This window comes from Planotetraspora mira, from assembly GCF_016863275.1.
Lineage (GTDB): Bacteria > Actinomycetota > Actinomycetes > Streptosporangiales > Streptosporangiaceae > Planotetraspora > Planotetraspora mira.
Window position 1 is genome coordinate 1 of record NZ_BOOO01000015.1, and the last position, 57,671, is coordinate 57,671.

Here is a 57,671-nt window from a genome sequence, read left to right on the forward strand (position 1 = left end):
AACCCCACGGGCGGCACGAATCACGCGGCCTACACGAACCGCACGGGACGGAAGAGCCGCAGCAACCGCACGGGCCTGAAGGCGGGTCGACACATCGTCCCGCTGCGCTGGTGGAGCTTCCGGTCGGCGCCTCAGAGGATCGGCTCGTCGGCTCGCTCGACCTGGAAAGGGCGCTGACCGAGGGAGTGAAGGCCTTCGAGCCCGGCCTGCTCGCCGCCGCCCACCGGGGAGTCCTCTACGTGGACGAGGTCAACCTCCTGCACGATCATCTGGTCGACCTGCTGCTCGACGCGGCCGCCCTGGGGACCTGCTACGTCGAGCGTGAGTCCGTTTCGGTACGGCATGCGGCGAGGTTCCTGCTCGTCGGCACCATGAATCCGGAGGAGGGGGAGTTGCGTCCCCAGCTTCTCGACCGGTTCGGGCTGACCGTCGAAGTGAAGGCCTCGCGCGACCCGGGGAATCGGGCCGAGGTGGTACGGCGCCGCCTCGCCTATGACGCCGACCCCGAAGCATTCGCCGCTCGCTGGACCGCCGAGGAGGCGGCACTGGCGGACAGGATCGCCGAGGCGAGGGCACAGTTGGGAAGGGTGCGACTGCCCGACGCCCGGCTGCGGCAGATCGCCACCGTGTGCGCGGGGTTCGAGGTCGACGGACTCCGGGCCGACCTGGTCACGGCGAACGCCGCCATCGCGCACGCCGCCTGGCAGGGCCGCGACGCGGTGACGACTGAGGACGTCCGCGCCGCCGCCCGCCTGTCGTTGCCGCACCGCCGTCGCCGCGATCCCTTCGACGCGCCGGGGCTGGATGAGTCGCTTCTGGAGGAACTGCTGGCCCGGGCGGCAGACGACGATCCCGACGACCCCGATGACGGGGGTTCTCACGGCGATCAAGACGGCCCTGATGGTGCCCCGGACAGTGGGGATGCTGGACCTGACGATCGATCGGCCACATCCGACCCGGCGGACGGGAGGGAGAAGGCCGAGGACCCCAGTGCGTCCGGCGACACGGCACGCGACGAAGCGGGCGGCAAGAAGCCTGACGGCGACGCGCGCGACGGGGCTGCCGAGGACGAGGCTGCTAAGGACGGGACTGCCGAGGACAGAGCGCGAGAGGAAGCGCGCGACAGGACGCGCGACGACGGGACGTCCCGCGACCCCGCATCCCCTGATCAGGACGGATCGGACAGCGGTGCGGAGCAGATCGCCGTGGCGGGCCGGCCGTACAGGGTGCCGATCATGAAGGTGCCCGGCCTTGGAGAGGGAGCGTCGGGGAGGCGGTCGCGGGCGCGCACACCGCACGGCCGCACCACGGGATCCCGTGTGCCCGAAGGCCGGCTGACCTCCGTCCACCTGACGGGCACGCTGCTCGCCGCCGCGCCGTACCAGCGGGAACGCGGCAGGACCGGGCCGGGGCTCGTGATCCGCGAGGGCGACCTGCGCGAGGCCGTACGCGAGGGCAGGGAGGGCAACCTCGTGCTGTTCGTGGTCGACGCCAGCGGTTCCATGGCGGCGCGCAAGCGGATGACGGCGGTCAAGACGGCTGTGCTGAGCCTGCTGCTCGACGCCTACCAGCGGCGCGACAAGGTCGGGCTGGTCACCTTCCGCGGCTCCGCCGCTCACCTGGCCCTGCCGCCCACCTCGTCGGTCGAGGCGGGCGCGGCGCGGCTCCGCTCGCTGCCGACCGGTGGCCGTACGCCACTGGCGGAGGGGCTGACGCGCGCCGCCGAGGTCCTGCGGGTCGAGCGGTTGCGTGATCCCTCGCGGCGGCCGCTGCTGATCGTGGTGACCGACGGGCGTGCCACCTCCGGCGGCGACGTCGACAGGGCCGCCGGGCTGCTCAAGGGGGTGGCGAGTGTGGTCGTCGACTGCGAGACCGGTCCGGTACGGCTCGGCCTGGCGCGGCGGCTCGCGTTCCGGATGCGGGCCCAGGCTGTCCCCCTCGACTCGATGGCGGACCTCGGCGCCCTGGTGCGCGACTACAGAGGCGACAGCAGGGGCGCGAACCGGGGCGCAAGCAGTGGCGTAAACCGGGGCGACGGCAGCGGCGTAAGCAGAGGCGCGAACAGAGTCGGCAAGAGACTCGACGACAGAGGCGAAACCGGGCGCGACTACAGGAAGGCGGTCTGACATGCCGCAGGGCAAGCCGGCCAGTGTCCCCGACGACGGTCTCACGACGCGCCAGCGGCGCACCCGGCCGCTGCTGATGGTCCACACCGGTCCCGGCAAGGGCAAGTCGACGGCCGCGTTCGGCATGGCCCTCCGCGCCTGGAACCAGGGATGGCCGATCGGCGTGTTCCAGTTCGTGAAGTCGGCCAAATGGCGCATCGGCGAGGAGCGTGCGCTCACCGTGCTGGGCGAGACCGGCGAGGGCGGCACGGTGACCTGGCACAAGATGGGCGAGGGCTGGTCCTGGATCCAGCGTGCCGGGACCGAGGAGGACCACGCCGCCGACGCCCGCGAGGGCTGGGAGCAGATCAAGCGCGACCTCGCCGCGGAGACCTACCGGTTCTATGTGCTCGACGAGTTCACCTATCCCCTCAAGTGGGGCTGGCTGGACCTGGACGACGTTCTGGAGACGCTCGCCGCCAGGCCGGGCAGCCAGCACGTCGTCATCACCGGCAGGGACGCTCCGGAGGGCCTCATCGAGGCGGCGGACCTGGTGACCGAGATGGGCAAGGTCCGCCACCCGATGGACGCCGGTCAGAAGGGCCAGAAGGGCATCGAGTGGTAGCTCGGCCGACCGGCGGTAGCTCGGCCGACCGGCGGCGCGTCCGCCGGCCGGGCTGAGTCGTCCGCAGGGCTGAGTCCGTCGGGCTGAATCGGTCGGGCTGAGCCAGTCAGGCTGAGTCGTCCTCCAGGTCGCCTTCCGTCTTGAGGTAGACCTCCTGGAGGCCACGCAGGATCTCCGGGTCCGGGTGCTCCCACATTCCGCGTTCGGCCGCCTCCAGCAGACGCTCGGCGATCCCGTGCAGCGCCCAGGGGTTCGACTTCGTCATGAACGCCTGGTTCTCCGGGTCGAGCACGTACGCCTCGGTGAGCTTGTCGTACATCCAGTCGGCGACCACGCCCGTCGTGGCGTCGTAGCCGAACAGGTAGTCGACTGTCGCGGCAAGCTCGAACGCGCCCTTGTAGCCGTGCCGCCGCATCGCGGCCAGCCAGTTGGGGTTGACGACCCTGGCGCGGAAGACACGTGAGGTCTCCTCCGACAGGGTGCGCGTGCGCACCGCGTCGGGGCGGGTGCTGTCCCCGACGTAGGCGGCGGGAGCCGTACCGGTGAGCGCGCGGACCGTCGCGACCATGCCGCCGTGGTACTGGAAGTAGTCGTCGGAGTCGGCGATGTCGTGCTCGCGGGTGTCGACGTTCTTGGCGGCCACGGCGATGCGCCGGTAGGCGCTCTCCATGTCGGGCCGTGCGGGGACGCCGTCGAGGTCGCGGCCGTAGGCGAAGCCGCCCCAGACGGCGTAGACCTCGGCGAGGTCGGCGTCGTCGCGCCAGTTCCCGCTGTCGATGAGAGGCAGCAGTCCGGCGCCGTACGCACCAGGACGTGAACCGAAGATCCGCATCGTGGCCCTGCGGGAGTCGCCGTGAGTCTCCTGGTCGGCGGTGACGTGGGCGCGGACGTAGTTGTCCTCGTCGGCCTCCTCAAGCGCGGCGACCAGCCGTACGGCGTCGTCGAGCATCGCGACCACGTGCGGGAACGCGTCGCGGAAGAAGCCGCTGATCCGGACGGTGACGTCGATGCGGGGACGGCCGAGCTCCTCGAGCGGGATCGGCTCGAGACGGGTCACCCTGCGCGAGGCCTCGTCCCATACGGGGCGGACCCCGAGCAGCGCGAGCACTTCGGCGACGTCGTCGCCCGCCGTACGCATCGCGCTGGTCCCCCAGACGGACAGGCCGACCGAGCGCGGCCAGTCGCCCGTGTCCGTGCGGTAACGCTCGAGCAGCGATTCGGCCATCGCCTGGCCGGTCTCCCAGGCCAGTCTGCTGGGCACCGCCCGGGGGTCGACCGAGTAGAAGTTGCGGCCGGTCGGCAGCACGTTGATCAGGCCGCGGAGCGGGGAGCCGCTCGGTCCCGCCGGGACGTAGCCACCGTTGAGGGCGTGGAGGAGGTGGTCGAGTTCGTCGGTCGTGCGAGCCAGGCGGGGCACCACCTCGGTGGCTGCGAACGTCAGCACCTGCTCGACGAGCTCCTGACGGGACCTCCCCGCCGCGTCACCAGGCGTGGTGCCGTCCAGAGCGGTGCCGTCGGGGGTGCCGGCAGCGGTCGTGCCGTCAGGAGTGGTGCCGGCAGGGGGCGTGCCGTCAGGAGTGGTGTTGTCAGGAGTGGTGCCGTCAAGGGACGTGTCGTCGAGGGTTGTGCCGTCAAGGGTGCCGGCAGCGGTCGTCTCGCCGAGGACCGTCTGGGTGACGTCGCGGACCGCGGCCGGCTCCCAGCCGCGTTCCTCCATAGCCTCGATCAGGGCGCGGGCCAGCGACTCGGCTCTGTCGACGCTCGCCAGCGCTGCGGTGCCGTCCTCGGTCAGGCCGAGCGCCTCACGCAGGCCGGGCAGGGTCTGCCTGCCCGCCCACATCTGCCTGGCACGCAACATCGCCAGAACCAGGTCGACGCGGACCTTCCCGACCGGCGCCTCACCCAGCACATGCAGGCCGTCGCGGATCTGCGCGTCCTTGACCTCGCAGAGCCAGCCGTCCACGTGCAGCAGGAAGTCGTCGAACTCGGTGTCGTGCGGCCGGTCGTCCAGCCCGAGATCGTGGTCGAGCCGCGCCGCCTGGATCAGCGTCCAGATCTGCGCCCTGATCGCCGGCAGCTTGGCCGGGTCCATCGCGGCGATCGAGGCGTGCTCGTCCAGGAGTTGTTCGAGCCGTGCGATGTCGCCATAGGTCTCCGCGCGGGCCATCGGCGGCACCATGTGGTCCACCAGCACCGCGTGCGTCCGCCGCTTGGCCTGCGTGCCCTCTCCCGGGTCGTTGACCAGGAACGGATAGACCAGCGGCAGGTCGCCCAGCGCCGCGTCGGGACCGCACGCCGCCGACATGCCGGCCGACTTGCCGGGAAGCCACTCCAGGTTGCCGTGCTTGCCGACGTGCACCATCGCGTGGGCGCCGAAGTCCGCGGCGAGCCAGCGGTAGGCCGCCAGGTAGTGGTGGCTCGGCGGCAGGTCGGGGTCGTGGTAGATGGCGATCGGGTTCTCCCCGAAGCCGCGCGGCGGCTGCACCATCACCACCAGGTTGCCCGCCCGCAGAGCGGCCAGCACGATCTCTCCGTCGGGGTCGCGCGACCTGTCGACGAACAGCTCACCCGGGGGCGGCCCCCAGTGGCGCTCCATCCCCGAGCGGAGATCCTCAGGCAGCGTGCCGTACCACTCGCGATAGGACGCCGCCGAGATGCGCACGGGGTTGCCCGCGAGTTGCTCCTCGGTCAGCCAGTCCTGGTCCTGACCGCCCGCGGCGATCAGGGCGTGGATCAGGGCGTCGCCGTCCTGGTCGGCCACGCCGGGCAGGCCCTCGCCCAGGTCGTAGCCCGCCTCACTGAGCCTGGCCAGCAGCTTGACGGTGCTGGCCGGGGTGTCCAGGCCCACCGCGTTGCCGACGCGCGAGTGCTTGGTCGGATAGGCCGAGAGCATGACGACCAGGCGGCGCTCCGCGGGCGGGACGTGCCTGAGCATGCCGTGCCGTACGGCGATGCCCCCGACGCGTGCGGCGCGCTCGGGGTCGGCGACGTAGACGGTGAGACCGTCGGCGTCGATCTCCTTGAAGGAGAACGGCACGGTGATGATCCGGCCGTCGAACTCGGGGATGGCCACCTGGGAGGCCGCGTCGAGAGGGGAGAGGCCGTCGTCGTTCTCCTCCCATGTCTGCCTGCTGGTGGTCAGGCAGAGTCCCTGGAGGATCGGCACGTCCAGGTCGGCGAGGGCGCCGACGTCCCAGGCCTCGTCGTCGCCGCCGGCCGAGGCGGTGGCCGGCCGCGACCCGCCGGCCGCGAGCACCGTGACCACCAGAGCGTCGGCGGTGCGCAGGGTGTCGAACAGGTCGGGCTCGGCCGTACGGAGCGAAGAGCAGAAGACGGGCAGCGCCTGGCCGCCCGCGTCCTCGATCGCCTGGCAGAGCGTCTCGACGAAGCCGGTGTTGCCGGCCATGTGATGCGCGCGGTAGTAGAGCACGCCGATGACGGGCCCCTCCGTACGGCCCGGCGTGCGCTCCAGCGGACCCCAGGTCGGAGTGGCGGCGGGCGGTGCGAAGCCGCGGCCGGTGAGCAGAACCGTGTCCGAGAGGAACGCGTGCAGTTCGGTCAGGTTGGCGGAGCCGCCGTGGGCCAGGTAGGCGTGGGCCTCGGCGCAGGTGCCGGCGCTGACCGTGGACAGCTCCATCAACTCGGCGTCGGGCGCCTGCTCGCCGCCGAGGACCACAACCGGACGCGGGCCTGCCAGTAGGGCGTCGAGGCCCTCCTCCCAGGCCCTCCTGCCGCCGAGCAGCCGGACCACGACGAGATCGGTGCCTTGGACCAGTTCGGGCAGGTCCTCCGCGGTCAGTCTGGCGGGGTTGCCGAGACGGTAGGACGCGCCACTGGCCCGGGCGCTCAGCAGGTCGGTGTCGGACGTCGACAACAGCAGGACGGTGGGCGACACCGGGCCGGTCGCATCGCCGGTCGCGGGGCTGGACGCATCGCCGGTCGCGGGGCTGGACGCATCGCCGGTCGCGGGGCTGGGCGCATCGCCGGTCGCGGGGCCGGATGTGGGGGCTGGTGCTGTGAGGCCTGGCGTTGCGGGGTCGGGTCCAGTGCCGGTTGCGGGGCCGGACGGCGTGGGATTGGGCGGCTCAGGGCGCACGGAGATTCCTCCCTCGGGGTCCTCGCCCCGGTCGTGGGTGTCGCGACGGCAGGAGTCTCCTGGCTCCCAGATCGACGCTCACCCCGGCCTTCCCGTCCGTAGCCGGACCGTGGCCCGTGATGGGGGTCGCTCCCTGGTCACAGTGGCGGGACCGCGCCGGCTTCACACCGGCTTCCTCCCTGTGCCGTCGTCTCCGATGAGACTACGGCAGCCGGATGGAATGCAATAACTGGCGTTAACATCCTGTTCGTGGCGATTGGCGACTTTTCCGGACGCGCGCACCTCGACGCATGTCCGGGGGCGCTGCAGGTGCACACTGCCGCCGACGGCGGCCTCGCCCGCATCCGCGTGCCCGGAGGCGCCGTCTCGGTGGCCCAACTGCGCGAGTTGGCCGCCTGCGCGGACGAACTGGGCTCGGGTGTCATCGAGCTGACCTCACGGGCGAACGTCCAGGTGCGCGGGCTCGAGTCCGCCCCGGCCTTCGCCGAACGCATGGCCGCCGCCGGGCTTCTGCCGTCCGACACGCACGAACGGGTGCGCAACATCATCGCGTCCCCACTCTCCGGCCGCTCCGGCTCGACTCTGCTGGACGTGCGCCCCCTGGTCGCGGCGCTGGATCTGGCCCTGTGCGCCCGGCCGCGGCTGGCGCAGCTGTCCGGGCGCTTCCTGTTCGCCCTGGACGACGGCACCGGCGACGTGACCGGCCTCGGCGCCGACGTCACGCTCGTCGCGAGATCGAGTACGGCATGGGCCGTCCTGCTCGCCGGTGTGGAAGCCGGGACCATCCAGGTGACGGACGGTTCCGCCGGGGTGACGGACGACCCTGCCGGACCGGGTGACGGGTCAGGCATGGCGGATGATCCTTCCGCCCAGGCAGTCGATCCGGTCGGCGTCATGGTGGCGGTCGCGGAGGCGTTCCTCGACGAGCGGGCCGCCCAGGGCGATGCCGCGTGGCGTCTGTCCGAACTCGAAGACGGTCCCGCACGCGTCGCCGCCCGCCTGCGACTCGACTCGGCGGCGGTGAGCAGCCTCACACCCGGTCCCGTACGGACGACCACGGCGGTGCGGGAACCGAGGCTCGTGGAGCAGCGGGACGGGAGAGTCGCCCTGGAGGTCGTGGTCCCGCTCGGCAGGCTGTCCGCCCCCCAGGCACTGCTCCTCGCCGATGCGGCGGCGGCCACCGGTCAGGTCGGACAAGTTGCTGGTCACGTTTCCGGGCAGGCCGACCAGGTTCCCGGGCAGGTTGGTCGGGCCCCCGGAGAGCCCGGTCAGGCTCCCGAGCAGGTTGGTCAGGCCGGTCAGGTTGCCGGGCGGCGCGTTGCGCCGGTCGACGGCGCCGGCGGTGGAGACGAACCGCCTTCGGTACGGCTGACGCCGTGGCGGACGGTCGTCGTGCCGGACCTGACACGGGCCCAGGCCGCCATCTGGACGCCGATCCTCACCCAGGCCGGCCTGGTCGCCGACCCGTCGTCGCCATGGGTCGGCGTGAGCGCCTGCACCGGCACGCCCGGCTGCGCCAAGTCGCTCGCCGACGTCCAGGCCGACGCGGCGCTCGGAGCGGTCGAGGCGGTCCGCGAACGAGGGCTGCCCGTGCACTGGGTCGGGTGCGAGCGTCGTTGTGGACGGCCACGCGGACGGGTCGTCGAGGTGGTGGCGACGGGCCGGGGATACCGGGTCGAACTGGACGGCGACAGCCGTACCTGCTCCGGCATCGACGAGGTGGCCGCCGCCGTGGCGGTATTCAGCGCAGCCGAGACCAGCGCAGCCGAGACCAGCGCAGCCGAGACCAGCCCGGCAGAGACCAGCGCGGGCGGAACCAGCGTGGCTGCGTCGAGTGCGGGTCCGTTGACTGCGACTCGGTCGAGCGCGGCCGCGTCGGGCGTGCCTGTACCGAGTTCGCCTGCATCCAGTGCGGCCGCGTCGAGCGTGCCCACGTCCCGAGGGGAAAAGTGACCGACTACGTACGCGACGGCGCCGAGATCTACCGCCGGTCGTTCGCCACGATCCGCGCCGAGACGGACCTCACCCGGATGCCGCCGGATGTTGCCCAGGTGGCGGTGCGCATGGTGCACGCCTGCGGCATGACGGACCTGGTCGACGACCTCGGCTGGTCGCCGGCCGTCGTGGCGTCCGCGCGTGCGGCCCTACGCGGTGGCGCCCCGGTCCTGTGCGACGCGGCTATGGTCGCCTCAGGCGTGACGAGACGGCGGCTTCCGGCGGACAACGAGGTGCTGTGCACTCTCGGCGACCCCCGCGTCCCCGATCTGGCCGAGCGGCTGGGCACCACCCGCAGCGCCGCGGCACTGGAGCTGTGGGGTGACCGGCTCGGCGGCGCGGTCGTCGCGATCGGCAACGCGCCGACGGCCCTTTTCCGCCTGCTGGAGTTGATCGCCGAGGGGGCGCCGCGTCCCGCCGCCGTGCTCGGCATCCCGGTGGGCTTCATCGGCGCCGCGGAGTCCAAGCAGGCGCTGGCGGACAGCGATCTGGAGTTTCTGGTGGTCCACGGCCGCAGGGGCGGCAGCGCGATGGTGGCGGCGGCGGTCAACGCCATCGCGAGTGAGCAGGAGTGAACGCGATGACAGGTCGGCTCTACGGTGTCGGGCTCGGCCCGGGCGATCCCGAGTTGGTGACGGTGAAGGCCGCCCGCCTGATCGGTGAGGCGGACGTGATCGCCTACCACAGTGCCAGGCACGGCCGGAGCATCGCCCGATCGATCGCTCTGCCGTACATGCGGGAGGGCCAGGTCGAGGAGCTTCTGCAGTATCCGCTGACCACCGAGACCACCGATCATCCCGGTGGCTACCAGGGCGCGCTCGACGATTTCTACGCCGTCTGCGCGGAGCGGCTCGCTGCCCACCTCGACGCCGGCAGGGTCGTCGTCGTGCTGTGCGAGGGAGACCCGCTCTTCTACGGGTCGTACATGCACATGCACAAGCGGCTCGCTCACCGCTATCCGACCGAGGTGGTTCCGGGCGTCACCTCGGTCAGCGGGGCGTCGGCCGTGCTCGGCCGCCCGTTGGTGGAGCGGGACGAGACGCTGACCGTCCTGCCGGGCACGCTTCCCGCCGACGTGCTGGCCGAGAAGCTGCGGAACACGGACTCGGCCGCCGTGCTCAAGCTGGGCCGGACGTTCGAGAAGGTCCGTGACGCGCTGGCGGAGGCCGGACGTCTCGACGAGGCGTGGTACGTCGAGCGCGCCACGACGAAGGGCCAGCGGATCGCCCCCCTGAAGGACGTGGACCCGTCCGAGGTTCCGTACTTCTCGCTCGCGCTCATCCCGAGCCCCGCCGAGCGGACCTTCGTCCCGGAGCACCCCGGGCAGATCGAACAGGACCGGCAGACGGGCCAGCCCGAGCAGGCGGGCCAGACAGGCCAGTCAGAGCGGCCCGGGCAGACGGACCGGACACAGCAGTCTGAGCAGACCACGTCGATCAGGTGGACCGGCGGGGAACGCGGAGGCCAGGTCACCGTCATCGGGCTCGGTCCGGCAGGGCGTCCGTGGCTCACCCCGGAGGCCCAGGAGGCTCTCGCCGACGCGACCGATCTGGTCGGATACGGACCCTACGTCGACCGGGTGCCGCCGAACCCCCGCCAGCGCCGCCATCGCACCGACAACCGGGTGGAGGCCGAGAGGGCCAGGCACGCCCTGGAGATGGCGCTCGAGGGCGCGCGGGTGGCGGTGGTGTCCTCGGGAGATCCGGGGGTCTTCGCCATGGCCAGCGCGGTGCTGGAGGCGGCCGGCGAGGAGCGCTACGCCGGGGTGCCCGTCCGGATCGTGCCGGGACTCACCGCGGCGCAGGCGGTGGCCAGCAGGGCCGGTGCGCCGCTCGGCCACGACTACTGCGTGATCTCGCTCTCGGACCTGCTCAAGCCGTGGGAGGTCGTCGCGGACCGCATCTCGGCCGCGGCGAAGGCCGACATGGTGCTGGCCGTCTACAACCCGGCCTCGCGCAGCCGTGCCTGGCAGGTGGGCGCGGCCCGCGACCTGCTGCTGGAGCACCGCGAGCCGGGGACGCCTGTGGTCGTCGGGCGTGACGTCGGCGGGCCGGAGGAGAGCATCACGATCACGACGCTGGGCGCGCTCGACCCGTCGACGATCGACATGCGATGCCTGCTGCTCGTCGGCTCCTCGACCACGCGCGTGGTCGAGCGCGAGGGCGGTCCCGTGGTCTACACACCGCGCCGCTACCCGTCGTGACGCCGGCCCACGGCCGGGTCACCGCGCTCGGGATCCCGCCGGCAGCCGCCTCAGAGTCGGCCTGCGGGAGGCTCATCGCGTCCGGGCCGCGCCTGTCACCTGCCGCCGAGCCAGCCGACGGCGGCGTCGACCGTGCTCACGAGTCGTACGCCATCGGGCAGCGGCGGCCGGTCCACCATGACCACGGGCAGGCCGAGTTCGCGGGCGGCGACCAGCTTCGCGGTGGTCATCGCGCCCCCGCTGTCCTTGGTCACCAGCACGTCGAGGCGGTGTTCCCCGATGAGCTCGCGTTCGCCCTCCACGGTGTACGGGCCCCGGGCGAGCAGGATCCGTACATTGGCCGGAATCGGAGGTTCGGGCGGGTCCACCGAACGGGCGAGGAACCACAGGCCGTCGATCGCCGTGAAGACCGGGAGGCTCCTGCGTCCGGTCGTGAGGAACACCCTCCGGCCGAGAGAGGGCAGCAGGGCCGCCGCCGCGTCGAGCGACGCGACGCGATGCCAGGAGTCGCCGGGACCCTCCGTCCAGCCGGGACGTCGCAACACCAACAGGGGGACGCCGGTGCGCTCGGCCACCTCGGCGGCCGACGCGCTCATCCGCGCGGCGAACGGGTGGGTCGCGTCGATGACGGAGTCGATCGCGTTGTCGTGGATCCAGGCCGCGAGGCCCTCCGGCCCGCCGAAGCCGCCCTCGTGCACCTCGCCGGCGGGCAGGCGCGGATTGCTCACCCGCCCGGCGAGCGACGACACCACGTGGATGCCCGGCTCAGGGTCGAGCGCGGCGGCCAGTGCCCGCGCCTCCGCGGTCCCGCCCAGGATCAGCACCCGCATGCCGTGTCCCCTTCCGTCCCGTGTCATGTCCTGCCGGACCGTCCCACGCTGCCGGTCGTCCGCGGCCGGGTCGTTCGCGGCGCGTTCGTCCGTGGTGTGGTCGTTCGTGGCGCATCCGTTCGCGGCCCGTTCGTGTGCGGCCGGGTCGTCCCATGAGCGCCCCGCTGCGGCACGGCTGGACCACCGGCGCGTGCGCGACCGCCGCCACCACCGCGGCCTATACGGCTCTGCTCACCGGCGAATTCCCCGATCCCGTGACGATCACGCTGCCCAAGGGCCGCACGCCCGCCTTCGCGCTCGCGCGTGAGTCGCTCGGCGACGGCTTCGCCGCGGCGTCGATCGTGAAGGACGCGGGTGACGACCCCGACGTGACGCACGGGGCGCTGATCTCCTCGTCGGTACGGCCAGGCCCTCCGGGAAGCGGTGTGACCTTCATCGCCGGACCGGGCGTCGGCACGGTCACCAAGCCGGGACTGCCGCTCGACGTGGGCGAACCGGCCATCAACCCGGTGCCGCGCCGGATGATGCGGGAGCACGTCGCCGAGGTGGCCGCGGCGCACGGCGGCACCGGCGACGTCGTGGTGGAGATCTCGGTGGAGAACGGCGAGGAACTGGCCCGCCACACGTGGAACCCGAGGCTGGGCATTCTCGGCGGGTTGTCGATCCTCGGGACGACGGGAGTGGTCGTGCCCTACTCGTGCTCGGCCTGGATCGACTCCATCAGGCGCGGAGTCGACGTCGCCAGAGCCGCCGGGCACGTGCACGTGGCCGGATGCACGGGAAGCACGTCGGAACGTGTCGCCGCCGAGTTGTACGGCCTGCCCGACGACGCGCTGCTCGACATGGGCGACTTCGCGGGAGCGCTGCTGAAGTACCTGCGCCGCCACCCCGTGCCTCGGCTCACGGTCGCGGGGGGCGTCGGCAAGCTCTCCAAGCTGGCCGACGGGCACCTCGACCTGCACTCTGGCCGCTCGCAGGTCAATCCCGACCTGCTCGCGAGGCTCGTGCTCGACGGGGGAGGCGCCGCCGACCTCGCCGAGAGGGTCCGCGAGGCCAACACCGCGCTGCACGCGCTGCGCCTGTGCCAGGAGGCGGGCCTGCCCCTCGGCGACCTGGTGGCGGAGCGGGCCCGCGCCACGGCGGTCGAGGTGCTGCGGGAGGCCCCCGTCGAGGTCGACATCGTGGTGATCGACCGGGCCGGCGTGATCGTGGGACGGGCGGGCGGCCGCGTCTGAGGGCACGGCGACGGTCACGACCGGCGGCGGCCGGCCGAGTAGAGGTGGCTGTCGGGGAACTGCGACGCCGCGAGCACCCGCCCCACCACGATGACCGCCGTGCGCTTGACCCCGGCCTGCCGTACCTGGTCGGCGATGTCCGCGAGCGTGCCGCGGAGGATCACCTCGTCGTCACGGCTCGCCCGCGCCACGACCGCGACGGGGCAGCCCGCGCCGTACGAGGGCAGGAGTTCCGCGACGACCTCCTCGATCCGCTGGACGGCCAGGTGCAGCACCATGGTCGCCGTGCTCGCCGACAGCGTCCCGAGGTCCTCGCCCTCAGGCATCGGCGTCGCCCGCGCGGACGTGCGCGTGAGGATGACCGTCTGGCCGACGCCGGGGACGGTGAGTTCCCGGCCCAGCGAGGCGGCCGCCGCGGCGAAGGCGGGGACTCCCGGCACCACGTCGTAGGGGATGTCGAGCGTGTCCAGCCGGCGCATCTGCTCGGCCACCGCGCTGAACACCGAGGGGTCGCCCGAGTGCAGCCGTGCCACGTCCAGCCCCGCGTCGTGCGCGGTGGACATCTCGGCGATGATCTCGTCGAGCGTCAGATCGGCGGTGTCGACCAGCCGGGCTCCGTCAGGACAGGAGCCGAGCAGCTCACGGGGGACCAGCGACCCGGCATAAAGGCAGACGGGCGAGGACTCCAGCACCCGCAGCCCACGTAACGTGATGAGGTCGGCCGCCCCCGGGCCCGCGCCGACGAAGTGCACCGTCATGAGAGATCTCCATCGTCAGCCGACGCCATGTACACAGGTCCCCCGGCAGTCGAGAACCCTTCGCCCGCCGGCGCTCCGACGACAGGTCCTCCGGCCGCCGGCCAGGCAGCCTCGGATCCTTCGCCCACCGGCTCTTCGACCGCCGTGCCGGCGATCCCGGATCCTTCGACCGCCGCGCCGGCGGTCCCGGATTCTTTGACCACGGACCAGACGGTCACCGGCATCATGGCCCGCCACCCGGTGAAGCCGCCGACAGGGGAGGCCCGTTGCACCGAGAGGCGCACCAGGTCGCCGCCGAGCCTGCCGTACCACCGTCCGATGGCCGCCTCGGACTCCAGGGTGACCGCGTTCGCGACGAGCCTTCCACCGGGACGCAGCGCCGTCCAGCATGCCTCGACCACCCCGGGCACGGTGACGCCGCCGCCGACGAACACCGCGTCGGGCGCAGGCAGCCCGGCCAGTGCCGCCGGGGCGGTCCCGTCCACCACGCGCAGCCCCGGCACGCCCAGCGTTTCCGCGTTGCGGCGGATCCGCTCGCCGCGGTCGGCCCTGCCCTCCACCGCGACAGCCGTACAGGACGGGTGCGTCCGCATCCACTCGATCGCGATGCTCCCCGCGCCCGCGCCGACGTCCCACAGCAGTTCGCCGGGGAGGGGGGCGAGCCGGGAGAGGCTGACCGCCCGCACCTCGCGCTTGGTGAGCTGCCCGTCGTGCTCGAACGCCTCGTCGGGCAGACCCGGGACGAGGGCGAGCGGCCGGGTGCCGGGGTCCGCCGCGCATTCGACGCCGATCACGTTGAGCGCCGGGGAAGCGGAGTGCGGCCAGCGCGCCGCGAGGCCGTCCTGCCGCGACTCGGCGTCCGAGCCCAGATCGGACAGAACCGTCATGCCGCTCGCGCCGTAGCCGCGCGCGGTCAGCAGGGAGGCGACCTGGGCGGGGCCCCCGCCGTCCGCGCTGAGCACGATGAGGCGCCGCCCCGGTGAGACGGCGGCGTTGACGGCCGCGAGCGGGCGGCCGACGAGGCTAACCACCTCGACCTGCTCGACGGGCCAGCCGAGCCTCGCGCAGGCCAGCGAGAGCGACGAGAGGTGGGGCAGCACGCGCACCCTCTCGGGGCCGAGCAGGCGCACCAGCGTCGAGCCGACGCCGAAGAACATGGGGTCGCCGCTGGCGAGGACGCAGACGGCCCGGGCCGCGTACGCCTCGATCAGACCGGGCAGCGCGGGCAGGAGGGGGGACGGCCAGGTGATCCGCTCACCGGTGAAGCCGGGGACCAGTTCGAGCTGTCTGGATCCGCCGATCAGCACCTCGGCGGCTTCGACGGCCGCACGGGAGGAGGGGGAGAGACCGGCCCATCCGTCGGCGCCGATCCCGACGACGGTGATCACACGTTTCCCAGCACACGGGTCACCCGGATCTCCAGCACCACGCGGGCCGGGTTGGGACGCGGCTGCTTGTAGCGTTCGGCGTACCGGCGCTCGGCGTCGGCGATCTGCTCCGGCTCGGTACGCAGGACCGCCGTGCCTTCGAGCGTCGACCACCGGCGGCCGTCGACCTGACAGACCGCGACCGGTGTGCCCTCGGGGCCCGCGGCGGCGACACGGCGGGCCTTGTGTGAGGCGCCCGACGTGATCACCCGGGCCGTCGCCGAGTCGAGGTCGAGGGTCACGCCGACCGGCACCACGTGGGGCGTGCCGTCGGGCCGGACGGTGGTGAGCGTGCACAGGTGCCGCTCCCGCCAGAACCCGGCGAAGTCCGTGCCGCGCTCGACCAGATTCACGCCGTACCCTTTCGTCCCGTTTCGGCCATCGTAGTGGCCGGGCGCCGAGGGTCGGCGATGGACGAGCAGGCCGTCGCCGTGGGTTCGGCCCGGCCCGGTCAGGACTTGTGTCCGAGCCCGGCCTGGCGGGCGCGCACGATCGCCTCGGCGCGGTCGGCGACCTGGAGTTTGGCGAAGATCGCGGAGATGTGGTTGCTGACGGTCTTGGGGCTGATGACGAGACGCCGGGCGATCACCGCGTTCGCGTGACCGGCGGCGATGAGGTCGAGGACCTCACGTTCCCTGCCGGTCAGCTCGGGGAACGGCTCGGTGGGCGACGCGCTCCGGCCGCCACCGGCGAAGAAGTCGATGATCCGACGTGCCACCGTCGGCCCGAAGACGGCGTTACCGCCGGCGACGGAGCGAACGGCCGCGACGATCTCGTCCTGCTGGGCGCCTTTGACGAGATAGCCGGAGGCGCCCGCCCGCATCGCGGCGAAGACCGACTCGTCGTCTTCGAACATGGTCAGGACGAGCACCCGGGTGGCGGGCGCGACGCGCAGGATCGACCGGGTCGCCTCCACACCGTTGACCCCGGGCATGTGCAGGTCCATCACGACGACGTCGGGTCGGGTGAGCTGCGCCTCTCGGCAGGCGGCCTCGCCGTCTCCCGCCTCGCCGACGATCTCGATGTCGGTCAGGGAGGCGACGAGGGCGCGCATGCCCTCGCGCATCATCGGATGGTCGTCGACCACGACCACGCGGATGGCGGCCTCGGTGCTCAATTCGGCTCCAGTGGCAGAAGGGCGTGGACGCGGCCACCACGATCGGTGGGTCCCGCGCTGAGGACGCCCCCGAGTTCGGCGGCGCGTTCGTGCATGGACCGGAGGCCGACTCCATGCTGCCACGCGGTGACGCCGTTGCCGCCGTCGTCGCGCACCTCCAGATGCAGGGAGTGGTCGGCCCGCAGCGAGATGACGCACGAGCCGGCGCTGCCGTGGCGCAGGGCGTTGGTGACCGCCTCCGTGGCGATGCGGTAGGCCGCGACCTCCACGGCCGCGGGCAGCGGAGGAAGGTCGGCGGGGGAGTCCACGGTGACGACGAAGCGGCCGTCGTCGCGGCGCCAGGACTGCTCCGCGTGCTGGCGCAGGGCCCCGAGCAGCCCTAGCTCGTCCAGGTCGGGCGGCCGCAGGTTGTAGACGAGACGGCGGATGTCGGCGATGGCGCCGGTCAGGTCGGCGCGCAGGTCGAGCAGCAACTGCCCGGACCGGGCCGGATCGACGGCCTGGAGGTTGTGCGCCGCGTCCGCCTTGAGGGTCACGGCGGTCAGTGCGCTGCCGAGACCGTCGTGCAGGTCACGGCGCAGCCGCCGGCGTTCCTCTTCCCTGGCGGCGACGATGCGGGCACGCGACTCGCGCAGTTGCTCCGACAGGAGGACCGCCTGGAGCGCCACTCCGACGGGCGCGGCGAGCAGTTCGAGCGCCCGGCTGTCGGCCGCCGACAGCCGGGACTCGCCTGAGCGCAGCCCCACCAGCAGGTCGGCGGGCGTGCCGTCCGCCACCTCCAGTCGCACGGTGTGCCGCACGTCTGGCGCCGCACCGAACGTGGCGACGAGCCGCCCGTCGGCGCTGACCGCGGCGTACGGCAGGCGCAACGCCTCACAGACCGCCCGGAGCACACCGTCCAGGCCGGCGCCGAGCCGCAGGCCCACGCTGGCGGCCGCCGCGGCCGGATCGTGCCGCCTGCCGTACATGAGCCGGTCCACGGCGGACTGCACGGCGGCGCGGGCGGGCGCGAACGCCAGCGCCACGACTCCTGTCGCCACCAACGGGCTGTCCAGACGTTCGCGGGCCAGCGCGCCGAGACCGGCGACGATGCCCAGATAGGCGCCGATCACGCCCACGGTGAGCACGCCGTAGACGATGGACCGGTTGACGACCAGCCGGATGTCGTAGAGCCGATGACGGACGATCGCGATCGTCGCGGCGGCCGGGATCAGCGGCAGGGTCAGCAGGAACAGGATCGGCCCGTCGGTGGTCACGACGCGCTGGACGTTGAGGACGAGGAAGACGGCCACCGCCCAGAGGGGCCACATCAGCTGGAGCCGTTGCTCTCCGCGTGAGCGCCTGACCCGCAACCACAACGCGACGACGCTGGCCAGCAACACGATTCCCACGAGGGCGATGGCGACGGGGACGATCGCCCCCACGACGCGCCCGACCGCGTCCGGCAGGATGGGGCTGCGGTCGGCGATGGGCTCTTTGTCGATCCCTCCCGGTTGCAGCGTCAAGGCGGGGGTGAGCACGAGCAGGGCCAGGGTGACGGCGGCCAGCGGCCGCCACCGCGGCGACAACACCGTTCCGTCGGGGAAGAGCTGCAGGATCAGCGGCAGGCAGACCACCGGGGCCGGGATCCACACGGTGATGCCGATCACGTCGATCAGGCGCTCCCACCCGGAGGTCAGCGGGATCACGCCCGACAGCAGGCCCAGACAGGCCACGCTCGCTGTGTAGAAGGCGCCGAACGCGACGAACAGCCGCCCGATGCGATGCCGTGGCCGGTGGGCCAGCACGAGGGCTCCGAACGCGGTGAACGTCACGGCCATCGCCGAATTCGTCAGCAGGTACGTGTCCGCCGCGTCGCGCAGGCCGTAGTCACCGGCGAACCACGACGCCCACGCGGCCGCGATCACCGTGACCGTGATCGTGAACGTGGTGATCGGCACTGCCCGGCTGGCTGACATGCGACCCATCATCGGGTCCTGCGACTCCCAGGGCCATAGGAGCGGACCCCCATCCCCGCGGAGCACCGCCCGGGAACGGATGGGGGGGCGTGCCCACGAATACGGGACCTCCGGCGGCCCACTCTCGACGAGAGAACACGATCACAGTCATCGGAGGATCCATGGAACACGAGTCCCGTACCGAGACGGCGAACCGCGCGGCGGCGCCGGCGACCGGGAGGCCACTGCGTGACGTCCGCACGTTCTGGCGGATCCTGCTCGCGGTGATCACTCCGTTGCCGCTGCTCGCCCAGGCCCTCTACCAGCTCCTGATGCCGGGTCCCGCCGACGGCGACTTCGCCGGCACGCTGGACATGGTCGCCGGAGGCCAGGGGACGGTGGGCGCGCTCCAGTGGGTGGGAGCCGTGTTCACCATTACGCTCATTCCGGCCACGTGCACGGTGGCGTGGGTCGCCCGGCGCGGCGCTCCCCGGCTCGCGACGGCCGGAGCCCTGTTGTCGCTTCTGGGGTTCCTCGCGTCGGCGCTGCTGCCGAACGACCACCTCCTCGCGCTGGTCACCCTGGGAGAGGGGGTCGACCGAGGCGCGGCGACCACGCTCGACCAGGCCCTGTGGGCGAACCCGGTCGTGTCCGCCGCCTCAGGCCTGTGGATCCTGGGGCTCACCATCGGCCTGGCGCTCGTGGGCGCCGCGCTGTGGCGCAGCCGCGTCGCGCCCGCCTGGATGGGCATCGCGCTCATGATCGCCGGACCCACACACCCCTTCATCCCCGGTCAGATCGGCAGCGCCGCGGGCCTGATCGTCGGCGCCGTCGGCATGGCCGGAGCGGGTGTCGCCCTCCTGCGCATGCGCGACGACGAGTTCGACCTGCCGCCCGGGCGACGGTCCTAGGCCCGGCGACCAGGGAAGACGACCAGGGAAGACGAGCAGGGGACACGAGCAGGGAACACGCGTTGACGCGCGGTGGGCTGCGGCCTGCCGCGCGTCAGCGTCCGTTCGAGAGGTGGGTGTCGGACAGGCGCAGCAGGGTGAGGTAGCGCTTGACGATCCGCCCGCCGTACCGGCCGTCGATGAGGGCGGCGATGCAGTCGAGCAACCCGGCTCTGGCGTCGGCGGGCAGCGCCCGGTGGCCGGAGTAGGTGGACAGCACGTCGAGGTATTCGGCCGTGGTGTAGCCCTGTTCCCACTCGAACCGGCGGAACCGCGAGACGCCGAACCGGCCTGAATCGTCGATCTCGGCGCTGTCGGACGGCAACGCGACGGCCGGCAGCAACGTCTCGCCTGGCGGGGTGTCCGGGTCGAACTTCTCGTAGCACCGCTGCGAGTCCGCGAAGAAGGGGACCGTCCCGCCCTTGATGTGGTGCGTGGATATGACGGCGAGGGTGCCTCCGGGGCGCAGCGCGTCCGCGGCCTTGGCGACGCGCACGGCCGGGTCGATCCAGTGGAAACTGGTGGCCGCCAGGACGACGTCGAACGGCTCGGGCGGCAGCGGCCAGTCCTCGAAGGCGGCGTTGACGACCTCGACGCCCGGAAAGCCGGCGAGCTTGCGGCGGGCGATACGGGCCATCTGTTCGCCGAGCTCTATCGCGACGATCCGGCACCCGCGCTCGGCGAGCGGGACGGTCGCCTGCCCGGTGCCGCAGCCGATCTCGAGCACCCGGCTTCCTCGCGGGACCTCGTCGAAGAGCTCGGCGGGATAGCTGGGCCGGACCCTGTCATAGAGCTCGGCGTCCTCAGTGAACGTACGGCGAAGCCTTTCCCGGTCCGCGGCCATAACCGAAGGCTACGCGCGCGCCGGACGGATCAGCGTTTCCCGAGCATTGCCGGCGGATACTCGCGGACGTATACTCGCATACGAGTAATCGTCTACGAGTACTGGAGAGGTCATGGCCAAGCGTCGAAAGGTCGGCAACCTGCTGGCGCTCGCCGTCCTCTCCGCGGTCATGGAACGGCCGATGCACCCCTACGAGATGGCCTCGGTGCTCCGAGAGCGGGGCAAGGACCGCGACATGGACATCAAGTGGGGCTCCCTCTACACCGTCGTGCGGAACATGGAGAAGCACGGCCTGCTGGAGGCGACGGAGAGCGTCCGGCAGGGCGGCCGCCCCGAGCGGACGGTTTACCGGATCACCGACGCCGGCCGTGAGGAACTCGTCGACTGGGTGAGTGAGCTCATCTCCACGCCCGAGCGCGAGTTCTTCAGGTTCGAGGCCGGACTCTCGGTGCTGGTGGTCCTGCCGCCCGACGAGGTGGCGACTCTGCTCGGACGGCGCCTGAGCCTGCTGGAGGCGGAGATCGCCGAAGGGCGGGAGTCGCTGGAGAGGGTCACCGGCGAGATCCCCCGGCTGCTCCTCCTCGAGGCGGAGTTCGACCTGGCCATGCGCGAGGCGGAGGCGACGTGGGTCCGCTCCCTGCTCGGTGAGCTGACCTCGGGTTCGCTGCCGGAGCTCGAGCTCTGGCGGCGGTTCCACGAGACGGGGCAGATTCCCCAGGAGGTGCTCGACATCGCGGAGAGGAGCAGTGCGAAGGACCAGACCTGAGAAGGACACCGGCGAGGGTGCTGCAACACCCCCGCCGGCGTCCTCGGCCTCGAACCGAACCCGTTGAAAGGGAAACCAGCCCGAGGTGGCAACCGCAAGGATAGCTGGGCTTCATTTCACGGGCCGGTTCGGACGATCAAGATCCGAAACCGGAGGAATCCATGCAGACCACGGCGATGAACGCCGTCGAGGCCGACAGCCTCGTGAAGACCTATCCCGGCGGCGTGAAGGCGCTCGACGGGTTGTCGATCACGGTCAGGCCGGGGGAGGTGTTCGGGCTGCTCGGCCCGAACGGCGCCGGCAAGTCGACCACCATCAAGATCCTCACAACTCTGGCCCGGCCCGATTCCGGCACCGCGACCATCGCGGGCCACGCAGTCCTGAGCCGCCCCGACCGGGTGCGCCGGGTCATCGGCGTCGTGTCGCAGCGCTCGGGCGCCGATCCGATGGCGAGCGGGCGCGACAACCTGGTGTTACAGGCACGCCTGTACGGCATGCGCGGAGCCGAGTTGGCGCGCCGCGTCGCGGAACTGCTCGACAGGTTCGACCTCGGCGACGCCGCCGGCCGCCAGGTCAGGACCTACTCGGGTGGCATGCAGCGCAGGCTGGACGTGGCGCTCGGGCTGGTGCACCGGCCGCGCGTCCTGTTCCTCGACGAGCCCACCACCGGGCTCGACCCCGAGGCGCGGGCCGCCATGTGGGAGGAGATCGCCCGCCTGGCCGGTGACGACTCGCTGGCGATCCTGCTCACCACGCACTACCTGGACGAGGCCGACCGTCTCGCCGGGCGGCTGGCCATCGTCGACGGCGGCCGGGTCGTCGCGGAGGGCACTCCCGAGGGGCTCAAGGCCGAGTTGCGCGGCGACGCCGTACATCTCGAGTTGCGCGAGGCGCCGGACGAACAGCGGGTGCGGTCCCTCATCGGGGCCCTTCCCGGCGTCCGGGAGATCGTGTTCGACGGGCGGCGGCTCAGCGCCCGGGCCGACGACGGCGCGGCGGCCGTGCCGATCGCCATCGCGGCGCTCGACCAGGCCGGAGTGCCGGTCGCGGCGGTCACGGTGGCCAGGCCGTCGCTGGACGACGTCTACCTGCGTCACGCGGGCCGCCGGTTCGCGCAGACCGACGAACCCGTCGCGGCCGGAGTGGGAGGCGCCCGATGAGCGGCCTGTTCGTGCACACCTGGTGGATGTCCCACCGCCGCCTCAAGGCGTTGCTGCGCAACCCCGGCCTCGTGGTCATGACGCTGGTGCAGCCCGCGATCTGGCTCTTCCTGTTCGGCGGCCTGTTCAGGAAGGTCGCGGAACTGCCGGGCTTCGGCGCCGCGTCCTACGTCGACTATCTGGTTCCCGGCGTCGTCGTGATGAGCGCGGTGTCGTCGAACATGTGGTCCGGCATGGGCGTCATCGACGAGATCGAGCGGGGCACGCTGAATCGTTTCCTCGTCTCACCGGTGAGCCGCAGCGCCATCCTCAACGCCGGGGTCATCGAGCAGGCGGTCAGCACCGCGGTCCAGTCGCTGATCATCATCCTCCTGGGACGGCTCGCGGGCGCGTCGTATCCCGGGGGCGTCCTCGGCGTGGTGGTGCTGGTCGTGGCGTCGATCCTGCTCGGGGCGATCTTCAGCGCGCTGTCGAGCACGATGGGCCTGCTGGTGCGCCAGCGGGACACCATCATCGGGTTGAGCGTCTTCCTCCTGCTGCCGCTCACGTTCCTGTCCTCGGCGTTCATGGCCAAGAGCCTCATGCCGTCCTGGATCCAGAACGTGGCGGCGTTCAACCCGCTCAACTGGTCGCTGGACACCGCGCGCGGCGCACTGGCCGCCGACCCGGACTGGCAGGCCGTCGCCGTCCACGGCGGCTGGCTGCTGGGCCTGGCGGCGTTGATGATCTGGCTGTCGACGTCGTCCTTCCGGAGCTACCAGAAGTCCATCTGAGTACGGCCCGGCCGGCCCCCGCGTCCGTGGGGCCGGTCGGCCCGTTCCGGGAGATTGGACGCTCGTTTAGGGAGATTACAGTCGGATCCTCCCGATAGAAGAGGAGTTGACCATGCTCGAGGGGCTCGCGGCACACGGTGCCGAGGTCGTCGCGGCGGGCGGGTGCGCCTCGGTCTCCGTCGCCGTCGCCCAGGGGGACTCCGTGGTGCACGCCGAGGCGTTCGGCCTGGCCGACGTCGCCACGGGACGCCGGGCCACCACGGACACCGCCTACCTGGTCGCGTCGGTGACCAAGCCCATCACCGCGACCGCGGTGTGCGTGGCGGCCGACACGGGGTCGCTGGATCTGGACGCGTCCGTCGAGGACTACCTGTCCGGCTGCCGGCTGCCCCGGTTCCGTGAGCACCGCACGCCGACCGTGCGCGAACTCCTCCAGCATCGCGGCGGGCTGGGGACCCACTACGACTTCTTCTACGCGGACTCGCCCGTGGCCAGGCCCGCGGCCAGGCAGACCGTGGAGCGGTACGGGACGCTGTACCGGGAGCCGGGCACCCGCTTCGAATACTCCAACCTCGGCTACGGAATCCTCGACATGGTCCTGGAATCGGTCACCGGGCAGGATCCGGCCGACTACGTCCAGGAGCAGGTCTTCGGCCCTCTCGGGCTGACGAGCTGCCACATCGGCCCCGCCTATCACGGGTCGGCGCAGGAGGCGCTGCGCTACACCGCCGACGGGCGGGTCTACCCGGTCTACGACAGCACCCACCGGGGCGCGTCCCTCGCCTGGGGGACGGCGGCCGACCTGGCCGTTTTCGGCCTGTCGCAGGCGGGCGGCCGAGGGGTTCTCCGTCCGGGAACCGCCGCCGAGATGTCTGCGGCGGCGCCGATCGACGACCGGCTCGGGTACGGCCTCGGCTGGTTCGTGTCGTGCGGCGGCCGCCACACGGTGCTCAGCCACAGCGGGAGCATGGGCGGGGTGGCCGCGTTGCTGGTCGTCGTCCCGGACCTGCGGTTGTCGGTGTGCGTGCTCACCAACCAGAGCGGTGGGCGGGCGCGGACGTCGGTGGCCGAGCACGTGCTGACCGAGCTCGTCGACGGCTTCACGCCGGGCTGTCTTCCTCCCGGCGACGATCGTGAGCGGCCCGTGGCCGTGCCTGCCGGTTCCTGGGAAGGGCGGGTGCGGGTCGACGGCGCCGCCGACGTCTCCATCGCGCTGCGGCTCCACGCGGACGGACGCGCCGAGGTCGGCGTGGACGGCGGCGAAATGACCGAGGCGCCGACCATCACCGCCTCCGACTACTGGGACCTGCGCGTCGGGGTGCCGCTCCAGCTCCCCACTGTGGACGCGCTGGTGAACAGCCCCTACCTCGGGCTCGAACTCGACCTGCGCGGAGGCGCTCTGGCCGGCGCCGCGCGGGCGATGAAGAACGGCGAGGGCGACGGCCTGCTCGGCAACTGCTACAGCCACTGGTGCGAACTGGAACCGCACCGGGGCTGACAGCCCGAACGTGGATAAAACAACTCGCTATCGCGCCGCCCCGAGCGGCAATATCAGGTGGTCACCGCCAGTCTCACCGGCCGTACGGCGCCGGCGTGGCGTCTCCGCGGCCCGGCGAGACGTGGCACGAACAAGCGTGGTCCTGCGAGAGGACGCCCCCGTGAGAAAGATCCCGACCATCTACGACCGCGACTGGGACGGCAACCCCAAGTTCGTCACCCGCGAGGAGAACCCGGAGTGCTCCTGGGTATTCGCCGGTGCGGGGACCCCCACGCTGAAATGGGACGGGACCTGTGTGATGTTCGACGGGACCGACTGGTGGGCGCGTCGTGAGGTCAAGCCGGGCAAGGCGGCCCCCGCGGGATTCGTCACCCTCTCCACTGACGAGGAGACGGGCAAGACCGTCGGCTGGGAGCCCATGGTTCAGTCCGCCTTCGCCCGCTGGCACGCGGAAGCCGAGGCGGCGGCGACCGAGGCGTTCGAGCCGGGCACCTACGAACTGCTCGGCCCCAAGATCAATGGAAATCCGGACGGGTTCCCCGGGCACGCCCTGATGCGCCATGCCTTGGCGCCGGGCACGCTCGACGCGGACGTCAAGACGGCGCCGCGGGACTTCGACGGACTGCGCGACTGGCTCCACGCACGTCCGTACGAGGGCATCGTCTGGCACCACCCGGACGGCCGGATGGCCAAGATCAAGGCTCGTGACTTCCCACGTGCCGGGTCTGGCTCCTGACAGCGGCGCGCCCGGCTCCGGTCACTCCGGGAACCGTCTTCTGAAACACCCCCGCCTTACGACCGGCCGGACGCGCTCGACGCGGACGGCCGGTCTGGCCTCTGCTCCCCTCGGCGTAGGGCGTACCTCGATCGGTGTAGGCCCGGGTGACGGTCGACGGACGACGCGGCTCGCGTACGGCCCGGCCTAGCGTTGCGCCTCGCCCCTTGAGGAAGGATCTCCGCATGGCCGAACCGTCTCCGCAGCGTGAACCCGTCTCCGGCCGCATGGCCGAACCGTCTCCGCAGCGTGAACCCGTCTCCGGCCGTACGGCCGGACCGTCTCCGCAGCGTGAACCCGCCTCTGTCCGCCACTCCGCCAGGATGGTCGACGGCGTGCTCGCCACTCTCACCGTGATCGGCTTCACCATCGGCGCTATCGCAGCCGGGGTGCACTCACCCTGGCAGGGCACGATCCCCCTCGCCCTGTTCCTCGGCGGCCTCCTGCTTCTCAGGCGCCGCCGGCCGATGACCGTGTTGCTGCTGTCGATCGCCGGGATTTTCGTCTACCGCCTGACGAGCGACTTCGAGGGCGGCTGGATCTGGCCGGCGTCGGTCGCCTACTTCACCGCCGCCGCCTCCCCCCGCGTGCGCTGGGTAGCCGTCATCGGCGTCGCCCAACTCGTCTACTCCGCCGTCGACTTCCGGTGGGTCCTCGACAGGAGCACCGGCCGCTTCGTCATCCACATCGCCGGCGAGGGGTTGCTGCTGGCGTTCCTCCTCGCGGCAGGTGTCGCCTACGCGGCCGCGCAGCGTTGGCGCGAGCGGTTGCGCGAGACCGACAGCCGAGCCCGCGACGCCGAGGAACGGCTGCGGGTCTCGCGTGAGGTGCACGACATCGTCGCCCACACCCTGGCTGTCGTCGGCGTCCACCTCAACGTCGCCGCCGACACACTCCAGGAGGAGCCGGCCGAGGCGGCCGCCGCGCTGCGCATGGCCCAGGAGGTCAGGAACCGGGCGATGGCCGATCTCGCCTCTCTTATCGGCGTCCTGCGTGAGGGTCCCGACGGCACCGCACCTCAGCCCGGCCTCGCCTCCCTCGGCACGCTCATCGCCGACGCCCGCGCGGCCGGGCTGGGGGTGATCTTCGATGAGCGCGGCACCCCTTCGGGCGTCCCCGCCGTCACCGCCGTCGCGGTCTACCGCATCGTCCAGGAGTCCCTCGCCAACACGCTCAAGCATTCGGGGGCGTCCAGGGCCGAGGTGACGATCGGATACCAGCCGCGCTCCGTCACCGTCGAGATCGTCGATGACGGCAGGGGAGACTCCGGCAGCGCCGTACATGAGGGGCACGGCCTGGCCGGCATGCGCGAACGGGTGAGAGCTCTGGGGGGCGCGCTCACCGCGGGGACGGTCCCCGGCGGCTTCGCCGTGAGGGCCGAGATCCCTGTGGCAGGCTCGGCACTGTGACGATCAAGGTGCTTCTCGCCGACGACCAGGCACTCGTGCGGGCCGGCTTCCGCAGCCTGCTGTCCCGCTCCCGGGACGTCACGGTCGTCGGCGAGGCCGCCGACGGCGACGAGGCCGTACGGCTGGCCGCGAGTACCCGACCGGACGTCATCCTCATGGACATCCGCATGCCCGGCACCGACGGCATCACCGCCACCCGCCGCATCGTCACCGGCCAGGCCACTCCGGGCTGCCGTGTCGTCATCCTCACCACCTTCGACACCGACGAACACGTCTTCGCCGCGCTGCGCGCCGGAGCCAGCGGCTTCCTCACCAAGGAGGTCGAGCCGGCTGAGTTGCGCCGTGCGGTCGCCGCCGTCGCAGCCGGAGACGCGCTCCTGTCGCCGGGGGTCACCCGCCGTGTCGTCGAGCAGTTCGCCCATCGGCAGGACCTGACTCCCGGCGCCGGCCAGCGGTTGGCCGTCCTCACCGCACGAGAACGGGAAGTGGTCCGGCTCGTGGCGCTCGGCCTGTCCAACGACGAGATCGCCGGCCGTCTCGTCATCAACCGCCAAGAGCCCACATCACCAGGGCCATCGCCAAACTGGACGTGCGTGACAGGGTCCAGCTGGTCATCCTGGCCTATGAGAGCGGCCTGATACGGCCCGGCGGTTGAGCGCCCCCAGGGCAATTCCTTGAACGGCATTCAGCCGTACGCCGATGCCTTGGGCGCGTCGAGTGCCGTTGTGACAACAACGGGCTGACGCGGCGAAAAGTGCCCGATATTCGCATTCCTTTTGTTACTTACAAATGCCTGGTTATCAGGCAATAATGCATACGTCTCAGGGGGGACGAACGTAAAACGGTGGGAGTCGATGGGGGATTTCGTCGGCACGGCGCTCGGGTTTCCGGCCGTCCTGTTCAGCTTCATGTTGGTCGTCGTCATCGCTTATTGGGTGCTTGTTCTGCTCGGCGGGCTCGGGCTGGACCTTCCTGACGACTTCCTGTCCGGCATCGGCCTGCGTGGGCTTCCCGCGGGCGTCGTGCTCTCGCTCATGGTGGCGATCGCCTGGTTCGTCAGCCTCGTCGGAGTGACCCTGGTCGACGGGACGCCCGCCCGGATCGGCGTCCTGCTGGTCGCGCTGCTCGCCGCCTGGCTGCTCACCCGCCTTTTGGCGCTGCCGTTCCGGCGGTTCCTGCCGCCGATCGCCGCGCCCTCGCGGAACGACTTCGTCGGCCGGATGTGCGTCATCCGCACCGGACGGGTCGGGCGTGACTTCGGCCAGGCCGAGGTGACCGCCGAGGACGGCTCCTCGGCTGTCATCCAGGTGCGGCAGACCGGCGAGGACGACCTTCGCGCCGGCAGTTCCGCCCTCATCTTCGGCTATGACCCGGAGGGTGAGTTCTTCTGGGTCATGCCCTATGAAATGCACTGACAGGGGACCTTGCGAATGGATGTCATCACCACTGGAATGGGCGTGCTCTTAGGCGTCATCCTTCTCGTCGTCATCGGCATGGTGTTCGTCATCAGCCGCCTGTTCCGCAAGGTCGACCAGGGCAAGGCCCTGATCGTCTCCAAGGTACGGAAAGTCGACGTCACGTTCACCGGGGCGGTCGTCCTGCCCGTGCTGCACAAGTCCGAGATAATGGACATCTCGGTGAAGACCATCGAGATCACTCGGACCGGGCAGGAAGGGCTCATCTGCCGCGACAACATCCGGGCCGACATCCGCATCACGTTCTTCGTCCGAGTCAACAAGACCGTCGAGGACGTCATCAAGGTCGCCCAGGCGATCGGCACCGCCAGGGCCAGTGACGAGCAGACGCTGCAGGTGTTGTTCAACGCCAAGTTCTCCGAGGCGCTCAAGACGGTCGGCAAGCAACTCGACTTCGTCGATCTCTACACCAAGCGCGACGAGTTCCGGGACCAGATCGTCCGTGTGATCGGCACCGACCTGAACGGCTACAGCCTCGAGGACGCCGCCATCGACTACCTCGAGCAGACGCCCATGGCCCAGCTCGACCCGGCCAACATCCTCGACGCCCAGGGCATCCGCAAGATCACCGAGCTGACCGCGATCGAGCACGTCAGGACCAACGAGTACCAGCGCAACGAGGAGAAGGAGATCACCCGCCAGAACGTCGACGCGCGGGAGGCCATCCTCGAGCTGGAGCGGCGGCAGGCCGACGCGGAGACGAAGCAGAGGCGTGAGATCGAGACCATGCGGGCGCGCGAGGAGGCGGAGACCTCCAAGGTGCGGGCCGAGGAGCGACTCAAGGCGCAGACGGCCAGCATCCGCACCGACGAGCAGCTGGGCGTCCAGAACGAGAACCGGGCCAGAGAGGTCGCCGTCGCGGAGAAGAACCGCGAGCGCGTCATCGCGATCGAGACCGAGCGGATCGAGAAGGACCGCATGCTCGAGGTGATCGCCAGGGAGCGCGAGACCGAGCTGTCGCGCATCGCCAAGGACAAGGAGCTCGAGGTCGAGAAGCGGGCCATCGCCGAGGTGATGCGTGAGCGGATCGCGGTGGACAAGACGGTCGCCGAGCAGGAGGAGACCATCAAGCGCCTGCGGGTGGTCGAGGAGGCCGAGCGCACGCGCCAGGCGATCGTGATCCAGGCCGAGGCCGAGGCACAGGAGAACCTCGTCAAGGACATCAAGGCGGCCGAGGCCGCCGAGCAGGCCGCCAAGCACAGGGCCCGCGAAGAGGTCGTCCTCGCCGAGGCCCGCCAGCAGGCGGCCGAGCTGGACAGCCGAGCGAAGATCCGCCTCGCGGAGGGGCTGCAGGCGGAGGCCGCGGCGGCCGGGCTCGCCGAGGTCCAGGTGCGCGAGCGCGACGCCGAGGCCATCGAGAAGGTGGGCCGCGCGGAGGCCGCCGTCGACAGGGAGAAGGGGCTCGCCGCCGCCCTGGCCGTCGGCGAGAGGCTCAAGGCGGAGGCCGAAGGCGAGCAGGCGAAGGCGCTCGCGGCCGCGGCCGCGGTGGGCGAGAAGCTGAAGGCCGAGGCCGAGGGCCTCACCGAGAAGGCTGCGGCGATGGCCGCGCTCGACGATGCGAGCCGCGGACACGAGGAGTACCGCCTGCGGCTGGAGGCGGACAAGGAGGTCCGGCTCAGGAGCATCGAGGTCCAGCGGGAGATCGCCGAGTCGCAGGCGGTCGTGCTGGCGGCGGGGCTGGAGAAGGCCGACATCGACATCGTCGGCGGCGACACCGTCTTCTTCGACCGGCTGATGAGCTCGATCTCGATGGGCAAGAGCGTCGACGGCTTCATCGAGAACTCCACCGTCGCGAGTGCGCTCACCCGGCCGTACCTGGACGGGACCGCCAGTCTCACCCAGGACCTCAGCCGGATGCTCGGGTCGCTGGACACGGCGGACGTGCGGAACCTCACACTCTCCGCGCTGCTGGTGAAGCTCATCAAGGCGGGCGGGCCCGACACCGACAAGCTGCAGGCGCTGCTGAACGCCGCGCAACGGCTCGGCGTCGCCGAGCAGCCGGTGGCGGCGCTGGACGCGGCGAAGCACTGACGCAGGGACGCCGGTGCATGAGCGCTGACGCGGAGACGGCGGCGAACATGCACCGGCGAATGGACATCGACGAAGAGGCATCGACGAACCCGTGACAGAGGTTTCCGTGACAGAGGCCGCCGGGACAGACACCGCAGTGACCACCGGTGCGGGGACCACCGGTACAGAGACCACCCAGATCGCCGCGACGCGGGCCGGGCTCGACGCGGGCACCTACGAGGTGCTCAGAGCGCGGCTGGCCGAGCAGGCCAAGGAGCTCGCCCGCCGCGCCGAGGCGCTCAACGCCGACCGGCTCGAGGTCTTCGGCGGCACAGAGCTCCGGCTCGTGGGCACCGATCGCGTCCGTACGGAGAACAACTGTGTGCCCCGCGACATCGTGTCGGCGGACGGGGTCATGTTGTTCGGCTACAACGTGTTCATCGGGCTGAAGTCCGAGACGACGGTCTCCGACGTGTTCTCGGCTCACCGGTTCACCCGCGACGGAGACGCGTTCCGGTTCGACGACGCACCCCTGCCGATCGGCGGCGACGCGCAGTTCGAGCGGGACTTCGGCGAGCTGTACCGGTACTACAAGGAGACCCGGCTGCTGCAGCTGCGCCGGCTGGAGGGCAGGCTGCTCGCGGTCTTCCAGACGGGCCCGCAGGACATCCGGGTGTTGCGGTGGACGGTCGCGCCCGACGGCTCCATCGGCTACCTGGACAACCGCGGCGAGCGCGACCACGTCTTCCCGCCGTCGCACGACTTCGAGTGGACGCGGACCACCAGGGACGACCACGTCCTCGGCCGCCATCCGCACATCTCGATCGGAGACGAGGTCTTCGTCGAGACCGTCGGCGGCGACCTCACCATCAAGATCGAGAACAACACGGAGAGCGGGGAGGGCGTCTACCGCGAGCCCGTCGCCGAGCCGCTGCAGAGCCTGGCCGACGCCGACGTGCACTACGCGAGGGTCGGCTCGCTCATCCTGCTGCGCATCCGGCCCTACAACGAGGCCGACTGGCGTCATCTGGTCTTCAACACCAGGACCAAGGCCGTGGTCAGGCTGGACGGCATCGGCCAGTCCTGCCTGCGGCTCCCCGAGGACCAGGGCGTCGTCTTCCCCGGCGGCTACTACCTCGCCACCGGCACGGCGAAGACCTTCGACACCGACGTGGCGAGTCTGGAGTTCGAGCGCGTCATCCGCTCGCCCAACGGCGAGGACGTGCTGTACGTCTTCCACGCGCGGGCGGAGGGCCGGACGCTGCTCCTGCCGTACAACGTCATCCGCAAGGAGGTCGCCAACCCGATCACCTGCCACGGCTACTCGCTGTTCGACGACGGCACCCTCATCGTGTTCCGGGAGACCTCCGCCGAGCCGACCCGCGTGCACCCCATGCAGGTGTGGCAGACGCCGTTCGTCTCGGACACCTTCGCCGCGGCCCAGCCGGTGGGCACGGGCCCGCTGGAACGGATCGGCAACGCCGAACTGGTGCGCGGGATCTCCGACTGTCTGTCCGTCGTCCGGATGGTCGGGGAGATGGCGCCGTCCGTGCCGGTGTTCGAGGCGCTGATCGCCGCGTGCGTCCGGGCGTTCGACAACTATCACTGGCTGAACGACCACGGTCTGCGCACTCCGCTCGCCGACGTCCGCGCGACGGCCGAGCAGGTCCTGGACGAGTTCGAGAAGGTCCAGTCGCTCACCGAGCAGGCCGCGTCCGCGTTGGAGGAGGCCGCGGGGCGGATCGCCTCGCTCGTACGGCAGGCCCGGGGCGAGTCGCCCATGACGGCCGACGCCTGGGTGCGGCAACTCGCCGAGCTGCGCCGGGCCCAGGGCCGTCTCGCGACGTTGCGGGAGATGCGGTACGCCGACCTCCAGCGGGTCGACGCGCTGACGGCCGACCTCGACACCGAGATCGGCACGGCCGCGCGTCGGGCCGTCGCGTTCCTCCAGGGCGACGACGCGTTCACCGGCTACCACGCCGACGTGGAACGGCTCACCGAGCAGGCGCGGGCCATCGGCACCGTCGCGGAGTCCGCGCCGATCGCCGAGCGGCTCGTCGAGCAGGGCGAGGGCCTGTCCATCCTGACCGAGGTCGTCGGCACCCTGGACATCGACGACGCGACGGTGCGCACCGCGATCCTGGAACGGATCGGCGAGGTGCTCGGGGGGATCAACCGGGCCAGGGCCACGCTCACCGCGCGGCGCGAGGAACTTCTCGCGAGCGAGGGGCGGGCCGGCTTCGCCGCCGAGTTCGCCGTGCTCGGCCAGACGATCACCGGCGCGCTCGACGTGGCCGACACCCCCGAACGGTGCGACGAGCAACTCGGCCGGCTGATGCTCCAGTTGGAGGGGCTGGAGTCGCGATTCGGCGAGTTCGACGACCTCGTGGCCCGGTTGGAGGACAAACGGGAGGACGTCTACGAGGCGTTCTCCTCGCGCAAGCAGGCGCTGCTCGACGAGCGCGCGCGCCGGGCCGACCGCCTCGCCGCCTCCGCCGACCGGATCCTGAGCAGCCTGGGACGTCGGGTCGCGAGCCTCGGGTCACTGGACGAGGTCAACACCTACTTCGCCTCCGATCCGATGGTGGCCAAGCTGCGCGCGGTCTCCGGCGAGCTGCGTGAGCTCGGAGACCAGGTCAGGGCCGAGGAGCTCGAGGGCCGGATCAAGGCCGCCCGGCTCGACGCGGGCCGGGCGTTGCGCGACCGGCTCGACCTCTACGCCGACGGCGGCGAGACCATCCGGCTCGGCCGGCACCGGTTCGCCGTCAACACCCAGCCGCTCGACCTCACACTGGTCCCGCTGGACGGGCGAATGGCGTTCGCCGTCACCGGGACCGACTACCGGGCGCCGGTCGGCGACGAGTCGTTCGACGCGACCCGGCCGTTCTGGGACCAGTTGCTCGTCTCCGAGTCCGCCGACGTCTACCGCGCGGAGCACCTCGCCGCCGCGATCCTCGCCGACGCCGAGACGGGCGGACCGGCTCAGGGCCGCGAGGCTGCGGGCATCGGGGGATCGAGCGAGAGCGGGACCTTCACGTTCGACGCCCTCCAGGCGGCCGCGCTCGTCGACGGCGGTCTCCTCGACGTGGTCCGCCGCGTGGTGGAGAGCCGCTATGACGAGGGCTACGAGCGCGGTGTGCACGACCACGACGCCGCGGCCGTCCTCGACGCCCTGCTGCGCCTCCACGCCGGCGCCGGCCTGCTGCGTTTTCCGCCGGAGGCGCGCGCCGCCGCGCAGTTCTTCTGGGCGTTCGGCGCAGGCGAGGCCGCCCGTTCGACCTGGACGACGCGGGCGCGTTCGCTGGCCAGAGCCCGGGCCATGTTCCGCCAGGGTCCCGCGGTCGGCGAGATCCGAGCGGAGCTGGCCTCGGCCGTGGACGCCTTCCTGCGGGACACGGGCCTGCCGGGCGGTGAGACCGGCCTGGCGGGGGAGTACCTGTTCGAGGAGCTGTCGAGCACGCCCCCCGGTTTCGTGACGAGCGCCGCCGCCCGAGGCGTCCTCGACGGTTTCCGCAGGGTACTCGGCGGTTCCGTGAAGGAACTCGAGGCCGATCTGCGCGCACTCGGCGACGATCTGAAGGCCCGGCACCAGCTCGTCGAGGCCTGGCTCGGGGCCTACCTGGGGGCTTCCGACGAGCGGCGGGCCGTACCGGCGGGAGATCTGGCCGAGGCCGTGGCCGTGCAGCTGTGCGACCTCCCGCGCCACGACTCGTCGGCGGCCCTGACGGCCACGGTCGAGAACCTGCTCGGCACACATCCCCGGCTGACCGGGCGGAGCCTGGGCCTGCGTCTCGACGAGGTGCTGGCCCGGACCCGGCGGTTCAGGACCGAGCGGGTGCCCGCCTACCGCGCCTACCAGCGGCGGCGCGCTGAGCTGGTCGAGCGTGAGCGGGCGCGGCTGCGGCTCGAGGAGTACCGGCCCACGGTGATGAGCGCGTTCGTGCGCAACCGGCTGCTCGACGAGGTCTACCTTCCGCTCATCGGCGACAACCTGGCCAAGCAACTGGGCGCCGCGGGGGACGACAAGCGCACCGACCAGATGGGCCTGCTGCTGCTGATCTCCCCGCCGGGATACGGCAAGACGACGCTGATGGAGTACGTCGCGAGCCGGCTCGGCCTGGTCTTCGTGAAGGTCAACGGCCCGGCGCTGGGGAACGCGGTCACCTCGCTCGACCCGGCGCAGGCGCCGGACGCGACCGCGCGGCAGGAGATCGAGAAGGTCTCGTTCGCGCTGGAGTGCTCGAACAACGTGCTGCTCTACCTCGACGACATCCAGCACACCTCTCCCGAGCTGCTGCAGAAGTTCATCTCCATGTGCGACGCCCAGCGCCGGATGGAGGGCGTCTGGAACGGCCGGACCCGCACCTACGACCTGCGCGGCAAGCGCTTCGCCGTCTGCATGGCGGGCAACCCGTACACCGAGGCGGGCAGGCGGTTCCGCATCCCCGACATGCTCGCGAACCGGGCCGACGTGTGGAACCTCGGCGACGTGCTGTCGGGCAAGGAGGACCTGTTCGCGCTCAGCTACGTCGAGAACGCGCTGACCTCCAACCCCGTCCTCGCGCCGTTGTCCACGCGCGACCGCGGTGACATCGAGTCGCTCGTACGGCTGGCCCGAGGCGACTCCGGCGTGCGCGCCGACCAGCTGAGTCACCCGTATTCGAAGGTCGAGCTCGACCAGATCGTCGCGGTGCTGGCCAAGCTCCTCCAGGTCCAGGAGATCGTGCTGTCGGTCAACCAGGCGTACATCGCCTCGGCCGCCCAGGCCGACTCCTCCAGGACCGAGCCGCCCTTCCAGCTCCAGGGGTCGTACCGGAACATGAACAAGCTGGCCGAGCGGATCATCCCGATCATGAACGAGGCCGAACTCCAGGCCGTGATCGACGACCACTACCTGGGAGAGGCCCAGACCCTCACCTCGGGGGCCGAGGCCAACCTCCTCAAGCTGGCGGAGCTGCGCGGGACGATGACCCCCGGCCAGGCCGAGCGCTGGGCCGAGGTGAAGTCCGGCTACCTGCGGTCGAAGGCCCTCGGCGGAGACGGGGACGACCCGATGGCCCGTGCCGTCGGCGCCATCGGCCTGCTCGCCGATCGGGTGGGAGGGGTGGAGAAGGCGATCGAACGGGCCGCCGAACCGGGTCACTGACCAGCCGTTTATATCGAAATGTCAGCCCGTGATGGCATCCTTGGCTCGTGACGGCTTATCGGGGGATTAGCACCATTTTGGCGGGACGTGCCCGTGAAGTCGCTTTCATGGAGGCGGCACTCGAGGAACTCCCGGCGGCGCTCCTCCTGGGCGGGGAGGCGGGGGTCGGGAAGAGCCGGCTGATCCGGGAGTTCCTCAAGCGCCCCCGAGGAGAGCACGGCATCCGCGTCCTGGTCGGCGGATGCCTCCAGATCAGTGCGGAAGGCCTCCCCTTCGCGCCGTTCAGCGCCGTCCTCCGCCAACTCGTCCGCCAGATCGGTGTGGAAGGCGTGACGGCGCTGCTGCCCGGCGGCACGCCCCGGGGCCTCGCCCGCCTGCTGCCCGAGTTCGGCGTGCCGGACACCGAGTCCGGCACGACCGAGGCGCGCACGCGGCTGTTCGACCATGTGCTGCTGCTGTTCGAGCGGCTGGCGTCGGAGATGCCCGTCGTCCTGGTGATCGAGGACGCGCAATGGGCGGAACGCTCCACCCGCGACCTGCTCAGCTACCTGATCGGCAACCTCCCGCCGGGCATGCTGATGATCGTCACCTACCGGTCCGACGAGCTGCACAGAAGCCATCCGCTCCGGCCGTCGCTCGCCGAGCTCAGCCGCGTCCCCTGGGTGCGCCGGCTCGAGCTGGACCCGCTGTCCCGCCGTGCCGTGGCCGAGCAGGCGAGGAGCATCCTCGGGCATGATCTCGATCCCCGGCTCCTCGGCAAGGTGTACGAGCGCAGCGAGGGCAACCCGCTGTTCGTCGAGGCCCTGCTGGGCGCCGGCCGGATCGACGGCGAACTGCCGGAGTCGGTGCGCGACCTGATGCTCGGGAGCGTCCAGAAGCTGCCTGAGGAGACTCAGGAGATCCTCCGGCTCGCCAGCGCCGGAGGCGACCGGGTGGAGCACGCGCTGCTCGCCGCGGTCAGCGGGCTGGACGACGCCGGGCTGTCCCGGGTCATGCGGCCCGCGGTCGCGGGCAACGTGATGGTCGTCGACGGCGAGGCGTACGCCTTCCGGCACACCCTGGTCCGCGAGGCCGTCCACGGCGACCTGCTGCCCGGCGAGCACACCCGGGCGCACCGCAGGTTCGCCGAGACGCTGGAGGCCGACCCCTCTCGCGTGCCGCCCGGCCGGGCCGCCGCGGAGCTGGCCTTTCACTGGTATGCCGTGAGGGACACCGCCGAGGCCCTGGTCAGCGCGTGGAAGGCCGCCTCCGTCGCGATGGAGGCGGCGGCCTACACCGAGTCCCTGCACATGCTCGACCGTGTTCTCGAGCTGTGGGACAAGGTGCCGGACGCCGCGGAGCGCCTGCGGGCCGACCACGGCTCCGTACTGGTCAAGGCGATCAGGGCCGCCGACCTCGCCGGCGAGACGGAGCGCGGAATGGCGTTCGCCAAGGCGGCGCTGAAGGAGATCGACGATCCGGTCCGTTCCGCGGGCGTGCTCGAACAGCGGGGCAGGCTGAAGATCCGCCTGGGCGACCACACCGCCCTGGACGATCTGCGCGAGGCCGCCCGGCTCGTGCCCGCGCAGCCGCCCAGTCTCGCTCGCGCCCGGGTGCTGTCCACTTTGGCCCAGCACCTCTACCTGATGCCGACGGGCCGGGAGGAGGCCCGGACGCTGGGGGTCGAGGCGCTGGCCATGGCTCGCGAGTTCGGCAACGCGACCGTCGAGGCGCACGCGCTCATCACGCTCGCCGGCTGCGACTTCCTCGAGGACGCCGAGGAGCATCTGGCGGCGCTGGCCGGGGCGAGAGAGGTCTACGAACGCGGGGCCGACGATTCGGCGATGCTCCGCGTCGCCACGAACGAGGCGCATCTCCTCGAGGGCATGGGCGAGCACGAACGCGCCGTCGAGGCGGCCCGGCGCGGCATCGCGCTCGCCGGGCGGCACGGTCAGGCCCGCACCTCCGGGGCCTTCCTCACGATGAACCTGGCGGAACCGCTGATGTCGCTGGGCCGCTGGGACGAGGTGCTGGAGGTGGTCGAGCACGCGCTGGAGCTTTCCCCGCCGCGGCTGACCCGCGCCTCCCTGCACTGGTTGCTCGGCGTCATCGCGGTGGCGCGCGGCGATCTCGAGTCCGCGGACGACGCCATGTCCGCCCTCGACGCGGTGATAGCCCCCGCCCATTCCCTGGTGCAGGAGCTGTTCCCCGCTGAGCGGCTGCGGATCGATCTCCGGCTGGCCCACGGAGACCGATCCGGCGCCCTCGACGCCGTCGAGCACGTGCTCACTCAGCTCGATCCGTCGGTCAGCTCCCGGTACGGCTGGCCGCTGCTGGCGAGCTGCGCACGGGCCTGTGCCGAGATGCCCGGCGAGCGTGCCCTCAAGATGCTGGCCGAGGTACGCACCCAGGCCGGCAGGACCCCTGCCGGCGGACGCCCGGAGCAGGCGCACGCGCTCGTCTTCGACGCGGAGGCGGAACGGGCCGAGGGCCGCTCCCGGCAGGCGGCGTGGCAGGCGGTGGCCGCCGGCTGGGAGGCGCTGGGCGAGCCGTACCCGGAGGCCTACGCGCTGTTCCGGGCGGCGGAGGCGGCCGGCGGGCAGACGCCGGGCAGGGAAGCCGCGACACGGCTCCGCCGGGCGGCCGCGCTGGCTCACGGACTCGGCGCCCGGCCGCTGCTGGAGGAGATCGAGACCTGCGCCCGCCGGACACGTGTCGCGATCGGCACGCGTATCGGCGACGACTCGCTCGGGCTGACGCCGCGGGAGCGGGAGGTGCTCCGCCTCATCGCCGATGGGCGGAGCAACCGTGAGATCGCCGGAGCCCTGTTCATCTCGGCCAAGACCGCCAGCGTCCACGTCTCGAACATCCTCACCAAGCTTCAGGTGGCCGGGCGGGGAGAGGCCGCCGCCGTCGCGCGCCGCCTCGGCGTCGTCTAGGAGCGCCGACGGGACGTCCACCGCGATGGCGTACGGTCGAACCTTTGATCCGTATGTCTCGTCTAAGGACCACGCTGATGAACACTCGTGTCCGTGCGGGCCACCTCGTGGCCGCCGCGATCGCCGTCGCCGGGCTCGCGACCGCCTGCTCGTCCGGCGACGGCACGACGGGCGCCGCCTCCTCGCCCGCAGCCAAGGTTCCCGCGCCGGCCGCCTCTCCGGCCGTCTCCGGCTCCGACGCCCCGGCAGCCGGTGAACCCGTCGTCGGCGGGCCGGTCGGCACGTCGACGTCGCCGCTCGGGTTGATCGTCGTCGACGGAACAGGGCGGACGGTCTACGCGTACGACAAGGACAAGACCCATCCCGCGACGTCCGACTGCTACGACCAGTGCGCCGTCGACTGGCCGCCCGTGCCCGCCACCACCGACGTCGCGGGCATCGACTCCGGCCTGGTCGGCTCGGTCGCCCGCAAGGACGGCTTCAAGCAGCTCACCATCGACGACCACCCGGTCTACCTGTTCGCCGGGGACAAGGCGGCGGGCGACGTCAAGGGCCAGTTGTCTGAGGGCACCTGGCACGCGATCACCCCGAAGGGCAAGGAGATCACGAAGAAGGCCGGCTGATCGCCGGCTGAATGCCACCGGGGGCCGGTGGGCCTTCCGTCATGCCCCCGGTGGCAAGTCGCGGTTTCAGCGGTCGCGCTGGACGAGCCCGAAGCTGTGGGCGACTTCGCCGTCGTCGACGATGTAACTGCCGACCGCCCACAACCGGCTCGTCCCCCTGATCGGGGCCAGCCCGGTGACCGTTTCGGCCCGTCCGCCGGCGGGCAGCCTGCCGGCGACCGTCCTCCAGGACCTGCCGTCGAAGCGCCAGTAGAGCGGCGGCCCGGCGAAGCCGGCCGGATCGCCGGTGACCCACACCTCGCCGCGGTTGCCGCTGATCGCCAGCGGCCACTGCCCCTCGTCGGGCATGCGGACGTTCTTCCAGCTCTTGCCGTTCCAGTGGAGGACCGTCGGGGTCCATCCCTCGCCGACGGGGATCAGACCGGTCACCCAGACGCTCCTGCCGGACTGGGCCCAGATGTCGTTCACACCCAGGTTGTCGGCCGGCATCTTCACCGGCTTCCAGGCATGGCCGTTCCAGTGCGCGGTGTAGGGCTGGAGGCCCTTCTCCGCCGAGTAGGCGGTTCCGGCGATCCACGCGTCGGTGGCCGAGCGGGCGTCGATCGAACTGATGCGCACGCCCTCCGGCAGCGTCTTCGTCTTCCAGCCTCCGTGGACGCGCCGCGACACCCAGGTCTCCCCGGCAAGCCACGTGCCTCCGCGTACGGAGGCCACCTCGGCGTAGGAGACGGGAGCACCTTCAGGAAGGTCGGGGAAGGCGACCTCGCGCCATTTCCTCCCGTCGAAGTGGGCGACCCCCGCTCTCTCCTCGTTCCACCCGTAGATCCACACGTCGTGAGCCGAGGACGCGCTGACGGAGTACCAGTACTTCATGTCGGGGAGCGAAGAGGGAGGTACCAGGCTCCAGCCGCGGCCGTTCCAGCGCAGGACGGCCGCATGGCCGTGTCCGTCCTCATCCTGGTACTGGCCGACCGCCCACGCGCTCGACGGGCTCGGCGCGGCGACCGAGTGCAGGAATCCCTCGGTGAGCCTCCCCGCGTAGAAGATCTTCCACTGGGGTGGCGTGCGGGGTGATGCCACCGCGGCCGGAGATGCCGGCGCAGTCTGGGATGCAGTCTGGGATGCGGCCTGGAGTGCCGGCGCGGCCTGGGCCGGCCCGACCGCCGTGGTCAGAGCGATGATCATCGCGGCGGCGGCGAGGCCGTACAGCGATCGTGTCCTCATTGATCGTCCTTCCGCCGGGCCGACCGAGGCTCATGCCGTCCCCGGGTCAAGGACCGAACTGTGAGAAGAGACGGCGAAATCAGCGATGCGGTTTGTGGCCTTCAGGCGACATTCCAGTGGATTGTCGAGCGTGGCCCCGATGTTCTCGGCCGCGGTCCACGGAGAGGTGGCGCTGTCATGGCCTTCTCCGGGTAGGGGCGAGCCCGACCGAGGAGGGATCATGAGCAATTCCTACGTCGTCACCGGGGGCGGCCAGGGCATCGGACGTGCCATCGCGGAACGGCTGCTCGGCGACCGGGACGCCGTCGTGGTCATCGAGTTCGACCCGGTGGCGCTTGCGTGGACCGACGACCACCCCGCCGGGTCACGCCTGACGGCCGTGGCCGGCGACGCCGCGGACGAGGCCGTGACCGAACGGGCGGCCGACCTGGCGGAGTTCCGTGGAACGCTCGCGGGGTGGGTGAACAACGCCGCGGTCTTCCGCGACGCCGCGCTGCATTCGTCGGCGGCGCGGGACGTCCTCGACCTCATCACGCTGAACCTCGCCCCGGTGGTGACCGGCTGTGGCACCGCGGTCCGCCGGTTCCTGACGGGCGGCCGGGGCGGTGCGATCGTCAACGTCTCCTCACATCAGGCGCAGCGTGCCGTGCGAGGCGCTCTGCCGTACGCGACGGCCAAGGCCGCGACGGAGGGGCTGACACGAGCGCTGGCGGTCGACTACGGCCCGTCGGGCGTCAGGACCAACGCGGTCGCGCTCGGTTCGATCAGCACGGAGAGGTACGAGGACTTCCTGGGGAGCCGGGATCCTGCGGCCGCCGCGCGGATCGAAGGCGAGATGGGCCGGCTGCATCCGCTGGGCCGGGTCGGGCGGGCCGACGAGGTGGCGGCGGCGGTGGCCTACCTGCTGTCGGATGACGCCAGCTTCGTCAACGGCGCGATCGTGCCCGTCGACGGCGGCCGCTCCGCTTCCGGCCGCGACCCCGAAGAGGCCTGATCGCGTCTCTTCGCAGCTCGCCGTGAACTGAGGACAACAGATGCGATATTCGGATAGAACCGGAGCGTGACCAACGATCTCGCAGGCGAATCAGTGGCCGAGGCCGTTGAAGCGGGTCATGATCCGATCGAGCGCAATCCCGACTTCCGCCGTGGCGTCGATGCACTCGAGCAGGGACGGCTGCGTCGTGCGGACCGAAGCTTCTCCGCCTTCCTCGAGGCCACGCCGGAGGAGGACTTCGCGGACACGTGCCTGACCGTTGCCGAACTCTTCCACGATCAGGACCATTCGACACGCGCCGTGGAGTGGGTAAGCCGGCTGCTGACCGTACAGCCCGCGCACCCACGGGCGCTGGAAGCGCGGATCGAGTACGCCACCGCGGGGGGACGGGACTTGGAGGCGTTCGCGGCCGCCCGCGACGCGGTCAACCGGTTGCCGGGAGATGCGCACCTCTACCTGTTGCTCGCGGATCGTGCGCTCGAACTGAACCTGCGGGCCGAGGCGTTGGGCGCGGCCGAGGCCGGATTGGAGCTGGATCCATCGGCTGAGGATCTGCGGCGGCGCAAGGTCGAGGCCCTGCTCAGCCTGCGCCGGGTCGGCGAGGCCCGACAGGTGACCCTGAATCTGCCCGCCGCCGAGGTGGCCCAGATCTACGACGACCATGACGAGTTCGACATGGCCCTGGAGATCCTCGAATCCGAACAAGGTGCTGACGCGCTGCGCCTCCGCGTGGCGATCCTCAGGCGAAACGATCGCATGGCCGAGGCTCTCCTCGCGGCTCGCGAAGCCGTCGAACGCGTGCCGGGCGACGTCAGGCTGCAGGTGGCCCTTGCCGAGCTGCTGCTCAGCCACGGCCAGGCAATCGAGGCGCTCCGGCAGGCGGAGCGGGCGATGGCGACGGACCCTGAGGAAGCGAACGCGAGATCGCAGCGAGACAGGGCGCTGCGGGCTCTGGGCCGTGAGGCGGCGTCGGACGACGGTTGGGCGGCATTCCTCCCTCCCGCGTCGGGACTTGGACAGCGCAGCAGGACGGCGCCGCCAGCCGCTGAGGCCGATCGGCGGATCAGCGTCACGACTGCGTTCCCTCTATTGCGGCGCGCGTGGGCGCATTTCAGGCGGCCCCGGCGCATGTACATGCGCAAGCTGGCCATATATGGAGCTCGCAGCCGAATCGGTGAGCTCGTCGCCGCACGCCGGCTGCTCAGAGTCGATCCAGGGAGTGTCCTCGGCCGGGAGACCGAGGTCTCGGCGCTGCTGCGGCTTCGTCTACGCCGTCGCGCGTTCAAGGCCGCACAGCGCGCGGGCAGGCCCGGGCTCCTTCTGGATGTAGCGGATGCATACGCGGAGAAGCGGAGGGAGCGAGCGGCGCTGCGCGTGCTCGGACGGCTCCCCAGACTTGATCCTGAGCCGCCCGACCTGACGGAGCGGCGAGCGGATCTCCTTTACAGACTCGGACGGTACGGCGAGGCGGCGATCCTCCTCGCTGAGTTCGCGCAGCGCCGTCCAGACGATCCGGACGTGCTCCTGGCCGCGGCGTCGGTGGCCTCGCGCTGGGACCGCGATGATCTCGCCGCCCGATATGCCAAGACGGCCACGGAACTGGCTCCCCGCCATGCGACCGGGCACAGCAGTCACATCAGCTACTTGCGCTGGGCGGGCCTGCGGGAGGAGGCGGCGTTGGCCGCACGGCAGGCGGTCACGGCGGTGCCGAACGACCCGGAGCTGTGGTGCCTGCTGGTCGAGTTGGTCCCGGGGACGGACGCGATGGCGGTCGTGGACGAGGGGCTCAGTCGCTTCGACGCTCAACGGCACGCCGAGATCCTGATCCGTATGGCCGACATGGACCTCCCGAACGAAGTGGCCTATGTCTGCCTCCAACGTGCCCATGAGCGCGTGCCCGGCGACGTCGGGGCCGTCACTCGTCTGGCGGCCCATCTTGGCAACCTCGGTGGTTACCGGGAGGCCATCAGACTGCTCGACGCGCATCCCTCACTTCAGGCCACCGATGCTCTGGCCGGGATCCATAGGCAGATGGGACTGTTCACGCTCGCGCGTGATGCGCGAGAACTCTCCGATCTCTCGCGGGACGCCGCTTCGAGGCCGCCGTCCGGTCCGGTGCGGCGTGCTCGGCGGGCGTTCGAGATGAGCGTTCTGACCTCATGGGAGTTCTGGGCGAGAGACGCGAGCCGGCTGGATTCCTTGAGCAGGCCGCATGGTCTGCGAACAGTGGAAGCCCGTGGAGGGTACGAATCGTTTCTGCTCACGTTGGTGCGGCAGGGGAAGCAGGAGGATCTCGCCCACACAGCCATACGAGTGATCGCCGCCGTCCTGGGCGCGCTCCTCGCGTGGCTCGTCGTCAGGAGGGGAGCCTCCCTGGCGGGCCCATGGACGTGGACGAGTGAGACGGTCGTCGCCTCGATCGCGGCCCCGCTCGGTCTGGCCCTGCATCTGCCGATCAGAGCGATCCGGAACCGGTGGTACATGATTCGCACGATCACACGGGCGCTCGGCGAGATGGGAGGCATCCTGGCGCTGGCGGCCGTGCTCCTGTACTTGGACGCGGGTCCTGTGGTCGCCATGATCGGCTTTACGCTGCTCAGCACAGAGATCGTCCTGGTCGCGCGCTCCGCGGGAGCGTCGACGGCCACGCTTGTGGCGAACCTGCGTACCAGCCTGACCAGGCGCCGCAACGCGCGATGGGCCATCGTGGGCGAGCTCCTCCAGGCCGTGGACTACATCGACGGACCGGGTGGTGAGGTACGACCGGAGCATCGGGTCTCCTGCGCCACGAGAATCGAGCGGGCGGCGCAACTGGTCGAGCGGGATCTGCCGCGCGAGATGCCCGGGGGCGACCCGATCACCACCGAGCGGATGACTGCACTGGCGCGGGACGCGGCGCACGCCCTGCGTGTCATGAAAAGCCGGGTGCTTGCGGGCCGGGGCGCCGTGAGCCATGTCATGGCGGAGCTCAATCAGGCCGCCGGGGCGATCGCCGCAGGCGAGTACGGAAGGCTGCGTCGTATCTCGCGGCCGCCGGAGCCCATGCGACGGCGGGGGTGGCAGGCGTACGTGTTGCCGGTGTCGCGAGCGGTGGCCGTCATGGGGCTTCCGATTCTGCTCGTCGTGGCGTTGCACCCGATCATGGGTTTGGCCGGCGACGCCTATCGGACGGCGGTCTGGGTGAGCGTCGCGTGGGCGGGTCTCTACCTGCTCCTCGCCCTCGATCCGGCTCTGCGGGAGAAGATAGAGACGGCTCGCGGACTGCTGAGCGCCTCGTCGGGCCCGCCCAAGCCCGAGCAGAAATCCGAGCCGAGGAACGATCCGTGAGCCTGCGCTCCTGAACGTCGGTGATGGTCAGGCGGCATCCGGCCGAATGATGCCCGTGTGATCGATCTCATTTCTCGCCCGAGGTTGATCATTTGAGTATCCGTTCCGCCCCGGTCTTTATGGAGGGACTACGCGGCTGTCGCTACGGTGCCGAACGCCACACACCCCGAGGTCTGAGTAGTTTGCTTACTTGATTACTCTTCTACAGAGGCCTTCGGCTGACAAAAGCGTTCCCCGACGAGGTGACAGTTCGTGATCGTCCAGTACGTCCGCTATCGCGTCCCATCCGAGCTGAGCGACGATTTCGTGGAGGCCTACCAGCGGGCGGCCGCCTGCCTCTCGCGTGCCCCGGAATGTGTGGACTACGAGCTCTCCCGCAGCACGGCGGAGCCGAGCTCCTACATCCTGCGCATCACCTGGACATCGGCGAAGGACCAGCTCGAGGGCTTCCGGAACAGCGACCTCTACCAGGAGTTCTCCTCCGCGACCGCCCCGTTCGCCGACGACGTCGAAGAGGCGAGCCTCTATCAGCGGACCGCCGTGCGCGGCGCCGGAGGTTCGATCCCGTCGTTGTACGACTGGGTGGGCGGCACGGAGGCGCTGGAACGGCTCATGGAGAGGTTCTACGACCTTGTCGCGTCCGATGACCTGATCGGGCCCCTGTTCAAGGGGATGGACCCCGGCCATCCGCGCTATGTCGCGATGTGGCTGGCCGAGGTCTTCGGCGGTCCGGCCAGGTACACGACCGAGCGGGGCGGTTACCACCACATGTTGACGATGCACCTGGGCAAGGCCATCACCGAGCCGATGCGGCGCCGCTGGGTGAGCCTGCTGATGGACGCCGCCGACCAGGTCGCGATCCCCGGCGACCCCGAATTCCGCGCCGCTTTCGCCGGCTACATCGAGTGGGGCACCCGGCTCGCGTTCAGCAACTCCCAGCCGGGAGCCGATCCCGTTCAGCAGGCGCCCGTCCCGCACTGGGGCTGGGGCGTCGCCCCGCCGTACAACGGCTGAGGCGGCCGGTTCTCCAGCGATCCGAGGGGCCGGGGTGCAGTCTGTTCAAGGGTCGGCCATGGATTCGCCAATTGTTGGGCATGCCCGCTACCTGCGAAAGTTCGTCAGAAGGTAGACAGAGGGGATAAGACGGGTCAACAAGGGCGGCGTTGGATCGGGGGGATCATGGCGCGTGCTCACAACGCGTGGGAGATCTTCCAATCCGGGGGGGAACCCACCGGTGTCCACGGGGAGATCGTCAAGTCCTGGCGACGATCCCAGTACAGCGGGGTGAACCCCGAACGGCTCGATGTCGGTCACATCGAGGTCGACTCGGGCTCCGCGTTCGTGCGGACCGCCGCCCCCGTGTTGTCGAAGCTCGGCGACGTCCTCGCGGGCAGTTCGACCTGCCTGGCACTGGCCGACACGAGCGGCAACCTGAGCTGGCGCTGGGTCTCCGAGCGATCACTGAGCCGTGCGCTCGATCAGTACCAGTTCGAAGAGGGAGCGCGCTTCGGCGAGGAGCACGTCGGAACCAACGCGATCGGGGTCTCCCTCGAAAGCGGCCGCCCGGCGATGATCGTCGGCAGGGAGCACTACAAACAACCGCTGCACCCCTGGGCGTGCGCCGCGGCCCCGATCGTCCATCCGATAACCGGCCGGGTCGTCGGCGCCGTCGACGTGACCTGCAAAGCGGCCGATGCGAACCACCTTCTGCGGATGGCGGTGCAACTCCTGGCGGAGGAGGTCAGATCGGCGCTGTACGCGGCCTCCACCGCCAAGCAGCGCCGCCTGCTCGACGTCTTCCTCAACTACCGGGCGTCGACGGCCAGTCCGGTCATCACGCTTTACGATCACATCATGATCGCCGATGAGACGGCGACGACGCTCAACCTGGACCAGAGTCGCCTGTGGGCGGCGGTCAGGGAGGCCGGGCCGACGGCGACGACGATCCGTCTCAGCGGGACGGTGACCGCCCGCATGTTCCCTCTGACGCCGGGAACCCTGGCCGACGGGGTGGTGCTCCTTCTGGCCGGAGTCTCTCCCATCGGCCGGCGTGCCGACGGCGTCCTTCCCGGGCTGTCCGCCGACCCGCAGCCGGTGGGGCTCACCCCGATCGAGCGTGCCGAGGCCGAGATCATCTCGAACGTCCTCACCGAGTGCGCGGGCAACAAGTCCGCCGCCGCCACCAAGCTGGGCATCTCCAGAGGCACGCTCTATCAGAAGCTCCGGCGCTACCGGCTGACGTAGGTCCGCCGGCGGGGCCGGGCTGAAAGGTCCACCGGCCGGGCTGGTAGGTCCATGGCCGGGCTGGTAGGTCCACGGCCGAACCGCCCTGGTCGTCTGCCGGCGTTTGACCGCCGCGAGGCCCCGCCGTACGCACTCCCGGCGAACCTGCCCTGTTCAATTGCTCTCGCCGTACGCGAGAGATCGTCCGCCGGTACGGCCATGCCGGCGTTCACCGTCGTGGCCGTACCGGCGAACCTAGACAGCCTCCGCTGACCTGGTCACCTGGAAGGATCGTGTGCTCGCCGACGCGACCGGACCTGGTGGACAACAGGCGGTCACGATGACGAGGGAATCCTGTGGACCCCAGGGGCCGGTCACCGACTTCTGCCTCAGACGCTCCCACAACCTGACGGGTCGGTCGGGAGGGTCGGCCAGAGGAAGCCGAAACACAAAGGACGCGCCGCCACCGGCGGCATCCGCCACGCGGAGGGTGCCTTCGTGAGCATGTGCGATGTCGCGGGCGATCGCCAGGCCGAGGCCGGTGCCCCCGCAGTCGCGGCTGCGGGCGGTGTCGAGCCGGCTGAACCGCCTGAAGATCCTTTCCCGGTCCGGTGCGGCGATTCCAGGTCCGTCGTCGATGACGTGGAGTTCGGCGCAGTCGCCGTCGCGGCGGACCCGGATCTCGACCATGGTCCTCGCGTGCCGGTGGGCGTTGTCGAGCAGGTTGGCGAGCAACCGGTCGAGCTGGCTCGGGACGGCCTGGACCACCACTCCGCGCTCGAGCCGGAGCCGCACCTCGTGGCCGCTCGCCCTCCGGGAGACCTCGGCCCGGACCGTCTCGGCCAGGTCGATCTTCTCTCGCTCGGCCGGCGTCGTGCCCGCCGCCACCCGCGTGAGCAGGAGCAGGTCGGTCGTGATCGCCTCGAGTCGGTCGACGTCGTGCAACAGGGCGGCGAGGAGATCGGGGAGCTCGGTCTCGTCCTGGTGCAGCAGCGCCTCCTCCAACTGGACTCTCAGTGCGGCCAGAGGCGTACGCAACTCGTGTGAGACGTCCGCGGCGAACTGGAGTTGCTGGGCGAGTATCCATTGCGTGCGTTCGTCGCCATGCTGATCGCAGTTGACCGGCGCCCGAGCGGCGAGGTCGCCAAACTGCGTCGTCATGCTGGATCCTCCTCCGTCGGCCACCAGGCAGTCGCCCGCCGAGGGTCCCGAGCGGCGTCGTCGACGCCGGCCGGTCTCGCCGGGCCGGGGGGTGTCGCCCCGGTACTTGGAGATCCTGCGTCCTCACGGAAGTGGGCCGCAACACATTGTTCAGGAATTGAACACGGCTCATCGAGCCTTGACGCGCAGGTCACAACCATGATCGCCCCACCCTGCCGGATTCGGGGGTCATACCGGTCGCATATTCCTTGTCGAGGGCGGTAATCGGGGCCCGCCGGGAGGGAGTACTGGGTGTGAACGATCCCCAAGAACGCTTCACCGACCTCTACGACCGGCACTATCGCAGCGTGCTCGGCTACGCGCTGCTGCGCGCCGGGCGCGAGACGGCGGAGGACGTGTCGAGCGAGACGTTCCTGGTCGCCTGGCGCCGCCTGGACGAGCTCCCCGACCCGCCGCTGCCGTGGCTGCTCGGGGTGGCCCGCAACCTGCTCGCCAAGCAGCGTGACGTACGGCACCGCGGCCAGGCCCTGATCGACCGGATCGCGGTGCTCACCACGGCCGCGGACCAGACGAGCTGGGACGTCGCCGAGCACGTGCTGGACCGGCAGAGCGCGCTTGCCGCGCTGGCCTCGCTCCGCAAGAACGATCTCGAGGCGATCACGCTCGCCACCTGGCACGGCCTCACGCCCGACCAGGCCGCCGCCGTCATGGGCTGCTCGGCCCGCACCTACAACGTGCGCCTCCACCGTGCCCGCACGCGCCTGTCCAAGGCGATGCGGGCGGAGACGCGAGTCGCGCCGCCGTACCGGGCCGCCGCACGCCCGTCCTTGGAGGAGATCTGATGCCTGACCCGTCCAGAGACCCCCATCGGGAGCACGACATGACCGACCGCATGGTCACCCGGCTCAGGCCGGCGCAGTTGGACGATCTGACCGACGACGCCTATCGGCGGCGCCGGTCCGCGGATCTGGCCAGCGCGTTCGAGACCCCCCGACCCCCCCTGCAGACCCGAAGGATCACCTTGTCACAGCGCCGCCCCCTCTTCCTGATCGCCGGCACCGCCGTCGCCGGACTCGCCGCCGCGGCGATCATCGTCCCCGGCATGGTCTCCGGGGACGCCGTCTCCGGAAACGGCCGGTCCACGACGCCCGTCGCCGCGGCTCCGAGTCCTTCGGCGACCCGGTTGGACGCCCACTCGATCCTGCTGGCGGCCGCGGCGACCGCGGCACGCGAGCCGACCACGACCGGTCGCTACTGGTACACCCTCGAACGGGAGACCTCACGGGTCGACCGGATCGTGACCAAGTCGGGATCGGGCAAGAGCCCGAAGGTGCGGATGCTGCCGTTCACCGCCTCCGTCTCCACCTCGCAGGAGTCCTGGTCGGCGCGGAGCCCCAAGGACCGCAGCCGGACGATCACCGGCATCGATTTCGCGACGGCCTTCGACTCGCCTGCCGACGAGGCCAAGTGGAAGGAGTTGGGCGCGCCCCCGCTCACCCTCCACACCGGCGGCTCGACCAAGCCCAGGGTCAACAACTACGACATGGCGCTCAACTTCATGATCGGCCAGCAGCAGCTGAGCATGGCCGAGCTCGCGAAGCTGCCCACCACTAAGGACGGGCTGGAGAAGGAGCTGAAGCACAGGTACCAGGCCGACGTGAACGACCCGAAGTACCCCCTCAAGGGCAGTTTCCTGCAGTACGTCTGGTCGACGGCGCAGGACCTGCTGGCAGGGCCGGTCACACCGGGGACCCGGGCGGCTCTCTACCGCGTCCTCGCCGACCAGCCCGGCCTCACCGTGGCCGGAGAAGTGAAGGACCCGTTCGGCCGCTCCGGCATGGCGATCGAGATGACCGTCAAGGGGAACCCCGAGAGGGAGTCATTCCGGCTGATCGTCGATCCGGACACCGGACGGCTGCTGGCCTACCAGGCAGCCTTCGGCGAAGGATCGAAGCCTCTCCTGACGATGGCCTACAAGTCGATGGGCTGGACGAACAGCCTCGGCGCCCGCCCCTGACCGCGGCCGCGTAGGGAATCCGTACGGCAGGGGCGAACGGGGGCTCCTGCCGTACGGTCAGTCCGACCGGGTGTGCACCGAGCTCCAGTTCAGGTGCCAGGTCACGCCGTCGTCGTAGGAGAAGCGCTGCTCCCATCGCGCGCCTTGGGGGCCGAAGTCGTCCCAGTCCCATTTCACCCGCACCTCGTCGCCGTTGATGATCTCGACGGCGAAGAACTCGCCGTGCGTTCCGCTGAAGCGTCCTTCCATGGGGTTGTCGTCGAGCAGCCCCGGTTGCCGGGGGGAGATCCACCAGATCCGCCAGTTCCCGGTTCGCGGGTCGAACAGCCGCAGCGTCATGGCGTCGAGCGGTTCGCCGGAGGGCGGCATGGCCGGCGCCGAGAAGGGTTCGACGTTGCCCAGCCCGCCGAGAACGGGCTCGCAGCGCAGGGTCGAGTCGAACTCGACCCAGGTCGTGCAGTCGCGATCGAGCACGTCGGCCAGCTTGCGGTTGCGCGTTCTCCAGTGGCCGTGGAAGAAGTCGAAGTCATGGCGGCCGTCTGAGTGTGTGTTCTCCGTCACACCGTGAACGCTAGGCCGGGTTCACTGACACCCTGTGTCAGTGGATCCGGCGGGAACGGGGACGGGCGCGGGAGCGGCCGTTCGGCGGGCGATCATCGGGGCCAGGGCTCCGACTCCGAGAGCGGAGCCGATGCCTGCGAAGGCGCTGAACCACCAGATCACGGCGGGACCGGCGGTCGCGTAGACGGTGGTGCCCACACCCAGGGTGATGAATCGGGCGATGCCCCAGGTCCACTGGTAGCTGCCCTGGTAACGGCCGCGAGCGTCGGCGGGGGCGAGGCTCGCGACGATCGCGCCGGGGATGCCGCCGACCATCGCCTCGCCGATCGACCAGAGGACGACGGTCCCGCCGTATGACCAGGTGTCGTGCGCCACTCCGGTCAGAGCGATGCCGGTCGAGGCGAGCGCACTGGCGCACACATAGACAGGGATCTGCGGGAACCGGGCCAAGAAGTTCGTGGCGATCGGTTGCAGCACCACCACCAGGGCGGCGTTGAGCGTGGCCATCAGGCCGAGTGTGGTGGGGGGCAGGCCGTGGTCACGGATCGCCAGGGGCAGGCAGACCTCGGTGAGCGAATAGATCGCCAGTCCGATGCCGAGCAGCGGGAGCAACACCCGCATCAGCGGATCCCGGAACACGACTCCGTAGCCCGTCCCGCTGCCGGAGCCGGCGGTCCGCACGGCGCCGGTCTTCGCGCCGGGCAGCAGCGCGACGACGATGAGTGCGAACGCCAGTGAGGTCGCCGCGTCCAGCGTGAACAGCAGCCAGTAGCCGTGCGTCGCGAGGAACCCGCCGAGCATTCCGGCCACGGCGGTGCCGATGTTGATCGCCCAATGAAGCAATGAGAAGGCGGTGCGTTGCCGCTCGGCCGGCACGGTGTCCGCCAGCAGCGCGCCCGAGGCCGGGCTGACCATCGAACCCGCCGCGCTGAGGAGCGCCGCCGCGAGTGCCAGCGTGACCACGTTCGGCGCGGCGAACAACAGGCCCTGTGCGAGAGCCGTTCCGATCAGTCCCGTCAGCATCGTGGGACGCCGGCCCACCCGGTCGGCGAGCAGGCCGCCGACCACCGGGCCGATCAGGTTGCCCGCGCCCAGCGCACCCAGGACGTACGGGGTCTGCGTGGTGGGGATGCCGCGCGACCCGAGGTAGAACACGAGGAAGGGCGTGACCACGTAACCGAGCCGGTTGACCACGGTGCCGGCGAAGACGACCCAGGCGGTACGAGGCAGCCCGCTGAAGGTGGAGAGCATGTCGGAGATCTTGCGTCCGCCGTACACTCATGACCATTGATTAAGTCCAGATCGAATCTGTGGAGCCGTGATGTTCTCCGAGCTGGTCTTCTCGGCCGACGATCTGGCCCTGACCCGGTTCGCGGTCTCGCCGATGTGGCAGGTCGTCACCAGCTTCCGGTTGCTGGCATCGGGCGCGGCGAATCCCGTACACCGTCCCTGGATCGATCAGGTTCGGCCGCGAGTGGCCGCGGCCAGGCTGGACTCAGGCTCCCTGGCCGAATTGATCCCGGCTACCGCCTATCTCCCCGACTTCCTCACTCCGTCACCTGGGGAACCGACCCCCACCCTCGACACCGAACTCGCCGTCATCCGCGCCACCCCGGCCGATCAGGTTCTGGCGGATCTCGACATGCTCGGTTGTACCGGTCCCCACTGCCAGGCTCTGCGCGCTGACCCGGAAGCCCGGCTGGCCCGCGTCACGGAGGAGATCGAGCTCTACTGGGAGCTGGCGCTCGCCCCCTACTGGGCGAAGATCCGTGTGGTTCTGGACGCGGACGTCTTCCACCGTGCCCGGCAGGTGGCCGAGCACGGCGCGGGCCACTTCTTCAACGACCTGCATTCCACGGTGAGCTGGGACGACAACACCCTCCGGATGGTCCGCAAGCATTGCGGGATCTCCCGGGAGACGACCGGGCCGGGGTTGCTGCTGATCCCCTCCGCCTTCGCCGGGGGCATGCTCACCTGGTCGCGCCCGCCGGAGCCGCCCCAGTTCGCCTACCCCGCCCGCGGCACCGGCACCTTGTGGGAGCATCGCCCGATTCCGCGCATCGACGCGATCGCCGGTGTCCTCGGCCGCTCCCGGTCCGTCATCCTGGCCGAGTTGGAAGCCCCGGCCTCCACGACCGAACTCGCCCGCCGTACCGGCATCTCCCCAGCTGGGGTCTCCCAGCACTTGAGCGCGCTCCGTGACGCGGGTCTTGTCAGCGCCCACCGTGCGGGCCGCTCGGTCCTCTACGCCCGTACGACCATCGCGGAGTCCCTCCTCGCCGCGACGGCCTGAATCGCTCGAGGCGTCAGCGGGCGGCGCGGACGGCGGTGACGACGGCGGCGACGGCGCCGAGGGAGAGGGCGACGGCGAAGCCGATCATCGTGGGTTCGACGGCCGCGTGCTGGATGACGAGGCTGAAGGCGATCGACGGCAGTCCCATGCCGAGGTAGGCGATGACGAAGAAGGTCGCGAGCACGCCCGCTCGGGAGGCGGGGACGGCCGAGAGGGCGCTCTGGGTGATGGCGCCCTTGAAGAGGAGGCCGGCTCCGGCGCCCGCCAGGGCGGCCGCGACGAGGAACAGCCAGAGCGCGGGGTGGTAGAGCGAGAGCGCCGTGAGCGCCAGGCCTGCGGGGAAGAGCAGGGTGCCCGTGATGAGCAGGCGGTGCAGGGGGAGCCTGCCCAGCGCGAGTTGGGCGACGGCGGACGCGGCGAAGACGGTGAAGGGAGCGAGGCCGATCACGAACTGGGAGGTGATGCCCAGCTGGCCGCGGACGATGATCGCGCCGAGGGAGGAGAACAGGCCCATCACGGCGAAGGCGAAGAAGCCGACCCCCGCCGCGCCGCCGAACGCGGTGCGACGGCCGGGAAGCAGGGCGAACCTGCCCGGCCGGTCCTGAGCCTTGAGCTCGGTGTCGACGGTCTCGGGGGTGACGAGCACCAGCCCGAGCAGGACGGCCATGAGAGCGGCGAACAGGATGTAGGAGGTGGTCAGCGGAGCGGGGGCCCACTCGGCGAGAACGCCCGCGACAAGGGGCCCGAGGGCCAGCCCGCCGAGATTGGCGGCGGTCGCGACGAGCCCGGGAACGGGGGAGCCGGCTCGCTCGGGGCGGGCCTGGTGATAGAGGTCGCTGATGTAGGCCGTGGCGGTGGAGGCCATGAGCCCGACGGCGACGCCGGTGAGCAGCCGCCCGGCGATCAGGCCGGGAAGCGCGGGCCAGGCCGCCAGGACGACGGCGGACACGATGCCGACCAGCAGCGCGGGCACGATCACCCGGCGGCGCCCGAGCCGGTCGGACAGATGCCCGAGGGCGAGGAACCCGCCGGCGGCGCCCACGACCATGACGGCGAAGGCGACGGTGACCGTGGTCGCACCGAAATGGTCGCGGTCCTGGTAGAGGGGCCACAACGGAGTCGGTACGGTGCCGAAGGCCATCAGGGAGGTGAACGCGGCCGCCACCGCCCAGAACCCGGAGGTGTGCGAGACACGCATGCGCCCGCCGGGTGCCTCACGAGCGGGCGAGGGGGCGTGGCGGGGGACCCGCGCGGTGGTGCTCATCTGTCGCCTTTCAGGCCTGAATTCCATGGTCGCCCGGCCGGGACGATCCGGCGGGCCGCATCGGGACAACGAGCTCCGTGCGAGAGCTCTTACCAGCTCTGCCGTACCTGGCGGAGATGAGTTCCATCTCCTGTTGAGATACTCGGCCGATGGAGCTCCGTCACCTGCGCCACTTCGTCGCCCTCGCCGAGGAGCGCAGCTTCACTCGCGCCGCCGCGCGCGAGCTGATCGTGCAGTCCGGTCTGTCGTCCTCCGTCCGAGCTCTGGAGAAGGAGGTCGGCGCGTTGTTGTTCATCCGGGGGACCCGTCCGGTCCGGCTGACGGCCGAGGGGGAGGCGCTGCTTCCCGCCGCCCGTCACACGCTGGACGCGGCGGCGGCCGCCCACCAGGCCGTCCAGGAGGTCCACGGAGTGCTCTCCGGGCGACTGCGCATCGGCGCCCTGCAGACGATCGGGCACACGCTGCCCTTCGCCACGTGGCTCGCGGAGTTCTCGCGGGCCCACCCCCGTGTCGACATCGCCGTACGGCAGTTGCCCGCCCTGCAGATGCTCGCGATGGTCACGGCCGGTGAACTCGACTGCGCGCTCGTCACCGTGGTGCCCGACCACACGGAGGGCCTCGACGTCGTGCCTCTCGTCGCGGAGCCCCTCGTGGTGGCCTGCGCCCCCGATCACCCGCTCGCGTCGGCCGAGGTCCTCACGCTCGACCGGCTGGACGGCGAGCAGTTCGTGGAGACCCATCCCGAGTGGGCGATCCGGGTGCTGATCGACTCGGCCTTCCGGGACGCCGGTCTGACCCGCCGCATCGTGTGCGAGGTCAACGAATGGACGATGGTGCTCGATCTCGTCGCGGCGGGTGTGGGCATCGCGCTCGTGCCCCAGGGGCTGGACTTCTCCCTCCACCCGCGGCCCACCGGTTCGCTCCGGCTCGTCCCTCTCACGGGCGTCCGCCTGGAGCGCCGCGTCGACCTCGTCCTGCCCAAGGGGCACGCGGCCAGCCCCGCCGCCCGCCGATTCCTGGATCACGTACGGCATGCGGGTGCTCCGGCCTGAGCCGTTCAGCGCCGGCCGTCGGGGAAGGGCCCGCGCCGGGTGGCGGCGGGGCTCGGGGCCGTACGGGGAATGAAGGGCAGCAGCAGGTAGGACGGCCGGTCTGGCCCGGAGACGAGTGTGGTCGTGCCGCCGTAGACGTCGGCCGGACGGTCGCCGGGATCGGTGTGGAGGAACATGCCGTGCCCCCTCATCGCGACGCCGTAGGAGCCGGGCCACGGGCCGTCGCCGGGGAACTCGAAGTCCCGGCCCTGGACGGTGACCGCGAGCCGGTGGCCGGGCGGCACGACCACCGAGGTCGGCCAGATCTCGATGTCCAGCGGTACGGTCTCGCCCGGCGTCAGCGGCTCCGCGTGGTCGTGGGGGTGCCACGGCCGGTACGGCAGGCTGCGCTCGGGATCGACGGCGCGGTGTGAGGCCCGGAGCCAGCCCATGCCGACGACGCCGGCCGGGTCCAGCGCGCTGACGAAGGTGACGTCCCCGCCGTCCGGGTCGAGCACGCGCAGCGTGAGGAAGAGGTCCGTGTCGGCGGTCGTGGAGGAGATGAAGAGCCGGGCGGCCGCAGGCCCGGTGATCTCGACCTCGTCGGCGAAGGGCTCGGTGACGAAGGTCAGGCCGTCGCCGAGCGCCTCGAAGTCCGCGCTCGTGTCATCGGCCGTGTCATCGGCCGTGTCGCCGGCCGTGTCGCCGGACGGGGGCCGCTCGGTCAGCGCGCCGCTCCGCGTGTCCAGGTAGAGCCGGGTCCACTGGGTCCGGGCGAGCGGCCACTCCTGCTCCGGCCGCAGTTCGAAACTTCCGTCAACGTGGCGGACGTTGAGCTCCACCGGTGGTTGCCGGTCCCAGCCGGTCTCCTCGCCCTTCAGGAAGTGCCCGAAGAACCGCTTCTGCAGCGCCAGTCCGTGGCCGGTGTAGAACTCGGTGACGTGCCCGAGCCCGTGGACCTCCAGCCACTTGTGGTCGGAGGCGGCGCGGGTGTAACCCTCGAACCCGCCACGAGTGTGCAGGTGGTGGGCCCAGTTGGTGGCCGACAACACCGGCACGGTGATCTTCTCCAGTTCCGCCGAGCGTTGCCGGTAGTACTCGTCGTCGTGGGGGTGGGACCGGAGTTCGGCGGCCACGTCGGCGCGTCCGGCGGCCAGTTCCTCGTCCGGCAGGGTCTCGGGTCCGGCGACGGGCTCTCCCGTGTTCGGGTTCACCGGCCCGCGTGCGCCGACGCCGTGCTGCACCGACGTCACCTGGGCCGGATACCAGACGGAGGAGAAGATGTTGAGGAGACCGCCGTGGTGGGTGAACTCCCGGTAGTAGTCGCTCGCCCCCTCCCACGGGCAGATGGCCGCGAGGTGCGGCGGCCGCAGTGCGGCGACCTGCCACTGGTTCACCGCGTAGTACGAGATCCCCAGCAGGCCGACTCTGCCGTTGCTCCACGGCCGGGTGCCCGCCCATTCGACGCACTCGTAGTAGTCGCGGGTCTCGCGCGGGGAGAAGATGTCGAGGCGGCCGGGGGAGCGTCCGGCGCCGCGCGAGTCGACGCGGACACAGACGTAGCTGTCAGGCACCCACCTCTCGGGGTCCGCGGTCTCCCAGTTCTGATACCTGTTGGACGATCCGGACAGAACCTCGGGGTGATCGGCCGTAAGAGGCTTCCACATGTGCGGGAAGCCTTCCTGGAACGCCAACCCTTTGGCGTACGGTCCATGACTCATGATCACGGGATACCGTCCGTCCTCGACGGGACGGAACACATCAGCCCGGAGGATCACCCCGTCGTCCATCCGGATCGGCACGTCCCAGTCCACGCGCATGCCGTCGCGGACCTCGCTCCTGTACTGGACCATGGTCTTCGTCTTTCGATGAGCCGGTGCGCCCGGAGGCGGCGGCGAGGATTTCGCCGCACATGGATGCCAACGAGCGCGGTACGGTCCCACCTACCAGCTTTGCCGGACCGGAAACAGATGCATTCCATCTCTCATGCAGATGGGCGGCTCTATCGTCCGACGCGCGGCTCAGGTCCGCCAGGGCATGTGCTGGAGGGTCCAGGTGTTGCCGTCCGGGTCGGCGAAGGCGGCGTAGAAGACACCGCCCAGGTCCTCGACCGGCCCCACGTCCGCGCCGCGCTCGACGAACGTCGCCCGGGCCTGTTCGATGTCGCTCACCACCAGGTGCAGGCCGCGCAGTGTCCCGACGGGCATGTCGAGCGACGGGACTCCCTCGCTCAGGACGATCGAGCAGGCCGATCCCGGCGGGGTGAGCTGGACGATCCGCACCCCGTCCGCCGGTCGCACGTCCACGTCCGGGTGGAAACCGAGCGCCACATAGAAGGCCTTGGCCCGGTCGATGTCCTCGACGGGCACCGGGACGAGTTCGAGCAGGAACATCCCGGGGCGTACGGGCGGCATGGTGGGGTCGGCCGGGATGTCGGCGACGTCGGCCGGAATCTCGGTATGCGTGGGACGCAGGTCGACGGGCTGGGAGTCGGTCATCGGTGATCGCCCTTCAGGGTCGTCAGGGTCGTTTCAGGGTCGTTTCGCTGAGCACCTCGGCGAGCCGGTCGTAGGCCTCGCCCGCGCCGCGTTTCATGGGGGTACGGAGCACGCTGTCGCGGATCTCCCGCGAGGAGTAGCGCACGGTGGTGTTCATCGTGGTCCGGCCGTGCAACTCGTCGAAGACGGTGGTGACGAGCGCCTCACCCTCTTCCCAGCCGGCGTGCAGTTCGGTCTGCACCAGCCGGTACGGCGGTTCGACCTCGTGGTACACCCCGCTGAGGCCCATCTCGGCGCCGTCCGGCCCACGGGACACGAAGCGCCACGCGCCGCCCGGACGCAGGTCGATCTCGCAGACGACGAGATGCCAGCCGCGCGCCCCGTGCCACCGCCGGAGCAGTTC

At 71.0% G+C, this 57,671-nt stretch carries 41 protein-coding genes, 2 pseudogenes and 1 riboswitch (1 of these 44 running past the window's edge); of the genes and pseudogenes, 27 read left to right on the top strand and 16 right to left on the bottom strand.

Features of this window, described 5'->3' with window-relative positions:
* Positions 1–1,991: pseudogene (locus Pmi06nite_RS13560) on the top strand (VWA domain-containing protein); the annotation flags it as partial.
* A gap of 136 nt (positions 1,992–2,127) precedes the next feature.
* A complete protein-coding gene (gene cobO, locus Pmi06nite_RS13565; protein WP_203953330.1) occupies positions 2,128–2,730 on the top strand; it encodes a cob(I)yrinic acid a,c-diamide adenosyltransferase in 603 nt (200 codons plus the stop codon).
* Positions 2,731–2,836: 106 nt separating this feature from the next.
* Here the strand turns inward: cobO and cobN are convergent, their stop codons facing one another.
* A complete protein-coding gene (gene cobN / locus Pmi06nite_RS13570; protein WP_203953331.1) occupies positions 2,837–6,625 on the bottom strand; it encodes a cobaltochelatase subunit CobN in 3,789 nt (1,262 codons plus the stop codon).
* Positions 6,626–6,859: 234 nt separating this feature from the next.
* Positions 6,860–7,054, bottom strand: a riboswitch (cobalamin riboswitch).
* Positions 7,055–7,075: 21 nt separating this feature from the next.
* Here cobN and Pmi06nite_RS13575 point away from each other — a divergent pair.
* From Pmi06nite_RS13575 to Pmi06nite_RS13585, 3 genes are read left to right on the top strand one after another with little or no spacing between them, the layout of a single operon-like run.
* On the top strand, positions 7,076–8,779 hold the full coding sequence (locus Pmi06nite_RS13575) for a ferredoxin-like domain-containing protein (RefSeq protein WP_239113880.1): 1,704 nt from the start codon (positions 7,076–7,078) through the stop codon (positions 8,777–8,779).
* Positions 8,776–9,396 carry a precorrin-8X methylmutase gene (locus tag Pmi06nite_RS13580; protein ID WP_203953332.1) on the top strand — a complete coding sequence of 207 codons (621 nt, stop codon included), beginning with the start codon at positions 8,776–8,778 and terminating at the stop codon, positions 9,394–9,396. The genes Pmi06nite_RS13575 and Pmi06nite_RS13580 overlap by 4 nt, the downstream gene beginning before the upstream one ends.
* Positions 9,397–9,401: 5 nt before the next feature.
* The gene (locus Pmi06nite_RS13585) at positions 9,402–11,024 is read left to right on the top strand and encodes a precorrin-2 C(20)-methyltransferase (protein ID WP_203953333.1); all 1,623 of its coding nucleotides are present in this window, start codon (positions 9,402–9,404) and stop codon (positions 11,022–11,024) included.
* A 95-nt stretch (positions 11,025–11,119) separates the two neighbouring features.
* Here Pmi06nite_RS13585 and Pmi06nite_RS13590 read toward each other — a convergent pair whose 3' ends face one another.
* A complete protein-coding gene (locus tag Pmi06nite_RS13590) occupies positions 11,120–11,854 on the bottom strand; it encodes a cobalt-precorrin-6A reductase (RefSeq protein WP_203953334.1) in 735 nt (244 codons plus the stop codon).
* A gap of 152 nt (positions 11,855–12,006) precedes the next feature.
* Here Pmi06nite_RS13590 and Pmi06nite_RS13595 point away from each other — a divergent pair, with 152 nt between their 5' ends.
* Positions 12,007–13,089, top strand: a complete 1,083-nt coding sequence (locus Pmi06nite_RS13595; RefSeq protein WP_203953335.1) for a cobalt-precorrin-5B (C(1))-methyltransferase — start codon at positions 12,007–12,009, stop codon at positions 13,087–13,089.
* Between the two features lie 14 nt (positions 13,090–13,103).
* Here the strand turns inward: Pmi06nite_RS13595 and cobM are convergent, their stop codons facing one another.
* The 5 genes from cobM to Pmi06nite_RS13620 all read right to left on the bottom strand — a co-directional run bounded on the left by cobM (position 13,104) and on the right by Pmi06nite_RS13620 (position 18,349).
* Positions 13,104–13,847 carry a precorrin-4 C(11)-methyltransferase gene (gene cobM, locus Pmi06nite_RS13600; RefSeq protein WP_203953336.1) on the bottom strand — a complete coding sequence of 248 codons (744 nt, stop codon included), beginning with the start codon at positions 13,845–13,847 and terminating at the stop codon, positions 13,104–13,106.
* On the bottom strand, positions 13,844–15,235 hold the full coding sequence (gene cbiE / locus Pmi06nite_RS13605) for a precorrin-6y C5,15-methyltransferase (decarboxylating) subunit CbiE (RefSeq protein ID WP_203953337.1): 1,392 nt from the start codon (positions 15,233–15,235) through the stop codon (positions 13,844–13,846). Before cbiE ends, cobM begins: the two co-directional genes overlap by 4 nt.
* Entirely contained in the window at positions 15,232–15,627 is a 396-nt protein-coding gene (locus Pmi06nite_RS13610; protein WP_203953338.1) for a pyridoxamine 5'-phosphate oxidase family protein, read from the bottom strand. The genes cbiE and Pmi06nite_RS13610 overlap by 4 nt, the downstream gene beginning before the upstream one ends.
* 98 nt (positions 15,628–15,725) lie before the next feature.
* Complete coding sequence (locus Pmi06nite_RS13615) at positions 15,726–16,391, bottom strand: response regulator (RefSeq protein WP_239113881.1); 666 nt, start codon at positions 16,389–16,391, stop codon at positions 15,726–15,728.
* Entirely contained in the window at positions 16,388–18,349 is a 1,962-nt protein-coding gene (locus Pmi06nite_RS13620) for a sensor histidine kinase (RefSeq protein WP_203953339.1), read from the bottom strand. Before Pmi06nite_RS13620 ends, Pmi06nite_RS13615 begins: the two co-directional genes overlap by 4 nt.
* 161 nt (positions 18,350–18,510) lie before the next feature.
* Between Pmi06nite_RS13620 and Pmi06nite_RS13625 the strand changes: the two genes are divergently transcribed.
* Positions 18,511–19,239, top strand: a complete 729-nt coding sequence (locus Pmi06nite_RS13625; RefSeq protein ID WP_203953340.1) for a DUF4386 family protein — start codon at positions 18,511–18,513, stop codon at positions 19,237–19,239.
* Between the two features lie 94 nt (positions 19,240–19,333).
* Here Pmi06nite_RS13625 and Pmi06nite_RS13630 read toward each other — a convergent pair whose 3' ends face one another.
* On the bottom strand, positions 19,334–20,122 hold the full coding sequence (locus tag Pmi06nite_RS13630; RefSeq protein WP_203953341.1) for a class I SAM-dependent methyltransferase: 789 nt from the start codon (positions 20,120–20,122) through the stop codon (positions 19,334–19,336).
* A 112-nt stretch (positions 20,123–20,234) separates the two neighbouring features.
* Between Pmi06nite_RS13630 and Pmi06nite_RS13635 the strand changes: the two genes are divergently transcribed.
* The 12 genes and pseudogenes from Pmi06nite_RS13635 (at position 20,235) to Pmi06nite_RS13690 (ending at position 38,675) form a co-directional block, all read left to right on the top strand.
* Positions 20,235–20,888, top strand: a complete 654-nt coding sequence (locus tag Pmi06nite_RS13635; protein WP_203953342.1) for a PadR family transcriptional regulator — start codon at positions 20,235–20,237, stop codon at positions 20,886–20,888.
* Positions 20,889–21,049: 161 nt separating this feature from the next.
* Entirely contained in the window at positions 21,050–22,048 is a 999-nt protein-coding gene (locus Pmi06nite_RS13640; protein ID WP_239113882.1) for an ATP-binding cassette domain-containing protein, read from the top strand.
* Complete coding sequence (locus Pmi06nite_RS13645) at positions 22,045–22,821, top strand: ABC transporter permease (RefSeq protein WP_203953343.1); 777 nt, start codon at positions 22,045–22,047, stop codon at positions 22,819–22,821. The genes Pmi06nite_RS13640 and Pmi06nite_RS13645 overlap by 4 nt, the downstream gene beginning before the upstream one ends.
* A gap of 112 nt (positions 22,822–22,933) precedes the next feature.
* Positions 22,934–24,319, top strand: coding sequence for a serine hydrolase domain-containing protein (locus tag Pmi06nite_RS13650; protein ID WP_203953344.1), 1,386 nt, complete (start codon positions 22,934–22,936; stop codon positions 24,317–24,319).
* A 160-nt stretch (positions 24,320–24,479) separates the two neighbouring features.
* A complete protein-coding gene (locus Pmi06nite_RS13655) occupies positions 24,480–25,055 on the top strand; it encodes an RNA ligase 1 family protein (protein ID WP_203953345.1) in 576 nt (191 codons plus the stop codon).
* 224 nt (positions 25,056–25,279) lie between these two features.
* Positions 25,280–26,503 (top strand): sensor histidine kinase, encoded by a 1,224-nt coding sequence (locus tag Pmi06nite_RS13660; RefSeq protein WP_203953346.1) that lies wholly within the window; start codon positions 25,280–25,282, stop codon positions 26,501–26,503.
* Positions 26,500–27,158 (top strand): annotated as a pseudogene (locus Pmi06nite_RS13665) (response regulator). Before Pmi06nite_RS13660 ends, Pmi06nite_RS13665 begins: the two are co-directional and overlap by 4 nt.
* A 199-nt stretch (positions 27,159–27,357) precedes the next feature.
* Positions 27,358–27,918 carry a hypothetical protein gene (locus tag Pmi06nite_RS13670; protein ID WP_203953347.1) on the top strand — a complete coding sequence of 187 codons (561 nt, stop codon included), beginning with the start codon at positions 27,358–27,360 and terminating at the stop codon, positions 27,916–27,918.
* 15 nt (positions 27,919–27,933) lie between these two features.
* Positions 27,934–30,009, top strand: a complete 2,076-nt coding sequence (locus tag Pmi06nite_RS13675) for a flotillin family protein (RefSeq protein ID WP_203953348.1) — start codon at positions 27,934–27,936, stop codon at positions 30,007–30,009.
* A 178-nt stretch (positions 30,010–30,187) separates the two neighbouring features.
* Positions 30,188–35,134, top strand: a complete 4,947-nt coding sequence (locus Pmi06nite_RS13680) for a DNA repair ATPase (RefSeq protein WP_203953572.1) — start codon at positions 30,188–30,190, stop codon at positions 35,132–35,134.
* A 47-nt stretch (positions 35,135–35,181) separates the two neighbouring features.
* Positions 35,182–38,052 carry an ATP-binding protein gene (locus tag Pmi06nite_RS42580; RefSeq protein ID WP_275409567.1) on the top strand — a complete coding sequence of 957 codons (2,871 nt, stop codon included), beginning with the start codon at positions 35,182–35,184 and terminating at the stop codon, positions 38,050–38,052.
* Positions 38,053–38,129: 77 nt separating this feature from the next.
* Positions 38,130–38,675: a COG4315 family predicted lipoprotein gene (locus tag Pmi06nite_RS13690; RefSeq protein WP_203953349.1), complete on the top strand. Its 546-nt coding sequence runs from the start codon at positions 38,130–38,132 to the stop codon at positions 38,673–38,675.
* Between the two features lie 66 nt (positions 38,676–38,741).
* On the opposite strand, the gene Pmi06nite_RS13695 is transcribed toward Pmi06nite_RS13690, so the two are convergent.
* On the bottom strand, positions 38,742–39,899 hold the full coding sequence (locus Pmi06nite_RS13695; protein WP_203953350.1) for a hypothetical protein: 1,158 nt from the start codon (positions 39,897–39,899) through the stop codon (positions 38,742–38,744).
* A gap of 220 nt (positions 39,900–40,119) precedes the next feature.
* On the opposite strand from Pmi06nite_RS13695, the gene Pmi06nite_RS13700 reads away from it, so the two are divergent.
* The 4 genes from Pmi06nite_RS13700 to Pmi06nite_RS13715 all read left to right on the top strand — a co-directional run bounded on the left by Pmi06nite_RS13700 (position 40,120) and on the right by Pmi06nite_RS13715 (position 46,464).
* Positions 40,120–40,893: an SDR family NAD(P)-dependent oxidoreductase gene (locus Pmi06nite_RS13700; protein ID WP_203953351.1), complete on the top strand. Its 774-nt coding sequence runs from the start codon at positions 40,120–40,122 to the stop codon at positions 40,891–40,893.
* Between the two features lie 66 nt (positions 40,894–40,959).
* Positions 40,960–44,220 carry a tetratricopeptide repeat protein gene (locus Pmi06nite_RS13705; protein ID WP_203953352.1) on the top strand — a complete coding sequence of 1,087 codons (3,261 nt, stop codon included), beginning with the start codon at positions 40,960–40,962 and terminating at the stop codon, positions 44,218–44,220.
* 252 nt (positions 44,221–44,472) lie between these two features.
* Complete coding sequence (locus Pmi06nite_RS13710) at positions 44,473–45,234, top strand: group II truncated hemoglobin (protein ID WP_203953353.1); 762 nt, start codon at positions 44,473–44,475, stop codon at positions 45,232–45,234.
* Positions 45,235–45,399: 165 nt separating this feature from the next.
* Positions 45,400–46,464 (top strand): helix-turn-helix domain-containing protein, encoded by a 1,065-nt coding sequence (locus Pmi06nite_RS13715; protein WP_203953354.1) that lies wholly within the window; start codon positions 45,400–45,402, stop codon positions 46,462–46,464.
* 234 nt (positions 46,465–46,698) lie between these two features.
* Here the strand turns inward: Pmi06nite_RS13715 and Pmi06nite_RS13720 are convergent, their stop codons facing one another.
* Positions 46,699–47,604 carry a sensor histidine kinase gene (locus tag Pmi06nite_RS13720; protein WP_203953355.1) on the bottom strand — a complete coding sequence of 302 codons (906 nt, stop codon included), beginning with the start codon at positions 47,602–47,604 and terminating at the stop codon, positions 46,699–46,701.
* Between the two features lie 293 nt (positions 47,605–47,897).
* Between Pmi06nite_RS13720 and Pmi06nite_RS13725 the strand changes: the two genes are divergently transcribed.
* Positions 47,898–48,446, top strand: a complete 549-nt coding sequence (locus Pmi06nite_RS13725) for an RNA polymerase sigma factor (protein WP_239113883.1) — start codon at positions 47,898–47,900, stop codon at positions 48,444–48,446.
* Entirely contained in the window at positions 48,446–49,621 is a 1,176-nt protein-coding gene (locus Pmi06nite_RS13730; protein ID WP_203953356.1) for a CU044_5270 family protein, read from the top strand. The genes Pmi06nite_RS13725 and Pmi06nite_RS13730 overlap by 1 nt, the downstream gene beginning before the upstream one ends.
* 57 nt (positions 49,622–49,678) lie before the next feature.
* Here Pmi06nite_RS13730 and Pmi06nite_RS13735 read toward each other — a convergent pair whose 3' ends face one another.
* Complete coding sequence (locus tag Pmi06nite_RS13735) at positions 49,679–50,182, bottom strand: hypothetical protein (protein WP_203953357.1); 504 nt, start codon at positions 50,180–50,182, stop codon at positions 49,679–49,681.
* Between the two features lie 21 nt (positions 50,183–50,203).
* Positions 50,204–51,433: an MFS transporter gene (locus tag Pmi06nite_RS13740; protein ID WP_203953358.1), complete on the bottom strand. Its 1,230-nt coding sequence runs from the start codon at positions 51,431–51,433 to the stop codon at positions 50,204–50,206.
* A gap of 70 nt (positions 51,434–51,503) precedes the next feature.
* Between Pmi06nite_RS13740 and Pmi06nite_RS13745 the strand changes: the two genes are divergently transcribed.
* On the top strand, positions 51,504–52,475 hold the full coding sequence (locus Pmi06nite_RS13745; RefSeq protein ID WP_203953359.1) for an ArsR/SmtB family transcription factor: 972 nt from the start codon (positions 51,504–51,506) through the stop codon (positions 52,473–52,475).
* 13 nt (positions 52,476–52,488) lie between these two features.
* Here Pmi06nite_RS13745 and Pmi06nite_RS13750 read toward each other — a convergent pair whose 3' ends face one another.
* Positions 52,489–53,739 carry an MFS transporter gene (locus Pmi06nite_RS13750; protein WP_239113884.1) on the bottom strand — a complete coding sequence of 417 codons (1,251 nt, stop codon included), beginning with the start codon at positions 53,737–53,739 and terminating at the stop codon, positions 52,489–52,491.
* A gap of 149 nt (positions 53,740–53,888) precedes the next feature.
* Between Pmi06nite_RS13750 and Pmi06nite_RS13755 the strand changes: the two genes are divergently transcribed.
* On the top strand, positions 53,889–54,791 hold the full coding sequence (locus tag Pmi06nite_RS13755; protein ID WP_203953360.1) for a LysR family transcriptional regulator: 903 nt from the start codon (positions 53,889–53,891) through the stop codon (positions 54,789–54,791).
* A 5-nt stretch (positions 54,792–54,796) separates the two neighbouring features.
* On the opposite strand, the gene Pmi06nite_RS13760 is transcribed toward Pmi06nite_RS13755, so the two are convergent.
* The 3 genes from Pmi06nite_RS13760 to Pmi06nite_RS13770 form a co-directional block, all read right to left on the bottom strand.
* On the bottom strand, positions 54,797–56,623 hold the full coding sequence (locus Pmi06nite_RS13760; RefSeq protein WP_203953361.1) for a CocE/NonD family hydrolase: 1,827 nt from the start codon (positions 56,621–56,623) through the stop codon (positions 54,797–54,799).
* Between the two features lie 168 nt (positions 56,624–56,791).
* Positions 56,792–57,268, bottom strand: a complete 477-nt coding sequence (locus Pmi06nite_RS13765) for a VOC family protein (protein ID WP_239113885.1) — start codon at positions 57,266–57,268, stop codon at positions 56,792–56,794.
* A 22-nt stretch (positions 57,269–57,290) separates the two neighbouring features.
* Positions 57,291–57,671, bottom strand: partial view of an SRPBCC family protein gene (locus tag Pmi06nite_RS13770; RefSeq protein ID WP_203953362.1) — the 3' portion only. It continues 114 nt past the right edge of the window; the window shows 381 of its 495 coding nt (coding positions 115–495); the start codon falls outside the window, past its right edge; its stop codon occupies positions 57,291–57,293.

Excerpts from the sequence above, each read along its gene's own strand:
- cobO (WP_203953330.1), top strand. The coding sequence starts at position 2,128 with ATGCCGCAGGGCAAGCCGGCCAGTGTCCCCGACGACGGTCTCACGACG.
- Pmi06nite_RS13585 (WP_203953333.1), top strand. The coding sequence starts at position 9,402 with ATGACAGGTCGGCTCTACGGTGTCGGGCTCGGCCCGGGCGATCCCGAG.
- Pmi06nite_RS13590 (WP_203953334.1), bottom strand. The coding sequence starts at position 11,854 with ATGCGGGTGCTGATCCTGGGCGGGACCGCGGAGGCGCGGGCACTGGCC.
- Pmi06nite_RS13595 (WP_203953335.1), top strand. The coding sequence starts at position 12,007 with ATGAGCGCCCCGCTGCGGCACGGCTGGACCACCGGCGCGTGCGCGACC.
- cobM (WP_203953336.1), bottom strand. The coding sequence starts at position 13,847 with ATGACGGTGCACTTCGTCGGCGCGGGCCCGGGGGCGGCCGACCTCATC.
- Pmi06nite_RS13620 (WP_203953339.1), bottom strand. The coding sequence starts at position 18,349 with ATGTCAGCCAGCCGGGCAGTGCCGATCACCACGTTCACGATCACGGTC.
- Pmi06nite_RS13625 (WP_203953340.1), top strand. The coding sequence starts at position 18,511 with ATGGAACACGAGTCCCGTACCGAGACGGCGAACCGCGCGGCGGCGCCG.
- Pmi06nite_RS13630 (WP_203953341.1), bottom strand. The coding sequence starts at position 20,122 with ATGGCCGCGGACCGGGAAAGGCTTCGCCGTACGTTCACTGAGGACGCC.
- Pmi06nite_RS13635 (WP_203953342.1), top strand. The coding sequence starts at position 20,235 with ATGGCCAAGCGTCGAAAGGTCGGCAACCTGCTGGCGCTCGCCGTCCTC.
- Pmi06nite_RS13640 (WP_239113882.1), top strand. The coding sequence starts at position 21,050 with ATGCAGACCACGGCGATGAACGCCGTCGAGGCCGACAGCCTCGTGAAG.
- Pmi06nite_RS13645 (WP_203953343.1), top strand. The coding sequence starts at position 22,045 with ATGAGCGGCCTGTTCGTGCACACCTGGTGGATGTCCCACCGCCGCCTC.
- Pmi06nite_RS13650 (WP_203953344.1), top strand. The coding sequence starts at position 22,934 with ATGCTCGAGGGGCTCGCGGCACACGGTGCCGAGGTCGTCGCGGCGGGC.
- Pmi06nite_RS13660 (WP_203953346.1), top strand. The coding sequence starts at position 25,280 with ATGGCCGAACCGTCTCCGCAGCGTGAACCCGTCTCCGGCCGCATGGCC.
- Pmi06nite_RS13670 (WP_203953347.1), top strand. The coding sequence starts at position 27,358 with ATGGGGGATTTCGTCGGCACGGCGCTCGGGTTTCCGGCCGTCCTGTTC.
- Pmi06nite_RS13675 (WP_203953348.1), top strand. The coding sequence starts at position 27,934 with ATGGATGTCATCACCACTGGAATGGGCGTGCTCTTAGGCGTCATCCTT.
- Pmi06nite_RS13690 (WP_203953349.1), top strand. The coding sequence starts at position 38,130 with ATGAACACTCGTGTCCGTGCGGGCCACCTCGTGGCCGCCGCGATCGCC.
- Pmi06nite_RS13695 (WP_203953350.1), bottom strand. The coding sequence starts at position 39,899 with ATGAGGACACGATCGCTGTACGGCCTCGCCGCCGCCGCGATGATCATC.
- Pmi06nite_RS13700 (WP_203953351.1), top strand. The coding sequence starts at position 40,120 with ATGAGCAATTCCTACGTCGTCACCGGGGGCGGCCAGGGCATCGGACGT.
- Pmi06nite_RS13715 (WP_203953354.1), top strand. The coding sequence starts at position 45,400 with ATGGCGCGTGCTCACAACGCGTGGGAGATCTTCCAATCCGGGGGGGAA.
- Pmi06nite_RS13720 (WP_203953355.1), bottom strand. The coding sequence starts at position 47,604 with ATGACGACGCAGTTTGGCGACCTCGCCGCTCGGGCGCCGGTCAACTGC.
- Pmi06nite_RS13730 (WP_203953356.1), top strand. The coding sequence starts at position 48,446 with ATGCCTGACCCGTCCAGAGACCCCCATCGGGAGCACGACATGACCGAC.
- Pmi06nite_RS13740 (WP_203953358.1), bottom strand. The coding sequence starts at position 51,433 with ATGCTCTCCACCTTCAGCGGGCTGCCTCGTACCGCCTGGGTCGTCTTC.
- Pmi06nite_RS13745 (WP_203953359.1), top strand. The coding sequence starts at position 51,504 with ATGTTCTCCGAGCTGGTCTTCTCGGCCGACGATCTGGCCCTGACCCGG.
- Pmi06nite_RS13750 (WP_239113884.1), bottom strand. The coding sequence starts at position 53,739 with ATGAGCACCACCGCGCGGGTCCCCCGCCACGCCCCCTCGCCCGCTCGT.
- Pmi06nite_RS13755 (WP_203953360.1), top strand. The coding sequence starts at position 53,889 with ATGGAGCTCCGTCACCTGCGCCACTTCGTCGCCCTCGCCGAGGAGCGC.
- Pmi06nite_RS13760 (WP_203953361.1), bottom strand. The coding sequence starts at position 56,623 with ATGGTCCAGTACAGGAGCGAGGTCCGCGACGGCATGCGCGTGGACTGG.
- Pmi06nite_RS13765 (WP_239113885.1), bottom strand. The coding sequence starts at position 57,268 with ATGACCGACTCCCAGCCCGTCGACCTGCGTCCCACGCATACCGAGATT.